This is a genomic window from Anaeromassilibacillus sp. An200 (assembly GCF_002160025.1).
In the GTDB taxonomy this organism is placed as follows: Bacteria; Bacillota; Clostridia; order Oscillospirales; family Acutalibacteraceae; genus Caccousia; species Caccousia stercoris.
On record NZ_NFJU01000024.1, the window covers coordinates 1 to 57,671 of the forward strand.

Annotated in this window: 45 protein-coding genes, 2 tRNA genes and 2 pseudogenes (1 of these 49 running past the window's edge); 23 read left to right on the forward strand and 26 right to left on the reverse strand. The window is 54.2% G+C overall.

What is annotated here, in order from left to right; translation table 11 throughout:
• Positions 1 to 758, forward strand: a 758-nt coding sequence (locus B5F35_RS12170) for a helix-turn-helix domain-containing protein (RefSeq protein ID WP_140401214.1), incomplete at its 5' end; no start/stop codon positions are given.
• Positions 759 to 785: 27 nt separating this feature from the next.
• Positions 786 to 1,529, forward strand: coding sequence for a DUF6882 domain-containing protein (locus tag B5F35_RS12175; protein WP_087241337.1), 744 nt, complete (start codon positions 786 to 788; stop codon positions 1,527 to 1,529).
• A 1,006-nt stretch (positions 1,530 to 2,535) separates the two neighbouring features.
• On the opposite strand, the gene B5F35_RS12200 is transcribed toward B5F35_RS12175, so the two are convergent.
• The 3 genes from B5F35_RS12200 to B5F35_RS12205 all read right to left on the reverse strand — a co-directional run bounded on the left by B5F35_RS12200 (position 2,536) and on the right by B5F35_RS12205 (position 3,988).
• Complete coding sequence (locus tag B5F35_RS12200; protein WP_140401216.1) at positions 2,536 to 3,189, reverse strand: hypothetical protein; 654 nt, start codon at positions 3,187 to 3,189, stop codon at positions 2,536 to 2,538.
• On the reverse strand, positions 3,167 to 3,340 hold the full coding sequence (locus B5F35_RS18745) for a hypothetical protein (protein ID WP_162611413.1): 174 nt from the start codon (positions 3,338 to 3,340) through the stop codon (positions 3,167 to 3,169). The genes B5F35_RS12200 and B5F35_RS18745 overlap by 23 nt, the downstream gene beginning before the upstream one ends.
• Positions 3,341 to 3,571: 231 nt before the next feature.
• Complete coding sequence (locus B5F35_RS12205; protein ID WP_087241347.1) at positions 3,572 to 3,988, reverse strand: hypothetical protein; 417 nt, start codon at positions 3,986 to 3,988, stop codon at positions 3,572 to 3,574.
• Between the two features lie 409 nt (positions 3,989 to 4,397).
• Here B5F35_RS12205 and B5F35_RS12210 point away from each other — a divergent pair, with 409 nt between their 5' ends.
• Complete coding sequence (locus tag B5F35_RS12210) at positions 4,398 to 5,414, forward strand: peptidylprolyl isomerase (protein ID WP_162611414.1); 1,017 nt, start codon at positions 4,398 to 4,400, stop codon at positions 5,412 to 5,414.
• A 15-nt stretch (positions 5,415 to 5,429) separates the two neighbouring features.
• Positions 5,430 to 8,054, forward strand: coding sequence for a discoidin domain-containing protein (locus tag B5F35_RS12215; protein WP_087241351.1), 2,625 nt, complete (start codon positions 5,430 to 5,432; stop codon positions 8,052 to 8,054).
• A 34-nt stretch (positions 8,055 to 8,088) separates the two neighbouring features.
• Here the strand turns inward: B5F35_RS12215 and B5F35_RS12220 are convergent, their stop codons facing one another.
• Both B5F35_RS12220 and B5F35_RS12225 read right to left on the reverse strand, forming a co-directional pair.
• On the reverse strand, positions 8,089 to 9,663 hold the full coding sequence (locus tag B5F35_RS12220; RefSeq protein WP_087241353.1) for a response regulator transcription factor: 1,575 nt from the start codon (positions 9,661 to 9,663) through the stop codon (positions 8,089 to 8,091).
• Positions 9,641 to 11,440, reverse strand: a complete 1,800-nt coding sequence (locus B5F35_RS12225; RefSeq protein ID WP_162611415.1) for a sensor histidine kinase — start codon at positions 11,438 to 11,440, stop codon at positions 9,641 to 9,643. The genes B5F35_RS12220 and B5F35_RS12225 overlap by 23 nt, the downstream gene beginning before the upstream one ends.
• 210 nt (positions 11,441 to 11,650) lie before the next feature.
• Between B5F35_RS12225 and B5F35_RS12230 the strand changes: the two genes are divergently transcribed.
• The 3 genes from B5F35_RS12230 (at position 11,651) to B5F35_RS12240 (ending at position 14,924) form a co-directional block, all read left to right on the forward strand.
• A complete protein-coding gene (locus tag B5F35_RS12230; RefSeq protein WP_087241357.1) occupies positions 11,651 to 13,060 on the forward strand; it encodes a carbohydrate ABC transporter substrate-binding protein in 1,410 nt (469 codons plus the stop codon).
• 86 nt (positions 13,061 to 13,146) lie between these two features.
• Positions 13,147 to 14,073, forward strand: coding sequence for a carbohydrate ABC transporter permease (locus B5F35_RS12235; RefSeq protein WP_164488525.1), 927 nt, complete (start codon positions 13,147 to 13,149; stop codon positions 14,071 to 14,073).
• Positions 14,070 to 14,924, forward strand: a complete 855-nt coding sequence (locus tag B5F35_RS12240; protein ID WP_087241359.1) for a carbohydrate ABC transporter permease — start codon at positions 14,070 to 14,072, stop codon at positions 14,922 to 14,924. Before B5F35_RS12235 ends, B5F35_RS12240 begins: the two co-directional genes overlap by 4 nt.
• Before the next feature lie 116 nt (positions 14,925 to 15,040).
• Here the strand turns inward: B5F35_RS12240 and B5F35_RS12245 are convergent, their stop codons facing one another.
• Positions 15,041 to 16,480 (reverse strand): SMI1/KNR4 family protein, encoded by a 1,440-nt coding sequence (locus tag B5F35_RS12245; protein ID WP_087241361.1) that lies wholly within the window; start codon positions 16,478 to 16,480, stop codon positions 15,041 to 15,043.
• A gap of 273 nt (positions 16,481 to 16,753) precedes the next feature.
• Between B5F35_RS12245 and B5F35_RS12250 the strand changes: the two genes are divergently transcribed.
• Complete coding sequence (locus B5F35_RS12250) at positions 16,754 to 17,050, forward strand: YcxB family protein (protein ID WP_242969512.1); 297 nt, start codon at positions 16,754 to 16,756, stop codon at positions 17,048 to 17,050.
• Here the strand turns inward: B5F35_RS12250 and B5F35_RS12255 are convergent.
• From B5F35_RS12255 to nifJ, 5 genes are all read right to left on the reverse strand, one after another.
• Positions 16,998 to 18,293: an MATE family efflux transporter gene (locus B5F35_RS12255; protein ID WP_087241363.1), complete on the reverse strand. Its 1,296-nt coding sequence runs from the start codon at positions 18,291 to 18,293 to the stop codon at positions 16,998 to 17,000. The genes B5F35_RS12250 and B5F35_RS12255 overlap by 53 nt on opposite strands.
• Positions 18,294 to 18,471: 178 nt before the next feature.
• Positions 18,472 to 19,020 (reverse strand): DUF2087 domain-containing protein, encoded by a 549-nt coding sequence (locus tag B5F35_RS12260; RefSeq protein WP_087241365.1) that lies wholly within the window; start codon positions 19,018 to 19,020, stop codon positions 18,472 to 18,474.
• Entirely contained in the window at positions 19,017 to 19,385 is a 369-nt protein-coding gene (locus B5F35_RS12265; RefSeq protein ID WP_087241367.1) for a hypothetical protein, read from the reverse strand. The genes B5F35_RS12260 and B5F35_RS12265 overlap by 4 nt, the downstream gene beginning before the upstream one ends.
• Positions 19,386 to 19,873: 488 nt before the next feature.
• Positions 19,874 to 20,605, reverse strand: coding sequence for a hypothetical protein (locus B5F35_RS12275; protein WP_087241371.1), 732 nt, complete (start codon positions 20,603 to 20,605; stop codon positions 19,874 to 19,876).
• A 228-nt stretch (positions 20,606 to 20,833) separates the two neighbouring features.
• Positions 20,834 to 24,382 carry a pyruvate:ferredoxin (flavodoxin) oxidoreductase gene (nifJ, locus tag B5F35_RS12280; protein ID WP_087241373.1) on the reverse strand — a complete coding sequence of 1,183 codons (3,549 nt, stop codon included), beginning with the start codon at positions 24,380 to 24,382 and terminating at the stop codon, positions 20,834 to 20,836.
• A gap of 414 nt (positions 24,383 to 24,796) precedes the next feature.
• Between nifJ and B5F35_RS12290 the strand changes: the two genes are divergently transcribed.
• The 3 genes from B5F35_RS12290 to B5F35_RS12300 all read left to right on the forward strand — a co-directional run bounded on the left by B5F35_RS12290 (position 24,797) and on the right by B5F35_RS12300 (position 28,437).
• A complete protein-coding gene (locus B5F35_RS12290; protein WP_242969513.1) occupies positions 24,797 to 26,266 on the forward strand; it encodes a hemolysin family protein in 1,470 nt (489 codons plus the stop codon).
• A gap of 191 nt (positions 26,267 to 26,457) precedes the next feature.
• Positions 26,458 to 26,997 (forward strand): QueT transporter family protein, encoded by a 540-nt coding sequence (locus B5F35_RS12295; RefSeq protein ID WP_087241377.1) that lies wholly within the window; start codon positions 26,458 to 26,460, stop codon positions 26,995 to 26,997.
• 75 nt (positions 26,998 to 27,072) lie between these two features.
• Positions 27,073 to 28,437, forward strand: a complete 1,365-nt coding sequence (locus B5F35_RS12300) for a TrkH family potassium uptake protein (RefSeq protein WP_162611416.1) — start codon at positions 27,073 to 27,075, stop codon at positions 28,435 to 28,437.
• A 211-nt stretch (positions 28,438 to 28,648) separates the two neighbouring features.
• Here the strand turns inward: B5F35_RS12300 and B5F35_RS12305 are convergent, their stop codons facing one another.
• On the reverse strand, positions 28,649 to 29,818 hold the full coding sequence (locus B5F35_RS12305) for a MalY/PatB family protein (protein WP_087241381.1): 1,170 nt from the start codon (positions 29,816 to 29,818) through the stop codon (positions 28,649 to 28,651).
• A 293-nt stretch (positions 29,819 to 30,111) separates the two neighbouring features.
• Here B5F35_RS12305 and B5F35_RS12310 point away from each other — a divergent pair, with 293 nt between their 5' ends.
• On the forward strand, positions 30,112 to 31,149 hold the full coding sequence (locus B5F35_RS12310; protein ID WP_206424046.1) for a tRNA 2-thiocytidine biosynthesis TtcA family protein: 1,038 nt from the start codon (positions 30,112 to 30,114) through the stop codon (positions 31,147 to 31,149).
• 110 nt (positions 31,150 to 31,259) lie between these two features.
• A complete protein-coding gene (gene hydF / locus B5F35_RS12315; RefSeq protein ID WP_087241383.1) occupies positions 31,260 to 32,474 on the forward strand; it encodes a [FeFe] hydrogenase H-cluster maturation GTPase HydF in 1,215 nt (404 codons plus the stop codon).
• 74 nt (positions 32,475 to 32,548) lie between these two features.
• Here the strand turns inward: hydF and gpmI are convergent, their stop codons facing one another.
• The 3 genes from gpmI to B5F35_RS12330 all read right to left on the reverse strand — a co-directional run bounded on the left by gpmI (position 32,549) and on the right by B5F35_RS12330 (position 36,218).
• Positions 32,549 to 34,063, reverse strand: a complete 1,515-nt coding sequence (gene gpmI / locus B5F35_RS12320) for a 2,3-bisphosphoglycerate-independent phosphoglycerate mutase (protein ID WP_087241385.1) — start codon at positions 34,061 to 34,063, stop codon at positions 32,549 to 32,551.
• Between the two features lie 105 nt (positions 34,064 to 34,168).
• Entirely contained in the window at positions 34,169 to 34,936 is a 768-nt protein-coding gene (gene tpiA, locus B5F35_RS12325) for a triose-phosphate isomerase (RefSeq protein ID WP_087241439.1), read from the reverse strand.
• Between the two features lie 88 nt (positions 34,937 to 35,024).
• Positions 35,025 to 36,218 (reverse strand): phosphoglycerate kinase, encoded by a 1,194-nt coding sequence (locus tag B5F35_RS12330; RefSeq protein WP_087241387.1) that lies wholly within the window; start codon positions 36,216 to 36,218, stop codon positions 35,025 to 35,027.
• A 242-nt stretch (positions 36,219 to 36,460) separates the two neighbouring features.
• Between B5F35_RS12330 and B5F35_RS12340 the strand changes: the two genes are divergently transcribed.
• On the forward strand, positions 36,461 to 37,777 hold the full coding sequence (locus B5F35_RS12340) for a replication-associated recombination protein A (RefSeq protein WP_275532263.1): 1,317 nt from the start codon (positions 36,461 to 36,463) through the stop codon (positions 37,775 to 37,777).
• A gap of 72 nt (positions 37,778 to 37,849) precedes the next feature.
• Here the strand turns inward: B5F35_RS12340 and B5F35_RS12345 are convergent, their stop codons facing one another.
• On the reverse strand, positions 37,850 to 38,233 hold the full coding sequence (locus tag B5F35_RS12345) for a desulfoferrodoxin family protein (RefSeq protein WP_087241391.1): 384 nt from the start codon (positions 38,231 to 38,233) through the stop codon (positions 37,850 to 37,852).
• A 205-nt stretch (positions 38,234 to 38,438) separates the two neighbouring features.
• Between B5F35_RS12345 and B5F35_RS12350 the strand changes: the two genes are divergently transcribed.
• Positions 38,439 to 40,058, forward strand: a complete 1,620-nt coding sequence (locus B5F35_RS12350) for a peptide ABC transporter substrate-binding protein (protein ID WP_087241393.1) — start codon at positions 38,439 to 38,441, stop codon at positions 40,056 to 40,058.
• Positions 40,059 to 40,130: 72 nt separating this feature from the next.
• On the opposite strand, the gene thrS is transcribed toward B5F35_RS12350, so the two are convergent.
• Positions 40,131 to 42,041 (reverse strand): threonine--tRNA ligase, encoded by a 1,911-nt coding sequence (gene thrS, locus B5F35_RS12355; RefSeq protein ID WP_087241395.1) that lies wholly within the window; start codon positions 42,039 to 42,041, stop codon positions 40,131 to 40,133.
• Positions 42,042 to 42,628: 587 nt separating this feature from the next.
• On the opposite strand from thrS, the gene B5F35_RS12360 reads away from it, so the two are divergent.
• Positions 42,629 to 44,023 carry an AI-2E family transporter gene (locus B5F35_RS12360; protein WP_087241397.1) on the forward strand — a complete coding sequence of 465 codons (1,395 nt, stop codon included), beginning with the start codon at positions 42,629 to 42,631 and terminating at the stop codon, positions 44,021 to 44,023.
• 23 nt (positions 44,024 to 44,046) lie between these two features.
• On the opposite strand, the gene B5F35_RS12365 is transcribed toward B5F35_RS12360, so the two are convergent.
• Complete coding sequence (locus B5F35_RS12365) at positions 44,047 to 44,439, reverse strand: nucleotidyltransferase domain-containing protein (RefSeq protein ID WP_087241399.1); 393 nt, start codon at positions 44,437 to 44,439, stop codon at positions 44,047 to 44,049.
• Between the two features lie 57 nt (positions 44,440 to 44,496).
• Positions 44,497 to 45,348: a type II pantothenate kinase gene (gene coaW, locus B5F35_RS12370; RefSeq protein ID WP_087241401.1), complete on the reverse strand. Its 852-nt coding sequence runs from the start codon at positions 45,346 to 45,348 to the stop codon at positions 44,497 to 44,499.
• Positions 45,349 to 45,556: 208 nt separating this feature from the next.
• On the opposite strand from coaW, the gene B5F35_RS12375 reads away from it, so the two are divergent.
• The 7 genes and pseudogenes from B5F35_RS12375 to B5F35_RS19645 all read left to right on the forward strand — a co-directional run.
• Positions 45,557 to 45,632 (forward strand) — tRNA-Thr (locus tag B5F35_RS12375).
• A gap of 33 nt (positions 45,633 to 45,665) precedes the next feature.
• Positions 45,666 to 45,750 (forward strand) — tRNA-Tyr (locus tag B5F35_RS12380).
• A 472-nt stretch (positions 45,751 to 46,222) separates the two neighbouring features.
• Positions 46,223 to 47,164, forward strand: coding sequence for a recombinase family protein (locus B5F35_RS12390; protein ID WP_162611417.1), 942 nt, complete (start codon positions 46,223 to 46,225; stop codon positions 47,162 to 47,164).
• A 768-nt stretch (positions 47,165 to 47,932) separates the two neighbouring features.
• A pseudogene (gene tnpA / locus B5F35_RS12395) lies at positions 47,933 to 48,293 on the forward strand (IS200/IS605 family transposase); the annotation flags it as partial.
• A 103-nt stretch (positions 48,294 to 48,396) separates the two neighbouring features.
• On the forward strand, positions 48,397 to 49,449 hold the full coding sequence (locus B5F35_RS12400; protein ID WP_087241407.1) for an inorganic phosphate transporter: 1,053 nt from the start codon (positions 48,397 to 48,399) through the stop codon (positions 49,447 to 49,449).
• Positions 49,450 to 49,489: 40 nt separating this feature from the next.
• Complete coding sequence (locus tag B5F35_RS12405) at positions 49,490 to 50,113, forward strand: DUF47 domain-containing protein (protein WP_087241409.1); 624 nt, start codon at positions 49,490 to 49,492, stop codon at positions 50,111 to 50,113.
• Between the two features lie 16 nt (positions 50,114 to 50,129).
• Positions 50,130 to 50,816, forward strand: a pseudogene (locus tag B5F35_RS19645) (flippase-like domain-containing protein); the annotation flags it as partial.
• Positions 50,817 to 50,833: 17 nt separating this feature from the next.
• Here the strand turns inward: B5F35_RS19645 and B5F35_RS19250 are convergent.
• The 7 genes from B5F35_RS19250 to B5F35_RS12440 form a co-directional block, all read right to left on the reverse strand.
• Positions 50,834 to 51,568: a carbohydrate kinase family protein gene (locus B5F35_RS19250; RefSeq protein ID WP_242969515.1), complete on the reverse strand. Its 735-nt coding sequence runs from the start codon at positions 51,566 to 51,568 to the stop codon at positions 50,834 to 50,836.
• A 6-nt stretch (positions 51,569 to 51,574) separates the two neighbouring features.
• Entirely contained in the window at positions 51,575 to 52,621 is a 1,047-nt protein-coding gene (locus tag B5F35_RS12415) for an SIS domain-containing protein (RefSeq protein ID WP_087241413.1), read from the reverse strand.
• 102 nt (positions 52,622 to 52,723) lie between these two features.
• Complete coding sequence (locus B5F35_RS12420) at positions 52,724 to 53,431, reverse strand: DeoR/GlpR family DNA-binding transcription regulator (protein WP_087241415.1); 708 nt, start codon at positions 53,429 to 53,431, stop codon at positions 52,724 to 52,726.
• A 302-nt stretch (positions 53,432 to 53,733) separates the two neighbouring features.
• Positions 53,734 to 54,813, reverse strand: a complete 1,080-nt coding sequence (locus B5F35_RS12425) for an HAAS signaling domain-containing protein (protein WP_162611418.1) — start codon at positions 54,811 to 54,813, stop codon at positions 53,734 to 53,736.
• Positions 54,810 to 55,133: a PadR family transcriptional regulator gene (locus tag B5F35_RS12430; protein WP_087241419.1), complete on the reverse strand. Its 324-nt coding sequence runs from the start codon at positions 55,131 to 55,133 to the stop codon at positions 54,810 to 54,812. The genes B5F35_RS12425 and B5F35_RS12430 overlap by 4 nt, the downstream gene beginning before the upstream one ends.
• A gap of 122 nt (positions 55,134 to 55,255) precedes the next feature.
• Positions 55,256 to 56,719 carry an alpha-L-fucosidase gene (locus B5F35_RS12435; protein WP_087241421.1) on the reverse strand — a complete coding sequence of 488 codons (1,464 nt, stop codon included), beginning with the start codon at positions 56,717 to 56,719 and terminating at the stop codon, positions 55,256 to 55,258.
• Positions 56,720 to 56,799: 80 nt separating this feature from the next.
• Positions 56,800 to 57,671: the 3' portion of a LacI family DNA-binding transcriptional regulator gene (locus B5F35_RS12440; RefSeq protein ID WP_087241443.1), read on the reverse strand. Its footprint extends 139 nt past the window's final position; the window shows 872 of its 1,011 coding nt (coding positions 140–1,011); its start codon lies off the right edge, out of view — the gene reads right to left on this strand; the stop codon is at positions 56,800 to 56,802.

Consider the following 57,671-nt stretch of genomic DNA (forward strand, 5'->3'; position numbering starts at 1 on the left):
AGCGCGGACTGACGCTGGAACAGCTTGCGGAGAAAACCCATCTCTCCAAGTCCGCTTTAGGCAGTTATGAGGGGGACAACTTCAAGGACATCAGCCACTATGCCCTTATCAAGCTGGCGAAGTTTTACGATGTGACCACCGATTATCTGCTGGGGCTGTCAGAAACAAAAAATCACCCAAACGCCGATCTGGCAGACCTGCGTTTGAGTGATGATATGATTGAACTATTGAAAAGTGGGCGGGTGGATAATTCACTCTTGTGCGAGCTGGCAGTACACCCGGATTTCCCCCGGCTGATGGCTGACCTTGAAATCTATGTGAACGGCGTGGCGGGAAAACAGGTACAGAGTGCAAACGCCATAGTGGACACTGTGAGTGCAACCATTATGAAGCAATACAATCCCGGTTTGACCGACCCGCAGCTGCGACAGCTTATCGCCGCCCACATTGACGACGACAGCTTTTGCCGCTATGTGATACAGCAGGACATAAACAAGATAGCCCTCGACCTGCGGGAAGCCCACAAGGACGATTTTTTCGGCGTCCCGGAGGACAATCCTCTGGAAGATTTTTTGCAGACAGCCGAGGAAGCCGCTAAAGAGGACAGCGACCCGGAGCAGGCGGCTATGATGTTTATCTGCAAGCGGCTCAAACTGAATTATAAGAAGCTGTCCGAGGAAGAAAGGAAGTGGCTGAAAAAGATTGCACAAAAGTCTGACTTGCTGAAAAATCCAACCTCACAAAGGGGGAGGAAATAAAAGAAATATATTATGGAGGAAATACAGATGAGATTTTGGGGCAAAGACAGAAAACAGGATAACAGAAAAAATATTTGGATTGAGCATCTCAATATTGATACAGGAAACTGGTTTCAAGTGTTTTCAGCTTGCTTAGGTAAAATGATAGCAATACAGACTGCTTGTAGTGAACAGGTGGTAAAGGGGCAAGACTGGAATGTTGATTTTTCAGAGGGCGTAATACTTTTTGGAAATCAAAAGTATCCGCTTCAATTTATCGGAAGCGAGGCAATATCAAGTAACACATGGCTGTGGGGGTGGGAAAATATCAATGGATTTTCCGAGAAAATTATTCAGGTAGCCACACACGCAAAAGTAGTGGGGGAACGCTGGAATTTAGAGCCACTAACGACAGCAGAATTTACATTGGACAATACATTCAACGGGCATAACCTGTCTATCGTAACTTGCGGCTTAATTGATAAGTATTGTTATTACAGAGGCCCACATTCTGGTGGAGCAATTTTTGTTGCATTTTCAGGTGTTCCTGATAGTGTGTTTGCTTCTGTCGATGTTCAAAAATTCGTATCTATAACGACGCAATGTATTCAACAATTTAGTATTGATCACAAAATTTTTGTGGAGGGATTTCTCTCGTGGAACAATACGAAATATGAATGGGATAATCAAACATTACTCGCTCATTTTCAGCAAGATTTGAAAATTGAGTTTGAACAAGCAAATGATTTTTGGCGTATTTGCGCTATGAATACCATTTTATCTGGAAAATAGCATAGCCAGTCGAGCCAGTCAACGGTCAAAATGAACGGCGCATTTCATGCGCCGCCGTTGACAGTCCCGCCCGTCTTTGCAGATGGGCAATCAAGGAGGGAAAGCCCTAAAATGGCTTCCCGCCCATTTCAATTTTTAGAGAAAAACGCTCCAAAATCAGAAAGAGAGCGGCCAAGCACTTTGAGGGATTGGCCGCCTTGTCCACCCATTCAACGGGACGGCGGGCGGCGGTCAAGGCCGGGTGTAAACCCATTCATTTCAGTCTTGACGGTTGCCCGCTGTCCTGCTGCTTTTCCGGGAGTGTGGCCACAACTTTGGGACACTTTGTCCACAAGTTGGAGTGTGGGACGAAGGACGGGGCTTTCATATACCTGCCGCCGTTCTCTGAAAACAGCCCGATTTTTTGCTCATTCCCATTCGCAAAAATTCAGCCTGTTTTCCTGCCGGAGCAAACGGGGCGCATGAAGCACCGCACCCCGTTTTCCCCGCCAGCCACGCCAGCAGGTATAACACACTACACTTTGCAAGCAAAGTCGTGTGCCAAGGGGCAAGCCCCTTTGGAAACCCCAGACAACAAAACAGGCGGTATGCTGCCCTCTCCGGGAGCATACCGCCGTTTGTTGTCAGCAGCCCGTTTCTCGGTCTGCGTGTAGTTCCTTGTAAACTGACCTAACGAGTGTATTAAACTTTTCGATGAGTTCAGTTTCATTCTGTCCATCCGTAGTCTTATCGTTAAAAGTATCTACATTGATTTCAATTTCATTAGGGATCTTCATTCTGTTCTGAGCGACAACATCGCTGTAGGCATTTGATAGCAAATGATTTTGTAAAATTATATATAATTTTAAAATATTTGTCAATAAAAATAGTTTTAATGCTAAAACGTTTTTTAACCTTTTACTGGCTTTTCCTGTGCAGACAAAAAGGACAGCCAATTGTTCGGCTGTCCTTGCAGAGGAGCGTTTTTATCAAGATGCCTTGCCTGCAAAGTGTCTGTATCTTTGCATCACGCCATTGCATGAAAAGATAACGCCTTTCCGGTGCGAATAGCAGCAATCATTTGCTGTAACGCTGTCCTGTCGTAAGCGTTTTCCTCAAGATATTCGTCAATTTTTTCCTGCCACTTTTCGCGCACCAGTTCCGCATAGTCGGTCATTTCTTTTTCCGACGCGCCGCTCTGGATTTTTGCTTTTGTGGCTGCTGCTGTCTGTTTCATAATTGCAAAGGAAGCGTTTTGTTTTTCCGCCTTTTCCGTCATAAAATCTGTGTAGGCGTCCAGCCCTTTGTTTAAGTCGGCGTATTCCTGTTCTGAAATCTCGCCTGCGGCAAAGGCGCTGTCGATTTCTTTTCCGATGCCGCCTATAAGCTCGGAGAGCTGTTCCATACTGAATCCGTCCATGGACAATGCGACACCCGCAGGATATTCCTTCATCTGCTCAGCTAATTCCTGGGCTTTTTCCGAAACATTGCCGCCTGAAAATGCAACAAAATCCTGCCGCCCTTTTACAACAAAGGAACTATCCAGATTGTACTGAATGTTCTTACCAAACAGAGGATCAAGCGGTATGGCTTTGCTGAGATCAACGTGGTCAAGAATCTGTCCCGGCTTTAAGCCTTCCAACTTCATACCCACAAAATTATTTTGAAAAATCATAAACATCGTCTTTTTCCCCAATAGCGGCTGCTTTCTGCGTCAAAAATGCTCGGAATCCGGCAAGGATTCCTGCGCTTTTTTCCTGGAAACCACCTCGCTCTGGGAAAAAATCCGGCATTTTCTCTATTTTCAAACAAGCCCTAAATGCACTCAACATTGTATCGTCATTTTCCAGAAAAAGTTAAGAATTCAAATAAATGCATTTTGTTTTACAGAAATTTTTTGAGGTGTATTTGGCGTTTCGTGTATCAATTTTTCGTGCTGTTCCGCGAATTCGGAGAAAACAAAAAACCCCTGATGCTGGAGGTTTTGGTGCTCTCAACATCAGGGGATACAGCCTTCTATGCTTTTTAGCGGGATCGCGCAGTTGGTATGGTCCGGTTATGCCTTAGGCATTCGAGGACTTATTGACGCCGATCAGGTACAGCACAGGCAGGATCAGGCCAAAGACCATGGCGATCACGCCGGTTACGGCGCCAGCGGCAATGCCTACGCCTGCCCCCGCGCCTACCGCACCGGCAATAACGGTGACCAGGACGATGCTCAGGATACCGTTGAGGATAGCCAGCGCAATGAGAACGAAAGCCAGCTTTTTGCACAGATCCAGATTATCCTTCTTCTGGATTCCCAGGATACCGGCACCCAGCTGCAGAGCGGAAGCCACAACTGCAACGAGAGAGGAGATAATTCCCATTGCTCCCAGGGCAGAGTTGCTGCCAAAGCTGCTGAAAGCGGAGAGCAGGCTCATGGCGCCAAAAACAATGAACAGGATGCTGATGACTTTGAGCAGAGTGTGCTTTTGCATAAATTCTTCCTCCTAATATACGCGCTCAATAGGCGCAGATAGATCAGAGCTTATTATATCTGGATTTTCTGCAAAATGCAACACTATTTTTAATAAATTTCTGTAAAATCACATATTTATCCGCATTCATCGATTATCGCTGCTGTTTATTTTGAGGCTCCTTTTCAATACATTTTGTTGACACAGCGGCGCAAATTTTTATCATTTTGGTATAATTACATATAAAATATTTGTGTTTTTCGTTTTTTATTTATAATTTCAGAGAGGTGTTTGTGCAAAAGTCAAAATAGTGCAGGGTAAAGTAAATTGGTTCTATGTAAAGATACGGTTTCCATCGAAGATAATGACTATAGAAATCATGCATGCAGTGGACTTTAAAGCTGGAAGGTGGGAATGCGCTATGGTACGCATGAACGGAAAGAAAAAAATACTGATCATCGGCAGTATTGTCTTTATCCTCTTTTTTGGCTGGTTCTTGTCACGGTCTTACCAAACGCCGGTTATTACAGTTGGGACACAGAACATTTTTGCCGATGAATGGAAAGAGTTTCTTCAACAGCAAAAGAGCGCTGCGACTGTCTATTACACAGAGAACTATGGGTGCACAACATTTGATAATAGTTTTTGGACAACGGAATACAATGGTCAGACACCGTTGGATTATGCGCGAAACCGGGCGCTCGATGAACTGATTGACGGATGTATTGTGCTTGAGGAGGCACAGAAAGAAGGGCTGATTGAAAACATTGATTTGAGGACCTTAAAGAAGGAATGGAAAGGCTTCAATGATCAAAGACAGTCATCGGTCTCACAAAATGGAGTGGTGTATGGACCGGTTGAGTATTCATTTGAAAATTATTACCGTCACCTGATCAGCAATCTGCGAAATTCCCTTGGAGAAAAACTGATACAGGAGGATCCCGAGGCAGAGACACGGGCAAAGGATTTTTATCACGAGAATTTGGATATGTTTACAACAGTGGGGGATATCCATGCATCTGCGCTGTTGATAGAAGGAGAAAAGGATGAGTCGTACCGCCTGGCACAGCAGGCCAAAGAAGCGATTGAAAAAGGAATGAGCTTTGAGCAGGCCTGCAAGCAATATGCGACTTGCGGGGAAGCCCAATTTTTTGAATTTACATCTTTAACGCAAAAGGCGGATCTCCATGGTTTGAGTGAAGTCTATGCGGCATGTTCACAACTGCAAATGGGAGAAATTTCGGAGGTAATTGAAACCCAGCAGGGAATGTACCTGCTTGAGATAACGCGCAGGGATGAAGTACAGGTAATGGAGTATGAGGAGGTGAAAAATCGTATTCGGGACATCCTTGCCGCAGAGTATCTTGACGCTCATCTCCGGAAGCTGCGGGATGAATGTGTGTTTCAGGTCCAGGAGCAGCTGTGGGAGAGTATTCAAATGATGTAAAAGGAGTGGATTGCCGTGAAAAAAGTGTTGTCGGGTTTGCTGGCACTGTTTCTGGTATTGACAGTGTTTGCGCCATATTCGCATGTATTTGCGGAAGGGACTGCTTCGGGTGCAGCGGTTGGAACCATTTATTATGTGGATGCTGAAGGGGGCAATGATTCCAATTCCGGTACTTCGCCGGAACAGGCATGGAAAAGCCTGACAAAAGTAACCGATACCACCTTTCAGCCGGGAGATCAGATCCTGCTCAAGTCCGGCAGTGTCTGGAACGGAGAATGGCTGTGGCCGAAAGGCTCCGGCAAAGAGGGAGCGCCCATCAAAATAGATAAATATGGTGGAGATGTCCTTCCCGTTATCAATGGTATGGGCGTGGACCGCGGCTTTAATTATTCCGGCGCGGTGCATCTGCGGAATCAGGAATACTGGGAAATCCGGAATCTTGAGATTACAAATGACGATAATTTCGATGAGGATATTGTTCTGCAAAGACCGCAGGGCGATAATTCTTATCCCAACAAGGACAAAACCCGCAACGGCATTTTGCTGATCGTGGACGGCGATCAGCTGGAGGATAATGCCGACGGAATCATGGATCACATTTACATTGAAAACTGCTATATCCATGATGTGGATGGTCCTAATGATTGGAACGACACGTTCACCGGCGGTATTATTTTTAACGTGATTGGCAGTAAAATTCGCCCCAATACCTCGTTCCGTGATCTGCGGATTGCCAACAATACAATCCGTAAAGTAGATCTCCTGGGCATCACAGGGTATGTGGATATGGTCCGGGGAAATTATCAGGCGGACATTGGACCAAACAATCTGTGGATGAGAGATATTTATATCGGCCATAACTATATGGAAGATATTGGGCAGGGAGGCATTGACCTGTGCGATGCCATGAATGCCGTTGTGGAATACAACGTCGTGGACGGTTTCCTCAAGCGGTATCCCTCGTTCCGCCCCACGGTGGCTCTTTATCCCTGGAAAACGGAAAACGCTGTTTTCCAGTTCAACGAGGTTTATAACGGTCCTTCCACCAACGCAGACGGCAGCCCGTATGACATGGACTCCGCGCTGAAGGATGTTGTCTATCAGTTCAATTACTCGCACAACAACCCCTGTGGATGGATGCTGTATATGGGAAAGAATGACAATGACATCATCCGTTATAACATCAGCGATGACGGGGGTGATTTCATCATCAAATACTTCCTCACTCCCTGCACCACGCCGACCTACTTTGTGAACAATGTAATTATCTATGACGGCGCACGGACCAAGTTTATGCATCGCGATCCCTTTAAGTCCATGACGTATTTCTACAACAACGTATTCTACAATAAGAGCGAAACCACAACGACAACCTGGCATGACACAGCACAATATCTTGGCAATATGGGCCAGGTTGAATTCAGCAACAACTGTTTCTATGAGGCAAGCGGCCAGCACTCGCCTTATGAGCCCGAGGATCCGCACAAGGTCACAGAAAACCCGATGATGGTAGATCCCGGCCGGGAGCCGCAAAAGAATTCCGCGGGCATCCTCAGCGGGGCAACTGTATGGGATGGGTACAAGCTGCAGGAAGGCTCTCCGCTGATCGATGCGGGCGTTTATGTGCCGCAGATGGGCGAACGTGACTTTTATGGCACACCGCTTTATTATGGCGCGGCCCCGGATATCGGAGTACACGAGTATGAACAGGGAGAACTGACGATCCCGACCAATTATGCCCGGCAGGCGTCTGTAACCGCAAACAACGCACATCCCCAATTCCCTGCAGCAAACGTTGCGGATGGGGATTACACACAAAATTCCCGTTGGGCCGCTCAAAACTCCGAGCTGCCGATATGGCTGGATCTCAGCTTTGAGCAGGATATCACCGTCAATAAAATGATCCTCACAGAAAATATTGTGGAAGGATGGGCAGGACCTCGGATTTCCTCGTTTGAGCTTCAGATGCCCGATGCAAATGGAAATTATACAACCATTTGCACATACAACGGGGAAGTAGGCGATCACAAAGCATTCGTTTTTGATCCTGTCACGACCTCGGCTCTGCGGCTGAATATCACCGGACTCAGACCGGATACCACAGAGCATGGACAGGGGCAAACCGATCCAAGCATCGTGGAGCTGGAGCTTTACCATTCACCCTCTGAAACGCCTGAGCCTCCGGTTCCGGGCGATGGGGATAATCTGCTGCTGAATAAGCCGGTGGCTGCCAGCAGTGCCCATGAAAGGTTCCCTGCTGAACGGGTTAACGACGGTGACAGTACCCAGGATTCCCGGTGGGCTGCCGCCGATTCCACTGTACCAATGTGGCTTGAATTTGATTTGCAGGGACAAAAAACCTTCAACACGTTACGCCTGGAAGAGAATATTGTGGAGAATTGGGCGACAGAACGCATTACAGGGATTGAATTGCAGAAAGTGGACGGGGATACGATCACAACGCTGTATTCCTATGAAGGAACCATCGGATCGTCCTGTGAGTTGTCCTTTGAAGACTGTACCGCAGAAAAGATCCGGCTTGTCATTACATCCCTTCAACCTGACACCTCATCCAACAGTCAGGGGCAGACCGATCCCAGCTTGCGTGAAGCGGCGCTTTATTATACGCAGCGGCAATGATGCAAGCCCTGTGAAGAACCGCGGCGGACATGCTTTATTGTGTGTCCGCCGCGGTTTCCTGCATATATTCGCGTGGTGTTTTGCCGAAATACTCCTTGAATCTGCGGGTGAAATAAAAGGCGTCATCGATCCCCACGGCGCTTGCCACAGCGCTCACACTGTGGGACGCGCTTTTATCAGCCAGAATCTGGGCGGCTTTTTTCATACGCACCTGGTTGATGTAGTGGAAAATACTCAGGCCGGTTTCGTTCTTAAACAGGCGGCACAGATAACTTTTGTTCAGATGGACGTGCTCAGCCAATCCCTCCAGCGTGATTTTCTCCATATAGTGGCCGTCAATGTAGGCCAGCGCGGACGAAACCTCCTTTTTGCTCGAAACGTTCAGGGAGGAGTCCGGAAGCACAAATTCGAACAGTCCATCGATCAGGGTGGTTTGTAACGTGTCGATATTCCATGCAGATTTGAGCTGCTTCATCAGGACGGCGGCGGTGTTTCCAAGTGAAATGTGCAGCGAAAGGAGAAGATGCTCCATGCAGCTGCAGCAGCACGAGCGCACCCAGTCCGGATCGTAACGGTTCTGCGCGCATACGGAAAGGAAACCCCGGATCTCGGTCAAAGCGGCGTCCGAAAGCCTGGATTGGCATGCCGCAACCGTTTTTTCGAGAAAATCGTGATAAAGAGACGGATTTTCCTCCTGCAGGGAGGAGAACTTTTCGGTGGGAAAAAGGTGAGTGTCGGGAAGATAAAACGCATGGCGCAGCGCGTTCTGGCATTTCTCAAAGCATGCGCGCAGGGAAGAAATGCCGCCGTCAGCGGGAGATATGCCGATCGCGATGGCGGGCTCCGCTTTGAAATAGATTTCAGCCTGCCGCAGAAGCTGACGGCTGCGGTTTTGAAGGATATCCGGGCCGGCAAGATGGAAGAACAGGCAGAGAAGCTGATCCTGCTGCGGCTGGATAGTCTGTATCGTACCGGCTCCGGATAAAATTTCCGGCAGAATAGACTGGAACTGGCGCAAAAGCGGTTTTTGGTGCTGTGCCTGCGCACTGGACAGGTCAATCAGCATCATCCCGTGCTGAGCCCCGGATCCACGCCCGTTGGTGAGAAAATTCTGCGTGCTCGCGGAAAGAGCGCCATCGGTAAACAGGGCGCGTTCCATTTCCGCGAACAGAAGCTTCTGGCTGTTTTGCTCCTGCTGAAGGGCCTGTTCCGCCGCTTCGACCTGTTTTTTCCGCTGAAGGCACAGGCTCTGCGAAATTTTTTCCAGATATTTGAGCAGACGGGAGCGCGTCATATCTGTTTTCAGAATGTAGTCAAGCGCCCCCTCTGTGAGCGCTTCCCGCACCAGATCAAAGTCGGAATAATTGGACAGCACCAAAATGGCTCCGTCAAAGGCCAGGGCATTCAGCCGATGGATCAGCTCGAGTCCGTTCATGACCGGCATTTTCAGATCGGTCATGATGATGTCCACGCTGTTTGTCTTTAAATATTCCAGTGCTTCCATGCCGTTGTTGGCCGTTCCCGCAATGATATAATCGGTGTCCTCCAAAAGCTTGCGGACGCCGATTTTGATCATGGGCTCATCGTCAATCAAGAGAATTCGGAACATTTTGCTGCCTCCTTGCTTCGGGTGGGGGGATGGTGATGCGGCAAACGGTGCCTTTTCCTTTTTCGCTGCTGATTTCCAATCCGCCGGCCGTGCCGTAGTAAATGTTCAGGCGTTCGGATACGTTGTTCACGCCGATCCCGGAAAACCGATCCTTTTCCCGCCTGACCGGCAGAGAGGAAAATCCGCAGCCGTTGTCCCGCACTTCCACGATCATGCACCCGTTTTCATCCAGGCTGCTGCTGACGGTGATTACGATAGCCTCCGACATGTTTTCCGTGCCGTGGATGACCGCGTTTTCCGCGAGAGGCTGGAGGATAAAGCGCGGCAGAAGGCGCGTACTGGTTTCCTCCGCGAGCTGCCAGCATACGTCGAAGGAATTTCCATAGCGTATCTTCTGAATCGCAAAATAATGAGAAAGGTTTTCCACTTCTTCCGAGAGTGGAATGAATTCGTCCGTTTTCATAATCGTGTTGCGCAAAAGAGCGCTCAGGGAGGAAAGGCCTTCGGCCACGGCGGGAACGTCGTTGATGGTGGCGACCCACTGAAGGGAATTGAGTGTATTGAACAGAAAATGAGGGTTGATCTGATATTGCAGATTTTTCAGCTCCAGCTCTCTGCGGCGGATCTGATCCTCCCTGCGGCGCGCCATCAAAAGCAGAATCTCGTCCATCATCCGATCGATTGTCCGGGCGAGGAAACCCAGCTCATCCTGATTCTGGTCGTTGATGTGGACGTTCAGTTCCTCATCGGATGTGATGTTGCAGGCGGAGATGATATTGCGGATGGGGGAGACGATGCTGACGTATACAACAAACGTCAGCAGCAGAGAGAGAAAGATCAGAGCGGCTGCAATCCAGAACAGGACAGTGTTGATGCTCCGGGTTTCCTCGGTGATATAGCTTTCCGGAATGTTGGCGATCAGATAGCAGTCAAAATCCTTGTTGTATACGGCGACCGCGATCTGGTGTTCCAGATTGAAGGTGCTCTGGCCCGCTGTGGTACTTGTCCGGATTTCCTGAAACAGCCTGGAATCCGCGATGTTTTGCCCAAGGAAGCTGCGATCCTGTGAGGAGAGCACATCGCCGTGTGCGTTTACCAGCATGATGTTGGAGGAAGGGCCGAAGGCAACCCCGGCAAAAATTTTTTCCTCAAACAGCTGCTCATTGATATAGACCATGATATAGCCGACCGCTTCCCCGCTGAAATCCACACTGTACAGCTTCCTTCCCAGCACCAGCTTGTTTTGCGACCGGTAGGTATAAATATATTGCAGGCTGTCTCTTGGGGAAGCTTCGTCAATGGTCTCAACGAGCTGTTCGCTCTTTTCATAGGGGATGTCGTCGTAGCCGCGGTCGTAAATGGTCGTTCCGTCCAGACTGACGATCCGCAGATTTTTCAGATAGGTGGATTGCAGGGGGATGGCAGTGGCCAGCTCCCGGATGGCCAGCACCATTTCTCTGGAAACGGCCTGTCCGTTCAGCGTCTGCTGCAAACTGTCCTGCACAGCGTCCGCAATGGAAAGGGTGGAGCAGTAGTCCTGATATTTCTCCAGCTCAATCGTCATGTTGGTGTTGATGGAGCGCATGGTTTGCAGTACGGATTCGCTGATCTTGTTGTTGATGGATCGGGTGTACACATGATAGGCGTAGGTGCCGATGCAGACGGTGGGGAGCAGGGAGATCAGCAGAAACACCGCAAGCAGGCGGTACTGGATTTTGATATTGCGGATCCAGGAACGCACTTTGCCTCCCTGGCCGGAAGGGGTTTTCCTCTTCAATCCCAATTCCTCCTTGATTCTATAGAAAAGCAACAAAAAAGTTTGTTTATTTAGGCAAAGTATACATGGATGCTCGCCAAAAGTCAATATAATACAGGTTGTTTGAAATTTTCTATATGTTTTTACAGGAGCTGCTGTCTTATAATGAGGACAAAGAGGAAGGTAATAGATACTCTTACAGCAGAAAGCAAAAAGGAGGAAATACATCACATGAAAAAAATGGTAAGCCTGACTCTGGCGCTTTCTTTGTGTGCGGCCATGTTTGCTGGCTGCAGCAGCCCTTCGCCCAGCACGTCCACTCCGAGCGAAACGGCGTCCGATCCCGGATCGGCGGCGTCCTCGGCTGCATCCCAGGAGGAATCCTCGGGTGCCAAAGAGTTTGAGAACAAGGAACTGAACATCGCAATTTTTGAAGGCGGTTACGGTCCTGAATATTGGGAAGAAATTGTCAGTCAGTTTGAGACGACCTACGGTGTGAACGTGACCATGCAGATCAGCCCGACCATCGGTGACATTATCCGTCCCCAGATCGTGGCAGGCAATGTTCCCGATTTCATTTCCATGAACGACAACGATACCTCCGGCCTGATCTCCTCGCTGATCCGTGAAAATGCCCTGATGGATATCACCGATGTGTTTGAAGGCCCCGGCCTGGAGGATACCTCCCCGCTCAAGGATCAGGTTCTGGACGGCGTGCTGGATACGGCCAAGTGCTCGCCCTACAGCGACGGAAAGATTTATCTGGCCCCCTTCAATGCTTCTCCGCTGGGCCTCGTCTATAACAAAACCCTGTTCAAGGAAAACAACTGGGAGCTGCCCGAAACCTGGGATGAATTCTTTGAGCTGGGCGATAAAGCCAAGGAAAAGGGCATCGCGCTGCTGACCTATGCCGGCCAGTATCCGGGCTATATGGAGTCCCTGCTGTGGCCGGCGATCGCTTCCGCCGCGGGCCTGGAAACAGCCACCGATATCAGCAGCTATGTCCCTGGCTCCTTCTCCTCCCCCGAGGTGATGGCTGTGCTGGAGAACATTCAGAAGATTTCCACCGGCGGCTATCTGATGGAAGGCTCTGTGGCGCTCAACCACACGCAGAGCCAGACCGAGATGATGATGAACAAGGCGGTCTTTATCCCCAACGGCAACTGGATGGAGGGAGAAATGAAGGACGCTCCGCGTGCCGAGGGCTTTGAGTTTGGTTTGACCACGGCTCCTTCCATGAAGGCCGGCGACGCCCGGTATGTCATGACCAGCGTGGAGCAGTTCAGCATCCCCGCTGCTGCTCAGAATCCTGAGCTGGCGAAGGAATTCCTGCGCTTCCTGTATACGGAGGATTCCGTGAAGCTGTTTGCGGAAAAGGCAGGCGGTATCTATGCACTGAAAGAGGCCACCGAGTGGAGTAAAGACTATGTCAGCGAGGGCGTGTACAGCATGAATGAGGTATACGACGTGGGTAACAGCATGGTCTTTGGTTTCGCGGCTCTGCCGGAAGGCTGCAAGGTGACTCCGCGCGATGAAGTCTTCCAGTCCATCGCCGATCTGATGAACGGTGCCATGACGCCGGAAGAGTGGTCCCAGAAGGTGGAGGCTTCCTTTACCGAGGTAGCCAATACCGCGGGATAACGTGTCCATAATCTGTATGCAACGATGCCCTGCCAGGACAGAAGCAAGTGGTCCTGGCAGGGTATTTTAAGAAGAAGGGGGTTCCTATGTCGGAGAAATCAAAGCGTCCGGCGAAGAAAAAGGGCGGATTGCACCGGCTTCCTGTGGGATTTATCTGCGTGTGCGTTCTGCCTACCTTGCTGCTGACCATTACCTTTACCATCATCCCCACCGTTCGCGCGCTGTGGATGTCTCTCTGGGACTCTACCGCCCTGAGCCTGAATCCAAGCTTTGTGGGACTGGATAACTATATTTATATGTTCCGGGATGAGTATTTTTTGCAGGCTCTGGCCAACACGGGCAAGCTGCTGCTGGTGGTGCCGATCATCACGATCCTGTTCGCCCTGATTCTGGCCTTTATCCTTTCCCAGACGAAGCTCCGGGAGCGTGGCCTGTACCGCACCATCTTCTATTTCCCAAATATTATTTCCATGACGGTTGTGGGTATCATCTGGTCCTTTGTATTCCATCCTACCATGGGCATTGTGAATACCTTCCTGCAATTTGTGGGCCTTGGCGATCTGGCCAGGCCGTGGGTCGGAGACAGTGCCACGGCCCTGTGGTGCATTGCGATCACCCTGATCTGGCAGGCGACCGGTTACTACATGGTCATGCATATGGCCTCTATGGACGGCATTTCGAATGAGATCTACGAGGCGGCCACCATTGACGGTGCTTCCAGCTTCCGCAAATTTATCAGCATTACCATTCCCCTGATGCGCGACATCATCGGCATCACCTTTGTTCTGGCCATGTCCGGCACGATGAACCTCAGCTTTGTGCTTTCCAGAGTGATGACGGCCGGAGGGCCGAACGGCGCTTCTACCGTGCTGCTGCAATATATGTACCAGCAGGGCTTTGTGAACGGTAACTTTGGCTATGCGATGGCGATCACGGTGTTCTCACTGACCATTTCGGTGATCCTGTCCCTGATTTCCCGCTGCCTTTCCAGCCGAGGGGAGGAGAAGAGATGACAATAAATGAGAAAAGCATCCTTCGCGCGCAGATTATAAAATGGATCACCCGTGTCTTTCTGATCCTGGTTGCGATCGTTATGATGTTCCCTCTGGTGTGGAACATCTATTCCTCCTTTAAAACCAACACCGAGTTTCTCACAAACGCCTTTGCCCTGCCAAGCGGGCTGGAGTGGGACAACTACGTCCGCGCCATCGCGAAATCGGAATTGGGAGCCAACATTTTCAATTCCCTTTTCGTTGTGCTGGAAACCCTCTGCATCCTCATGCTCTGTGCCATTCCCTGCTCGTACTGCCTGGTACGGTATAAGTTTTTTGGCGTGAAGGTGATCACCACGGTTTATATGGCGGCGATCTTCATTCAGGCCACATACATCATGATCCCTCTGTTCCTTCAGATGAACACGCTGGGCATGCTGAACAACCGCGTCGCCATTGGCCTTTTGTACGCGGCTATGCAGTTCCCGTTTGCTATTTTCCTGATGACCGGCTTCATGCGCTCGATCCCCCGTGATTACGAGGAAGCTGCCATGATCGACGGCTGCGGGCCGGCCGGTATCCTTCGCCGCGTCATTATCCCGATGGCAAAGCCCGGCATTGTCACAGTCGGCATGATTTCGGCCATGAGTGCATGGAACGAGTATCCTGTCGCATTGGTGATGCTGACAGACTCCGCGAAGCAGACGCTTCCGATCGGCATTGCGAATCTGTATGAGATTCAAAAATATGCCACAGACTGGGGCGCTTTGTTTGCGGCTTTGGTGCTGGCTCTCATTCCCACGGTTATCCTCTTTATTATTGGGCAGAAGCAGCTGCTGCAGGGCATGAATGTCGGCGGCCTGAAAGGCTGAGAGGCCGGAACACAAAAAAGATTTCATCTGTACGCACAAAAAACTCCAAGCTTCTTTCCGAACAGACAGCCGCCCCGGCAAAGCCGGGGCGGCTGTCGCTTTGTTTTTTGGGGAATTCAGCGGGGGAAAAGCTCCTTGTCCAGCTGATCTTCCACCGCTTCGTCTTTGGTCACAAACCAGAAGGTCTGTTCCAGGCTGTCATACAATCCCACTGCCTGCCCGTTGGCAGCCTGATACAGCCTGCGTGTGTTGCCTGCGGCAATTTGCTCTGTGATATTTGCGATGGGGAACAGATGGGATGCCAGTTTTCCGCCCGGTTTCAGCATGTCCGGTTCAAAATCAGGAACTTCCCAGAGATTTAAATCCAAATCTTCGTCACAGGCCAGCGCCCACAGGAATTCCGCCGCCAGGAAGCCGTCGATGATGCCGAAGGGAACCCATTCGCCTACACCATCATTGCTGCGGCGGTAGAGGAAAGGGCTGTTCAGCTCTGCCGCCCAATGGTAAACAGCTTGGTTCTCCTCCAGAAAATTCAGCTTGCCGTCCTTCGCTTTTCTGAGAGTGGAAAGGGGACGGATGGTATTGTAACTGTGGTAGAAGGAGCTTGGCAGACAGCGGTAAAATTCTTCCATGGGCAGCGGAAGCGGAGCTTCCAGCCGGGCTTCGGCTCTTTGGATGCTTTCCTCCTTCGCCCCCGTGCGTGTAATCCCTGCAAATGCGCGAAGAAATTCCAGCACCGGCGTGATGGACAGCAGCTCCCGTTCCTTCGGGGGTTCCGGCGGCGCGGCATTGTAAATAGGATGCCCGGTCTGGCTTTTTACCCAGGTATAGCGAAATCCCAGCTGTTTCATGAGGGCTTCCAGCTCCTCATCGGTTTGAGCGCCGATATAGCCGGTGGGCGCATACAGGATCGTGCCGTACAACAGGCGGGAAGGTTCTTCTGTATATCTTGTGACAAAATTATATTGCGCTTTTGCCAATTCTTCCTTTGGAATCTCATAGAAATGATGAGGGATCATTTTTTGAAGATCGGAATAATGCGGGACCTTGTCTTTGTTTACAGCAACGATGCTTGGCTGCGCCCGTGTCTGTTCATAGGAAAGCCATTCCACCAGCCATTGGGAGAGCCTGGCTTTGTTGCACGGAACCATATAGCCGTTCAGATCCTTTTTCTCCTTGGCCGTTTCGGGCGCCACAAAAAGGCCAAAAATTTCTGGATCATCCGCAGAACGCCCTTGCGGGCAGGGTATTTTTTTGATATGACGGCTCACCTCAAAGGCGTACCCATATTTTTCGCCGCGGCAAAACGGAAGCAGTGTGAGAATTGTATACGACCAGCAGGTGCGCCGGCAGGTTTGCAGCAGCGAAAGAGGGATCAAATGCATCTCGCCGGAAAAGAGGGGATCGTCCGGATGAAAGGTCAGATACAACTCCCGCAGCGCTTCCGGCAGAGGAAAGCCCAGTTCTTTTTCCTTGGCGGCGATATCGTCCGGCGTCACGGTGCTTTCCGGCCCATAGCCAAATGAGTGGATGGTTTGCAGCTGTTCCAGTATCATGTCAATCCTCCTCGGTTTATCTTGGTTTCGTTTGGAATGTTTGTTTCCTGTCCGGGCGGTTTTCCTTACCCTGTGGGCACATAGAAAAGTTCACAAAGATACGATATAATGAAGGCTCCCTCTATTTCGACAGAAAAGGAGAGTGCAGCGAATGGCAGACAAAATTTTCACCTTCCATATCAGCCCATATGAGACAGAGAAGCTTTTGCCGCAGGTAAGCAGGGCGCTTGAAAAACGGACGGAGCTTGTCTCGCGGGAGAGCTGCCCGCAAATGTGGAAAGTGATCGATCGGCTGCGTGGTGTGGCACAGGGGAGAAGCAGAAGCAGGCTTCGCACCAGGGTGTTGAGTGCGGTGTGTCTTGCGGCGTGGAAAGCGTGCCGCACAGCGATTTTGAATGTGTTGTTGAAACAGAGGATTTGTTTCTTTTGGTATATGGGGAACGTGTCACGGTTTTGCAGAAAAAGGATTTGGCGGCGGGAGATCCGCGTGATTTTTCTTCCATGATGGCGGAGAACATCACGAAATATGCGGTTGTCTCTTTTGCAGAACAAGGCCGAGCAGCAAAGTGAACAGTTCCGAGATGGGGAAGGCAAGCCACACACCCATCATGCCGAACAGCCTCGAGAGCAGGAAGGCAAAAACCACAATCGCGACCACACCTCTTGAAATGGCAAGGAGGGAGGACTCTTTTCCTTTTCCAACCGCGCTGAGAAAGCCTGATTTGACGATGTTGATGGCAGCAAAGAGAAAGCCGCAAAAGTAAATGCGGATGCCGGGGATCGCATAGGCGGCAAGCTCCGCCGATTGTTCCCGGTTGAAGGCACTCACGACCGCACCGGCAAACAGCACTACAAAGGCAACCAGCAGCACGGCGATCAGGAGGGCGATTTGCAGCGAGTGCCGGTAAATTCTTCGCTGTGCGTCCTGATCTCCTTTTCCATAGCTTTCACTTGCCAGCGGCTGCAAGCCCTGAGACACGCCGTTGAGCAGGCCTGTGCCGACCAATGCCGTGTTGGCTACCACGCCGTAGGCGGCCACAGCCAGATTGCCTCCCAAACCCAGCAGAAGGAAATTGAATACCATCGTGGTGACGCCGCTGGAGATCTCTCCCACAAACGCCGCCACACCCAGCTGGCAGGCAAGCAGCAGCCTTTTTGCGGATGGGATAGCCCATACAAAGCGGACCGTGTTTCGCCTGGAAAGATAGTGCACCATGGAGATCGTGATGCTGACAATGGGAGAAACGCCGGTGGCAAGCGCCGCGCCCACCATGCCCATGCCCAGCGGGAACATCAGCAGGTAATCGAACACGATGTTGAAAATACCGCTCAGCAGTGTGGCGGTCATGGCGATTTTGGGGGAACCGTCGTTGCGGACAAATGCGGTGAAGGTGTAGCTGGTGAGGAAGAAGGGGGCAAAGCAGAGAAAAATCCGCGTGTAGGGAAGACCCACCGCTAAAATTGCGTCGTCAGCGCCCAGCACGCGAAGCAGGGCGTCCGGGCAGAAGATGCCAATGAAAACAAAGATCAGGCTGAACAGAAACGCCCACAGGATCGCATTCGAGAAATACTTGTCATGATCCCCGGTTCCCAGGGATTTACTCAGCGAATACCGTGTGGCAGAGCCAATTCCAATCATGGAGCCGATCGCGAACATCAGCCCATAGACGGGAAGAACGAGATTCAGCGCCGTGATTCCGTCGCTTCCCTGCGCGGCGGAGATGAAAAAGGTGTCGGCGAGCACATAGCAGGAGGTTCCCGCCATTGCCAGAATATTGGGCAGGAGATACCTGCGCAGCTGCTTTTCGATCATCCAAGTCTTCCTTTCTTAAAAAAAGCATCCTCATTTACGGCTGCTCAGACCTATCGCCGTAAACAAGGATGCAGAGCATCCGACTACCCGGTGGCAGTGCTTGTTCTATTTGTTATAAACTATGTCATATTGTAGCACAGCAGCGGTTTTGATGCAACCTGCGGCAGCATGGTTTTTCTCATATCCGCCAATATCCTCTGGCGTCCCGTTCCATCAGATGCTCGCCGATCATATCGCGGCGGATGGTGCAGAAGTCCTCGTGAAAATCAGCGATGATCAGATTTACCTCGCGCTCGGGATAGATCTTTCCACGCTCAAATTGTTCCGCGATGACCTCCAGCACAATGCGCCGCTTTTTCTGTTGGGCGGGGATGGATTTCAGTTTTCCGTACTCAAAAAAGGTGTCGATCACCTTTTGCCGGTATTTTGCGTCGCGCTGCTGCTGGAGATCGGCTTCCTCGGATTTTTCCTGCAAAATCGAAAGAAGCGTGATATCAAACAGGGCGCGGTTCAACGAATACATGGTGTAATATTGGCTTTTGTAGGAGCTGACCGCGCCCGCCTCGGTCAGCTTTTTTAAATGAAAGGAGACGGTGGGGGCGGATACGTTCAGCCGCTCCGCGAGCCGTTCCACATACATGTCCTCAATGGCCAGCGATTTGAGGATTTGCAGCCGCGATTTGTCGGACAGGCATTTGAACAAGCGGATGGCCTCGGTTTCGTTCATGCGGTTTCCTCCCAGATTTCGGTGAATTTTGCGCGGATCTTTTGCGCAGTGTTCCGCTTTAAGCTTTCAATCCGCATTTTTTCCGCGTCGCCGTGCTGCCTGGCTTTGTCGTAGGATGCGGACCAGGCGGAGGGAATCTGTTCCATCCGCAGCAGGAAAAAGCGTTTGGCCGCGCCGTCGTCTCCCTTGCTTTCCTTTGCGGCGGTCTTTAAAACCGTGCGGAAAATATCATAAATGTTTGCTTTGATTTTCTCAAAATCCGCCTCGTCCGCGCGATCGTCCGCCAGAAGGGTTTCCTGCTGCTTGGCACAGGCCGCGATCTGCGCGTCAAACCATGCGTTCATACGCTCCAGCTTTTCTTCCATGTGATTCCTGCCTCCGTTTCTGTTATGACAATTTTGTTTGCCGGGATGCGCTGATTCGCGCCCCGGCTTTTTGCATAGGAGGGGAAGGCCTTTTCTCCCTTAATATGATTATATATGTGTGATATTAAAAAGTCAATTCTAATTAGATAAATATTTAAATAAATTAGAAGAGGATAATGATCTTAAAAACCGACGCATCCCGCAAAAGAAACGGGATGCGTCGGTTTAACAAAACGTTACTCAATTATGATGCTTGTTTGGGAAATTACTTGGAAAAAGACGTCCGGAAAAAATCGCTTTGCTCTTTTTCCTGGCTTTTTTTGGCTTCGCATACTTTCTTAAAAGGGGGTTCCACCCCCTTTACCCCTGCAAAGTCTCCGCTTCCGCTCCGGTCGGCGCCTTGTTTGTGTGCCGCTGGCACACGGCGCCCTTTTGAAAAAGGCCCCAGCGAAAACTTCACGTTTGCGCTTTTTTAGCTTTTCGATTTATCACATAAAGCGCATCTGCTGCAAAACATTATAAACCTGCTGGAATGCCTGCGCCTTGTGGTCGCGTACCCAGTCGCTCTGTCCCTCGTCGTAATACAGCCAGCTCTTTTCCTCCTGCGCCCAGTAAAGAACATTGACATAGCGTGCACCGTCCGTGAAGGTGGGGACGGATCCTCCCGGAGGCAGCTCCGCGCCGTTTGCTATTTTGGGACGCAGCATCGCGGCTGTAATCTTGACCCACTTGGGCGCATATTCCGAGTGGCCCAGATCCTCGAGATCGGAGGTGTGCAGCGCGCCCATCTCCACCAGATCTTCCAGGAAGCTGTCATACTGCTTCTGCGTCATGCAGCTGGGGTTGTATTTACTCGCCAGCTCTTTCCACTCCTCACCGCTGAGTACATCCGACAGGTTCGGCAGCGGCTCATAGTCCTCAGGCGAAGGGCCGGGGTTGCGTTCCAGATAATCAGCGAACCAGGCATTCATCAGCGCCCGATCTTCTTCGTCCTTGGGAACGATAATATCGCCCTTTTTGCCCGCCATGGCTTCCTCCCAGCCGATGGTGGTCAGCTCACGATCTGCCGGCTGGGTTTCGGTTTCCTGCTGCGCTGCCGTTGCCTGTACTTCTCTCGCCATGAGATCCTGAAACGCGGTTCCCTGTGCGGCGTGAGACGATTGCAGCGCGGAGGATGCGATGTTTCCCGAAAAGCCTACTGCGTTCATGAGATCCATCATAAAATAATCCCTCTTTTTCCTGCTCCCTCATACAAATTTCTGAATCCTTTCTTTTGTTTTATCGGCCAATTTCTGAGAATGGTAAGAAAAGGCAGGAGGAAAAAGCGCAAAAAAGGGGCGTACCCCAGAGCCGAAGCTTCTGTGGTACGCCCCTTTCCGACGCCCGGGGAGAGGCTTTCCGGAAAACCTCTCCTCCGGGTGTGCGATGCGGGTTTTGCGATGACCGAATTACTCGGACATCTTGGCCAGGCGCTCGTAATTCTCCTTGGCAACCTTTTCGGCTTCCGCGAACAGCTTCTCAGCACGCTCGGGGAAGGCGCGGGTCAGGGAGTTGTAACGGACCTCACCCATGATGAAGTCACGGTAGCTGGCGGTCGGAGCCTTGCTGTCGAGGTGGAACGGATTCTTGCCTTCGTCAGCGAGTCTCGGGTCAAAGCGGAAGTTCTGCCAGTAGCCAGCCTCAACAGCCTTCTTCTCCTCCATCTGGGAGATACCCATGCCGCCCTTGATGCCGTGGTTGATGCACGGTGCGTAGGCGATGATGAGGGACGGGCCGTCGTAGCTTTCCGCCTCGGTGATAGCCTTGATCGTCTGGTTGTAGTCGGCGCCCATCGCGATGTGCGCAACATAGACATAACCATAGCTCATGGCAATCGCCGGCAGATCCTTCTTCTTGATGCCCTTGCCGGTAGCGGCAAACTGGGCAACGGAGCCGATCGGGGTGGACTTGGAAGCCTGTCCGCCGGTGTTGGAATACACCTCGGTGTCGAACACCAGGACGTTGACATTCTCGCCGGAGGCCAGCACATGGTCGAGGCCGCCGAAGCCGATGTCATAGGCCCAGCCGTCGCCGCCGAAGATCCACATGGACTTCTTGGCGAGGTAATCCTTATCCTTCAGAGCCTTGGCGGAGAGCTCGCAGCCCGCGGAGGCAGCCTTCTCCAGCTCGGGGATGAGGGCGTCGGTCGCTTCGCGGTTTGCCTTGCTGTCCGTGAAGGTGTCGATATACTTCTGGCAGGCCGCCTTCATCTCAGCGGAGGCGTTGTCGGAAGCCATGATGTTCTCAATATACTCGCGCAGTCTGCCGCGGATGGCGTTCTGAGCGAGCGTCATGCCCAGGCCGAACTCGGCGTTGTCCTCGAACAGGGAGTTGTTCCAGGCCGGGCCATGGCCCTTCTCGTTCGTGGTGTACGGAGTGGCCGGTGCGGAACCGCCCCAGATGGAGGAGCAGCCGGTGGCGTTCGCGATGTACATGCGATCGCCGAAGAGCTGGGTGACGAGCTTCGCATACGGAGTCTCGCCGCAGCCCGCGCACGCGCCGGAGAACTCAAGCAGCGGCTGCTTGAACTGGCTGCCCTTCACGCTCGTCTCCTTGAACTTCTCGAGGACCTCAGGCTTGACGGACAGGGTGCGGCCGTAATCGAACTTCTCCTGGCTCTCGAGCTGAGTCTCCATGGGCTTCATGGTCAGAGCCTTGTTGCCCTTCATGCCCGGGCAGACCTGCGAGCAGGAGCCGCAGCCGGAGCAGTCATAGGCGGAGATGGTCATGGCGAACTTCATGCCGGGCATGCCGGTCATGTCCTTCATCTTCATGCCGGCGGGAGCCTTGGCGGCCTCCTCCTCGTTCATGACGACAGGACGGATGACAGCGTGCGGGCAGACATAGGAGCAGAAGTTACACTGGATGCAGTTGTCGGGATTCCACTCCGGAATATCGATGGCGATGCCGCGCTTCTCGTAAGCAGCGCTTCCCGGAGGCACAGCGCCGTTGGCCATGTCCACAAAGGTGGAAACCGGCAGCTCGTTGCCCTTGTACTTGTTGGCCGGGATCAGGACTTCCTTGACGTACTTGACGGTCGCGGGGTTGCCCTTGATCTCCTTCTCCTCGACATTCGCGTCGACGGCGTTCTTCCAGGACTCCGGCACGTTGACCTTGTGGTATTCCTTCGCGCCGCGGTCGATAGCCGCATGGTTCATGTCGACGATCTTCTGGCCCTTCTTGCTGTAGGACTTCGTGGCGGCGTCCTTCATGTACTGAATAGCCTGCTCCGCCGGAATGATGTTGGCAATGCTGAAGAACGCGGACTGGAGGATCGTGTTGATGCGGTTGCCCAGGCCGATCTCCTTGCCCAGCTTCACACCGTCGATGGTGTAGAAGTTGATGTTGTTCTCCGCGATGTACTTCTTCATCTTGGCCGGCAGGTGCTGATCCAGCTCCTCGTCGGTCCACTGGCAGTTCAGCAGGAAGCTGCCGCCGGGCTTGACGTCCTGCACCATGTCATACTCATGGACATAGGAGGGCTTGTGGCAGGCAACAAAGTCAGCCTTGCTGATGTAGTAGGTGGACTTGATCGGCTTGTGGCCGAAACGCAGGTGGGAAACCGTCAGGCCGCCGGACTTCTTGGAGTCATAGGCGAAATAAGCCTGCGCGTACATGTCGGTGTGGTCACCGATGATCTTGATGGAGTTCTTGTTCGCACCAACGGTGCCGTCAGCGCCCAGGCCCCAGAACTTGCAGGAGGTGGTGCCGGCGGGAGCGGTGTCGGGGTTCTCCTTGATGTCCAGGGACAGATGCGTCACGTCGTCGACAATGCCAACGGTGAAGCGCTTCTTCGGCGTCTCGCTCTCCATGTTGCGGTACACGGCGATGATGTCAGCCGGAGTGGTGTCCTTGGAACCGAGGCCGTAACGGCCGGTGAACATCGGCACGCAGCCGAACTCCGTGCCGTTGAGGGCGGCCAGCACGTCGAGATACAGCGGCTCGCCGATGGAGCCGGGCTCACGGGTGCGGTCGAGCACGGAGATCTTCTTGACGGTCTTCGGCAGAACGTCAACCAGATACTTCGGCACAAACGGACGATAGAGGTGAACCTTCACAAGGCCAACCTTCTCGCCTGCGGCGTTGAGGTAGTCGACGACCTCTTCGGCGCACTCGCAGACAGAGCCCATGGCAACGATGACATACTCCGCGTCCGGAGCGCCATAGTAGTTGAAGGGCTTGTAGTCGGAGCCGATCTTGGCGTTGACCTTGTTCATGTAATCGACCACGATCTCCGGCAGAGCATCATAGTACTTGTTGCCGGCTTCGCTGGCCTGGAAGAAGATGTCGTCATTCTGAGCGGTGCCGCGGGTGCAGGGATGCTCAGGATTCATAGCGCTGCGGCGGAATTCCTCCACGGCGTCCCAGTCGAGCATCTCGCCCAGATCGTTGTAATCCCAGATGTGGATCTTCTGGATCTCATGGGAGGTGCGGAAGCCGTCGAAGAAGTGCAGGAACGGAACCTTGCCGCGGATAGCGGACAGGTGCGCAACGGCGCCCAGGTCCATGACCTCTTGCGGGCTGTTGGAGCACAGCATCGCATAGCCGGTCTGGCGGCAGGCGTACACGTCGGAGTGGTCGCCGAAGATGCACAGGGCATGGGAGGCGAGGGAACGGGCCGAAACGTGGATAACGCTCGGCAGGAACTCACCGGCCATCTTGTACATGTTCGGGATCATGAGCAGCAGGCCCTGAGAAGCGGTGTAGGTGGTGGTCAGAGCACCGGCAGCCAGAGAGCCGTGCACCGCACCGGCAGCGCCGGCCTCGGACTGCATCTCCGTCACCTTGACCTCGCGGCCGAACAGGTTCTTTCTGTTCGCGGCGGCATACTTGTCCGTCTCATCCGCCATCGGAGAGGAAGGCGTGATAGGATAGATGGCAGCAACGTCGGTAAACGCATAGGAAACATGCGCGGCCGCGCTGTTGCCATCCATGGTTTTCATTTTTCTTGCATCCATTATGATGTTTTTCCTCCTTTTAAGGATTATTAGGATACGCCTGGCAGACCGGACCCGCATCCAGACTGCACTGAATAAATTCTATCATTTTTTCCACGCCCTGTAAAGGGCTGTGCGGGCGATTTTCGCCAGAATTCTGCGCGCGGCGGACAAGGCTTCCCCACACCGGAGCGCGGCGGCGGAAACAGGCGGAATTATCCCATTTTTCCCCTCCACGGGGGATTTTTCCGGGTTTTGGGTGTCTGCCGCGCCCGCCGCGCGCCGTTTCGGACGCTTGCAGGGGCGCACGCGCGCTGGCGCGGCTTGCATGGGCGTGCAAAATACGGTAAAATAAAAAGCAATACGTTCTGAAAAAGGCGGGGGTGGCTTTGGCCGCGTTCCGCCGCAAAATTTTACTGTGAAAGGGGAAACCATATGTCTCCCGAACCTGAGGGGTCCATGCTGCCGCCATTATTCCGCCTGCTCAGCGCCGCGCCTGACGCGGCTGCCGCTCCCGCCGCTTCCGATACCGCGGGAGGGGGCGTGCCGTCGCTCGTGCTTCTGCTGGTGCTGATCCTGATCAACGGCTTTTTCGCTGCGGCGGAGATCGCCGTGATCACGCTCAACGACAACAAGATCAAGAAAATGGCGGAGGACGGCAACAAAAAAGCCGCCCGCATCCTGCGCCTGACCGAAAACTCCAGCCGCTTTCTGTCCACCATCCAGATTGGCGTGACGCTGGCCGGCTTCCTGTCCTCGGCCTCCGCGGCGCAGAGTTTTGCCCCGCAGCTGACGGCGGCCATCCTTTCGGCCGCGCCGAATCTGTCCCACAGCGTGGTGGACGGAGTTTCCACCTTTTTGATCACTTTGCTGCTTTCCTATTTCTCACTGGTGCTCGGCGAGCTGGTCCCGAAGAAGATTGCCATGCAGAAGGCGGAGGCGCTGGCCTTCCGCTTTGTCGGCATCCTTCAGGCGATCGCCGTGGTGTTCCGTCCGTTCATTGCCCTGCTGAGCGTTTCGACCAACTTTGTTATGCGCCTGCTGGGCCTGAATCCGAACGATGGCGAGCAGACCGTCACGGAGGAGGAAATCCTCATGATGGTGGACGCCGGAGAGGAGAAGGGCGTCATCGGCGAGAACGCCAAGGACATGATCTCAAACATTTTCGACTTCAGCGACACCACCGTTGTGGAGGTCATGACGCACCGCACGGATATTCATGCCGTGGAGGACACCAGCTCCGTGCAGGACGTGGTGCATCTTTCCATGAAAGAAGGCTGCTCGCGCATCCCGGTGTACCATGAGGATCTCGATACGGTTGTGGGTATCCTGTATGTCAAGGATCTGCTCCGCTTTGTCGTCCCGGAGGCTTCGCCGAATGTGCTGATCACACAGCTCATGCGCCCCGCGTATTTCATTCCCGAGGGCAAAAAGTGCAGCGATCTCTTTAAGGAGATGACCGAGCGCAAGGTGCAGATCGCCATCATCGTGGACGAGTATGGCGGCACCGAGGGCCTGATCACCATGGAGGATCTGCTCGAGTCCATCGTGGGCAATATTCAGGACGAATATGACCACGAGGAGGAGGAGATCCGCAAGCTGGCGGAGAATAAGTTTACCGTGGACGGCGTAACGCCCATCGACGAGATCGAGGATCTGGTCGGCGTGGAGCTGCCGGAAACGGAGTATGATACCATTGCGGGCCTGATGATGGAGCGCCTTGGGCGCGTGCCGTCCCCCGACGAGCATCCCAGCGTGACCATCCCGCCGCTGACGCTGACCGTCGGCGCCGTGTCCGATCGCCGCATTACGAAAATTTTGATTGAGAAAAAAGTGCCCGTTCCCCAGCCCGAGGAGGAGAATCGGAAGGACGATTCCCGCGGACGCAAAGGGAAAAGGGATTAAAAAACAGCGAGAAACCGCCGTGTTTTGCTGCGCGGCTGAGTTTTCCGCTTTTTTCGTGGCTTTTGGATCGATTTGTGCGGGATTTCCCTTGCTTTTCCTTCCTCTTTATAGTATCGTAATAAGGTTCCCCCGAATGGGGGAGCGGTCAGTCGCAAACTCCTGACCTTAAAGAAAACTACGGAGGAATGAAAATGAAAGCAAACACATCGACCAACATCCGATTCCTCGTGCAGGGAGCCATGATTGCCGCCCTGTACACCGCCCTGACCCTTGTGGCCGTCATGCTGAACTGGGCCTTCGGCCCCGTGCAGTTCCGCTTTTCCGAAGCGATGACGATCCTGCCCGTCTTTACGCCCGCCGCGATCCCCGGCCTTGCCGTGGGCTGTTTTTTGAGCAACCTTTGGAGCAGCATGGGTGTGATGGATATGATTTTCGGCACGCTTGCCACGGTTCTCGCGGCCATTGCGACGCGCGCCGTGCGCCATGTCCGCGTTAAGGGAATCCCGGTGCTGGCCCCCTTGCCGCCCGTCCTCTTCAACGCCCTGATTGTGGGTCTTGAGATTACGATAGTTTCCCCTGAAGGCTTTTTGTGGCCCGCTTTCCTGGCCAACGCCCTTTCCGTCGGGCTGGGTGAGCTCGCTGCTTGTTATATTCTCGGCCTGCCGCTCGCTATCCTTCTGGACAAGCTGGAGGCAGAAAAACGTCTTTTCTCCCTGCACGCCGCCCGCTGACGCGCGGGATGCCCGGGCGCGGAGATTCAGAAGAAAGAACTGGTGTTACATGCTATGATAGGTTTAGGCAGTCTGTTGAAAAAAGTCAAAGCCATCGCCCCCGTGCGGCTGATTGTGAGCAGCTTTGTGCTCATCATCCTTGTGGGGACGATCCTTCTCATGCTTCCTGTTTCCGCCCGGAATGGGCATCCCACCGCGATTGTAGACGCATTCTTCACGGCTGTTTCCGCCACCTGTGTCACAGGGCTTGTCGTATTTGACACCTGGACGCACTGGAGCGAATTCGGCCAGGCGGTGATTCTCCTGCTGATCCAGGTCGGCGGGCTCGGGGTGATCACGATCACCACCGGCTTTACCATCCTGGTGCGCCGCAGGCTGGGCCTGCGCGACATGCAGATCGCCATGGAGAATACCTCGGGGAACACGGTGAATATTTATCACCTGGTGCGGACGATCCTCGCTTTTACGCTGTCGTGTGAGTTTGCCGGCGCGCTTTTGCTGAGCATCCGCTTTGTCCCCCAGTTTGGCCCATACGGCGTTTGGATTGCCGTCTTTGAGGCGGTTTCCGCTTACTGCAACGCGGGCTTTGATATCCTTGGCTTCCGCTGGAGGGATGGAAGCCTCATCGGCTATACCGGCGATCCGCTGGTGAGCTGCGTGATTGCCGCTCTCATTATCACCGGCGGACTTGGCTTTATCGTCATCACGGATCTCTTCAACGCCAAAATCAAACCGTGTGTGCAGAAGAAAAAACCGGGGCACCTCTCCCTGCACAGTACCATTGTTCTGCTGATGACCGCTGTTTTGCTGGTTCTCGGCACAGTGCTGTTCCTGGTGATGGAGTATACAAACACGCTTGACGGTTTGAATTTCCTGGAAAAGCTCAATGCGTCGTTCTTCCAGTCCGCCAGCATGCGCACAGCGGGCTTTGCGTCGGTCAACATCGGGGCCGAGCATGATATCACGAAAATCCTGACGATCATCTTTATGTTTATCGGCGCGTCTCCGGCCTCGACCGGCGGCGGTATCAAGACGACCACCTTTGTCGTCCTGGCTGCGACGGTGATCAGCGTGATTCGCGGCCATGAAGATACCATCATCCTCAAGCGCCGTATTGATAAGAGCGTGGTGTACCGTTCGCTCGCGATTGTCACGGTCGCGATGCTGATTGTTGTGGTGAGTGCCGGAGTCATCCTTCTCACAAACAATGAACGGATCGGTGCGATTGATGCGCTCTTTGAGGCGGTTTCCGCGTTCGGCACAGTGGGACTGACCACGGGCATCACCCAGATCCTCAGCCCGGCGTCGAAGCTTTTCCTTTGCCTGACTATGTTTATCGGCCGCGTCGGCCCTGTCTCGCTTGGCCTTGCCATTGTGGGCAAGAAAGGGCGCAACAAGGCGATAGCTGTCCGTCCGGAAGGGAAAATTATTGTCGGCTGACAGGCCGAACCAGGATACATGTTCAGGATTCCTCTCAGCTGAAAATCACAGCGCACCTGCCGTGCTGCTCCGTGAAAACAACGCGGGACACATGACAAGGCCCTCTTGCGACGTGAGATCGCAAGAGGGCCGATTTCTTTTTCCGTGCCGGGCGGCAGGCTTGCCTGCCGCTTGCGCGTTATGCATGCAGACTCAGTCTGCCGCTTGCGCGTCATGTGTGCAGGCTCAGCCTGCTTAAAGCAGTTTGGAGGACGGAACGGGGGCAGCCGATGTTCACACGGACAAAGCCCTCGCCGCCGGGGCCGAACATTTCGCCCTCGTTCACCCACAGCCGGGCGCGCTCCGAGAAGAATTTCCCAAGCTCTTCCTGAGAGAGTCCCAGTCCCCGGCAGTCAATCCAGAGAAGATAAGTCCCTTCCGGCTCCACCAAACGCAGCTGCGGCAGATGATCGCGCAGGAAGGAGCGAACCAGCGAGACATTTTCCGCCAGATAGGGGATCAGCTCATCAAGCCATGACGCGCCGCCGCGATAGGCCGCCATGCACGCGGTCAGTCCGGCGAGGTTCGGCTGGTCGTAGTGGAGCCGTCCCATGAAATTCCGCATTTTTTCCCGCAGCTTGGGGTTTGGGATAAACAGGTTCGACGTTTGCAGTCCGGCCAGATTAAAGGTTTTGCTTGGCGCGGTGCAGACAATGCAGTTTTGCTCCGCTTCCTTGGAAAGCGACGCAAATACGGTGTGCTTGTGTCCCGGGAAGGTGAAGTCGGCGTGGATTTCGTCGGAGATCACCACAACCCCGTGGCGCAGGCAGATGTCGTTCACCGTTTCCAGCTCCTCCTGCGTCCACACGCGCCCCACGGGATTGTGAGGGCTGCACAGCAGGAAGATTTTCACGTGATTTTCCACGATCCGGCGCTCCATCTCCTCGGGAGATTCCATGCAGTACCGGCCATTTTCCTCATGCAGAGGGCTGTTGACCAGGCGGCGGCCCGTGTTCTGCAAGGAGCCTGCGAACGGCGGGTAAACCGGCTGCTGGATCAGCACCGCGTCACCTTCCTGCGTCAGGGCCTGGATGGCGGCGGAAAATCCATATACTACGCCCGGCGTACAGACGAGCCATTCCTGTTTCGGCTCCCAGCCAAAGCGCGACGCAAACCAATTTCGCACGGCCTCAAAATATTCGTCCCCCGTGAAGCTATAGCCGAAAATTCCGTGATCGGCCAGATGGTGCAGGGCCTCGCGCACGCTGTCCGGCGCACGGAAATCCATGTCCGCCACCCAGAGCGGAATGGTGTCCTCCGGGCGGCCCGAGCGGGCGATCCCATCGTATTTTTCACACATGGTGTGATGCCTGTCGATAATTTCATCAAAACGGCTTTCCATATCGATTGTCCTTCCTCCATCCTGATTTTCCCGGGCGCGGCGTTCCCGGAATTTTCCATCTGCCGCTGTTCTCTGAGGGTATGGTAATCCTCCGCGCAAAAAAAGTCAAGCCGGGGTGGATTTCAAAAATTCCGGTAGACTCCCGGCGCTGTTTTGCGCTATAATAAACAGGAAAGCAGCCGGAGCAAAGATGCGCGGCATGGGTTCGGACCTTTTCTTGTTCCGGAGCCATGCCGCGCAAAGCGTTTGCCAAGGTGCGGCCGGCGGTCATGAAAGGGGAGCGGAACATCCATATGCAGGAAAGACAGGGAGATCAGCGGCGGCGCGCGGAGCTGAGCATCCAGAAAAAATACAGAAAGCCCATCTGGAACAAATTTGTCGGGGGCCTGCGCGATTACGGCATGCTGTGCGACGGAGACCGCGTGGCTGTGTGCATCTCCGGCGGCAAGGACTCGATGCTGCTGGCAAAGTGTATGCAGCTGCTGCAGCGGTTCAGCCCCACACGCTTTGAGCTGGTGAACCTCGTGATGGATCCCGGTTACAGCCCGGAAAACCGCGCGCGCATTGAGGAAAACGCTGCCCTGCTCGGTCTGCCGGTCACGATTGTGGAAAACCGGCTGTTTGAGGCGGCGGCTTCGGCGGAGAAATCGCCGTGCTATCTCTGCGCCCGGATGCGCCGTGGCTGCCTGTACAAGCACGCCCGCGCGCTCGGCTGCAACAAAATTGCCCTCGGCCACCATTTTGACGACGTGATCGAGACGGTGCTGATGAGCATGCTGTACGGCGCGGAGATGAAAACGATGATGCCGAAGATTCACAGCACGAATTTTCCGGGCATGGAGCTGATCCGTCCGCTTTACCTTGTGCGCGAAGCCGATATCATCGCATGGGCGCGGTACAACGATCTCGAATTTCTGCGCTGTGCCTGCCGTCTGACGGAGGGCACGGCAAACGGCACGATGGATTCCAAGCGGCAGGAGATGAAGGAGCTGATTCGCGCGCTCGAGCAGACCAACCCGAGCGCCGGGCAGAATATTTTCCACAGCTTCCACAATGTCAACCTGGGAACGCTCGTCGGCTACCGGGGCGACGGCGGTGTGCACCCCTTCCTGGAGGAATACGACCGTCCTGGCTCCCCCTACTGGCTCACAGCCCGGACGTGCGATCAGCATGACCCAGACCTGCGGTCAGCACGGCCCGGACCTGCGGTCAGCACGGCCCGGACCTGCGGTCAGCACGGCCCGCGCGGAAGCGGAGAGGGAATGAGCACCCTGCGCGGCGCGGGACAGTTCGGACCGGCTCCCGAAGAGCACAGCCAAGACAAAACTTGAAAGTTTTGATCAAACTTTTTCAAAAGTTTGCGGGAATTCCAAAAGGGCAGCGCCCGTTTGGCCGCTTTCCGCAGAAAGCGGAACTCTCCCCCGCGTAAGGAGGAATTGACATGTCCCTAACAGAGACGCCGAGAGCCAACCGGCTGCACATCGGCATTTTCGGAAAACGCAACAGCGGAAAATCGTCGCTGACAAACGCCCTGACCGGCCAGCAGGCCGCGCTTGTCTCCGACGTGGCAGGTACCACGACCGACCCCGTCTATAAGGCGATGGAGGTGCACGGGATTGGGCCGTGCGTGTTCATCGACACGGCAGGCTTTGACGATGAGGGCGCGCTCGGCGGCATGCGCGTGGAGCGCACGCAGGAAGCGGCGAAAAAAACAGACGTGGCTCTCCTGCTCTTTTCCGGGGACGATTTCACGCAGGAGCTGGCATGGCTGGAGCAATTCCAAGCGAGCAAAACGCCGGTCATCGCTGTTGTAAACAAGGCCGACGAGCAGGACGCGCCCGCACTGGCTGCCCGTGTGCTGGAGGAGAGCAAGCTCACGCCGATCGCCGTCAGCGCGAAAACGGGGGAGGGCGTGGAGAGCCTGCGTGCGGCCATCATCCGGGCCATGCCCGCCGACTTTGAGCAGGAAAGCATCACCGGCGATTTGTGCGCGGCGGGCGACTTGGTGCTCCTTGTCATGCCGCAGGATATTCAGGCACCGAAGGGCCGCCTGATTCTGCCGCAGGTGCAGATGATCCGCGAGCTGCTCGACAAGAAATGCCTGGTGTCCTGCTGCACCGGTGACAACCTGGAAGCTTCGCTCGCTTCCCTGGCGCACCCGCCGAAGCTGATCATCACGGACAGCCAGCTGTTCCGCACGGTCTATGCCAAAAAGCCGCCGGAAACCCCGCTGACCTCCTTCTCTGTCCTTTTGGCCGCTTACAAGGGTGATATCTCCTATTTTACCGAGAGCGCAAAGGCTGCCGACCGACTTACGGAACATTCCCGCGTTCTGATTGCGGAGGCGTGCACCCATGCGCCGCTGACGGAGGATATCGGCAGGGAGAAGATTCCCCGCATGCTCCGCGCACGCGTCGGGCAGGGGCTGACCATCGAATTTGCGCGCGGCACAGATTTTCCCGCCGACCTCACGCCCTACGATCTGGTCATCCACTGTGGGGCCTGCATGTTCAACCGCAAATACGTCCTCTCCCGTGTCTCACAGGCAAAGGATCAGGGCGTGCCGATGACGAACTATGGCCTTTTGATTGCGCATTTCCAGATTGATGCGGAGCCGCGCCCCCGCGCCACTCCCGACGCGCTTCCGACCTGGTAAGGCGCGCTGCTTGTATTCCGAAGCACACAAAAAGCCCTTCCGCGGTTTCTCGCGGAAGGGCTTTTCTGTAAAACTTACTCAATCAAAGACTTACCGTCCATCTCGGCGGGCTGAGGCAGGCCGAGGATCTGGAGCATGGTGGGAGCAATGTCGGCAAGGCGGCCGCCGGTGCGGAGCTTGCCCTCATAGCCGACCATGCAGAACGGCACAGGGTTGGTGGTGTGAGCGGTGAACGGAGATCCGTCGTCGTCCACCATGCGGTCGGCGTTGCCGTGGTCGGCGGTGATCAGCGTCACGCCGCCTTCCTGAGCGACAGCGTCCGCCACACGGCCCACGCAGGTGTCAACGGCTTCCACAGCCTTGACCGCCGCGTCAAACACACCAGTGTGGCCGACCATGTCGCAGTTGGCGAAGTTCAGAATGATCACGTCATACTGCTTGGAATGGATCGCCTCAACCAGCTTGTCCGTCACCTCATAGGCGCTCATTTCCGGCTGCATGTCGTAGGTGGCAACCTTCGGGCTCTTTACCAGGATGCGGTCCTCGCCGTCATACTGCTTTTCCACGCCGCCGTTGAAGAAGAACGTCACATGGGCGTATTTCTCCGTCTCGGCAATGCGCAGCTGCTTGAGGCCCTTCTGGGAAATGTACTCGCCGAAGGTGTTCACCAGAGACTGCGGCTTGAAGGCCACCTGCACGTTCGGCATCGTGGCGTCATACTGCGTCATGCAGACATAGGTGAGCGGGAAAAAGCCGTTTTTGCGCTCGAAGCCGGAGAAGTCCGGGTCAACAAAGGTGCGGGTAATCTCGCGGGCGCGGTCGGGGCGGAAGTTGAAGAAGATCACAGAGTCGTTTGCCTGGATCTTGCCGCTTCTGGAGCACACAACCGGCACGACAAACTCATCCGTCACGTCGTTGGCGTAGGAATCGGCCACAGCCTGCACCGGGTCGCTGCCCTGCACGCCCTCGCCGTACACCATCGCGGCATACGCTTTTTCCACGCGATCCCAGCGGTTGTCACGGTCCATCGCATAGTAGCGGCCCATGACCGTTGCGATCTCTCCGACGCCGATCTCGCCGAGCTTTTCGCAGCAGGCGGCGACGAAGTCCTTGCCGGAGCTGGGCGGCACGTCACGGCCGTCGAGCAGGGCGTGGATGTAAACCTTCTTCAGGCCGTGGCGCTTGGCCAGCTCCACAAGGCCGTAAAGATGGGTGATATGGCTGTGCACGCCGCCGTCGGAAAGCAGGCCGATCAGGTGCAGAGCGGAGTCGTTTTTCTTGGCGTTCTCCACTGCGGAGAGGAACGCCTCGTTCTCAAAGAAGGGGCCGTCCTGGATCGCTTTGGTGATGCGGGTCAGCTCCTGATACACGATGCGGCCCGCGCCGATGTTCGTGTGGCCTACCTCACTGTTGCCCATCTGGCCGTCCGGCAGGCCCACGTCCATCCCGGACGCGCCGATCTGGGTCAGCGGGTTCGAGGAAAAGAGGCGGTCAAGGTTCGGTTTCTTGGCCGCGGCGATCGCGTTCCCCTCCGGCGCGGCGACGCCGAAGCCGTCGAGGATCATAAGCAGAAGCGGTTTCTTAGCCATGGTAATCAGTCCTCCTGTCTGATAAGAAGAAGGGGACGTCCGTCCAACGCAGGACTGGACGCCCCCTTCCGTACATTCCTGTAAATCGTGTGGGTCGGCTCCCGATTAGCGGGAAGCTGCCTTGACGATCGCGGCGAAGTCCTCGGGCTTGAGGGAAGCGCCGCCGATCAGGCCGCCGTCCACGTCGGGCTGATCCAGCAGCTCCTCCGCGTTCTTCGCGTTCATGGAGCCGCCGTACTGGATGGTCAGAGCGTCCGCGTCGGCCTTGCTGTACAGGTCGGCGATCGTGGCGCGGATCAGAGCGCAGACCTCGTTCGCCTGGGCGGCGGTAGCGGTCTTGCCGGTGCCGATGGCCCACACGGGCTCATAGGCGATGATAACTCTCTTGAGCTCCTCGGCGGAAACGCCCTGGAGATCGATCTTGGTCTGCAGGGCGACGACCTCGCCGGTGACGCCCTGTTCGCGCTGCTCCAAGTACTCGCCCACGCAGAGGATAACGGTCAGGCCGTTCGCGAGGGCAGCCTTGACGCGCTTGTTGACGGTCACGTCGGTCTCACCGAAATAGGTGCGGCGCTCGCTGTGGCCGATGATGACATACGGCACCTGCATCGCGGCGAGCATCGGAGCGGAAATTTCGCCCGTGTACGCGCCGGAGGGCTCCCAGTGGCAGTTCTCCGCGCCGACCTTCACGTTGCTGCCGGCGGTCGCTTCGAGAGCGACGGAGAGATCCACGAAGGGCACGCAGGCGACAACGTCGCAGTCCGCATCCTTCACGAGGGGCTTGATGGCGTCGAGCAGCTCTTTGGCCTCGGCGGGGGTCTTGTTCATTTTCCAGTTGCCGGCGATGACGGCTTTTCTTAGTGCCTTATTCATAGGAAACAGCTCCTTTTCATGGATGAAAATCAAAAAGGGGACGGGGCGCGAGCCCCGCCCCCCGGTTCAGCAAAGCGTGCGGAAAATCTTATTTGTCGTTCAGGCAGGCAATGCCGGGCAGAACCTTGCCCTCGAGGAACTCCAGGGAAGCGCCGCCGCCGGTGGAGATGTGCGTCATCTTCTCGGCGAAGCCAAGCTTCTCAACAGCCGCAGCGGAGTCGCCGCCGCCGATAATGGAGATGGCGCCGCTCTCCGCGACAGCCTTCGCCACAGCGATCGTACCGGCAGCAAAGTTCTCCCACTCGGAAACGCCCATCGGGCCGTTCCACACAACGGTTCCGGCGCCCTTCACGGCGTCGGCAAACAGAGCAGCGGTCTTGGGGCCGATATCCAGGCCCATCCAGCCGTCCGGAATGTTGTCGGAATCGACGACCTTGTGCTCGGTGTCGGGCTTGTACTCGGTGCCCACGATGTTGTCAACCGGGATCAGGAACTTGACGCCCTTCTCCTTGGCCTTGGCCATCATGTCCTTCGCGAGCTCAACCTTGTCAGCCTCGCAGATGGAGGTGCCGATGGAGTAGCCCAGCGCGTTCATGAAGGTGTAAGCCATGCCGCCGCCGATGATCAGCGTGTCAACCTTGTCCAGCAGGTTGTTGATGACGCCGATCTTGTCGGAAACCTTCGCGCCGCCGAGGATGGCGACGAACGGGCGCTTCGGCTCGGTGAGAGCGCCGCCCATGATGGTGATCTCCTTCTGGATCAGGTAGCCGCAGACAGCCGGCAGATAGTCGGCAACACCGGCGGTGGAAGCGTGGGCGCGGTGAGCCGTGCCGAACGCGTCGTTGACATAGATCTCAGCGAGGGAAGCCAGCTCCTTGGAGAAGGCGGGATCGTTCTTTTCCTCTTCCTTGTGGAAGCGGACGTTCTCGATCAGCTCAACCTCGCCGTCCTTGAGGGAAGCGGCGATGCTCTTCGCGCTCTCGCCCACGACGTCCTTCGCCATCTTGACCTCCTGGCCCAGAGCCTGGGACAGGTACTTGGCGACGGGAGCCAGGGAGTACTTCATGTTGAACTCGCCCTTCGGACGGCCCAGGTGGGAGCAGAGGATCACTCTCGCGTTATGGGAAACCAGATACTTGATGGTCTTCAGAGCCTCGTCGATTCGCTTCGGATCCGCAATGTTGCCCTCGGCGTCAAACGGGACGTTGAAATCGCAGCGCACCAGCACTCTCTTGCCGGCAACGTCGATATCCTCAACGGTTTTCTTGTTGAGATAGTTCATGTTTAAGCACTCCTTTATTTTGAATATGGGGGCTGTAATGACGTACTTTTACGTTCCTTATTATACAATGCGTGTTTACGCTTTTCAAGAGATTTCCCCGCAAATCCTGCTTTTTGTGAAAAAAGAAACAATTCATTTTCCTCTCTTGCGCTTTCTCTGTTCCAAAGGCGCGGGCGCGGCATAAAACGCCTCTTGCCTCCTGCGTTTTGCCGTGCTATGCTGAACAAAAGGGGGAACGAAACGTGGAACAGAGCAGCTTTTTTGACCGCGGCGCCGCGGATCCGCTGGCCAGCCGCATGCGCCCGCGCACACTGGAGGAGTTCGCGGGACAGAGCCACCTGCTGGGCGAGGGGAAAATCCTGCGCCGTCTCATCGACAGCGATCGGATTTCCTCCATGATTTTCTGGGGGCCGCCGGGCGTGGGGAAAACAACGCTGGCGCGGATCATCGCGAACCGGACGAAATCCTCCTTTGTCGATTTCAGCGCCGTCACAAGCGGGATCAAGGAGATCCGTGAGGTGATGCAGCAGGCGGAGCAGAACCGCCGGTTCGGGGAGCGCACCATCGTCTTTGTGGACGAAATCCACCGCTTCAACAAGGCGCAGCAGGACGCTTTTCTGCCATTTGTGGAAAAAGGCAGTATTATTCTGATCGGAGCGACCACGGAAAATCCGTCGTTTGAGGTAAACGCCGCTCTTTTGTCGCGGTGCAAGGTCTTTGTGCTCAACGCCCTGACAGCCGAGGAGATCGAAGGGCTGCTGCGCATGGCGCTGGCGGATCCGCGCGGCTTCGGCGGACAGAACGTCCGCCTGGAGGACGGCGTGCTGCCGCTGATCGCCCGGTTTTCCAACGGCGACGCGCGCACCGCGCTCAATACGCTCGAGATGGCTGTACTCAACGGGCGGCGCGAAGGGGAAACGGTGACGGTCGGACGGCAGCTGGTGGAGCAGTGCACCTCCAAAAAATCCCTTCTGTATGACAAGAACGGCGAGGAACACTATAATCTGATCTCCGCGCTGCACAAATCGATGCGCAACAGCGATCCGGACGCGGCCGTCTACTGGCTGGCGCGCATGCTGGAAGCGGGCGAGGATCCGCTTTATGTGGCGCGGCGGCTGATCCGCTTTGCCAGCGAGGACATCGGCCTGGCCGACAGCCGCGCGCTGGAAATCGCGCTGGCCGCATATCAGGCGTGCCATTTTCTTGGGATGCCGGAGTGCAGCATCCATCTGGCGCACGCGGTGATTTATCTCTCCCTGGCGCCGCGTTCGAACGCGGTTTACCGCGCGTATGAGTCGGCCAAGCGCGACGCACTCACGATGCTTGACGAGCCGGTGCCGCTTGTCATCCGCAACGCGCCCACAGGTCTGATGAAGGAACTCGGCTATGGGGACGGGTACGTTTACGCGCACGATGTGGAAAGCAAGGTGGCGGATATGGAGTGCCTGCCGGAATCGCTGCGCGGGCGGCGGTATTACCATCCCACGGAGAGCGGCAGTGAATCGCGCATGGCGCGCAGGCTGGAGGAGATCCGCGCGCTTTTGGGACGGGAACCATAAAAAGAGGACGCTCCCGAAACCTTCCGGGCTTCGGGAGCGTCTTATCTTATGGGTTGGAAAAAATCCGGCGGCTCAGAGATCCGCTTTCCACAGACCGTGGAGGTTGCAGTAGGCATAGGCCGCAACGGCCTTGTCGCCCGGAGCAACAGCAAAGACGGCCGAGGGCTTGCTGCCGGGCAGGAGATCGCAGCGCTGCACACCCTTTTCTGTTTGCAGCACGATGCACTGGATATAGTGCTCCTCCGTCATGGGGTGCTCCACACGGCCCACGGTGACGGTAACGTTGTTCCCTTCCGTGACAGCGACCGGAACGTGCTTTTCCGTGGCAGCATCTGTCGTGTTGGCAGAGAGCTTCTTCATCTTCTCTCCGCAGCACATCAGAGGCGCGCCGCCAAAATGCACCATTTCCACAAGGTTTTTGCAGTGAGTGCAAAGATAAAACTCGAGTTCTTTCATAGCGATCTTTCCTCCTTTTTTTCCGTCCCTGAAAGGGCTGGATTCCGGTTTCTATTGTAGCATGTTTCCCGGAGCGCGGCAAGCATGCTTTTGCCGGAGGGTTTCCTGAAAAGTATAACGTTTTTCTGACATTTTTATCCGCGAGATTGCAAACAAAAATAAAGCATGATAAAATTGACCCAGAAATGAGAAAGGAGGGCTTCGGATGTGGGGAAAACGCGCCTGGGCGCTGTTGCTGTGCTTTCTTCTCCTGCTGCCGCTGTTCTGCGGGGGCTGTGAGGAGAAGGAGAACACCAGCGGCACGGGAAAAAGCTTCACCTGGCATCTGTCCAGCGAGCCGAAAACGTTGGATCCGCAGATTGCGCAGGGTGAAAATGCGGCGATTGTGATTGGAGCCCTCTTTGAAGGGCTGGCCCGTCTGGATGAAAATGGGGATCCGCAGCCAGGCGCCGCCGAGAGCTGGGAAAGCAGTCCGGACAATTTGACCTTTACCTTTCATTTGCGGGAGGATGCGGTCTGGTCGGACGGGGAAACGCCTGTGACGGCGGATGATTTTGTGTACGCTTTCCAGCGGGCGCTCGCGCCCGTCACGGGATCGCCGTCCTGCGATTCGATGCTCTGCATCCGCAACGCCGCGGAGGTGCAGAGCGGAGCGGTGGCTCCGGAGGAGCTGGGTGTGCGCGCCGAGGGGGATGATACCCTTGTGGTGGAGCTTGCGTACCCGGTGCCGGATTTCCCCGCCCTGACGGCACTGCCCGTCTTTATGCCCTGCAACCAGGAGTTTTTTGAAGGGACAGCGGGCCGCTACGGTCTCGATCGTTCCTGCATCCTGGGCAACGGCCCCTTCGTCATTGACGGAAAATATGGCTGGGATCCGGGCCGTCATATCAACCTCGCGGCTTCCTCCACCTATTGGGGCGAAACCGCGCCGTCGAACCTGAAATTCCCGATCGGCAAAGCGGAGCTCGTGATCGAGGATGCGGTTTCCGCCGTCTCTGACGGCACGGTCGACGCGATCGCGGTGACGGAGAGCGAGGCAGAACAGGCGCAGGAAAACGAATGCACCATTACTTCCTTTGAGGATACGGTCTGGGGCTTCTGCTTTAATCTGTCCAGCGACGCTTCCCCGGAGCTGAAAAACGAGAAGGTGCGCCAGGCGTTTCTCTATGCCGTCGACTGGACGAGCCTGCGCGCGTCGCTTCCCGAGGCGGCCGGAGGGCTGATCCCGCCCGCTGTGCATTTAGAGGGTGAGTCCTACCGGGACAGTGCGCAGGATGTCGCGATTCCGGCCAGGCTGGAGGATGCGGCGGCCCTCATGCGGGAGGGTCTGGCAGAGCTGGGAGTGGAATCTCCGCCGTCACTGACGATCCTGTGTCCGGAGGATCCGGAGATCACATCTCTTGTCAATAATATTCTGGTGGAATGGAACGCCGCGTTTGGCCAATATTTCAATATGGCTCCCCTGTCCGAGGATGAACTGGCTTCCCGCATCGCCGCGGGCAGCTTTTCCGCCGCCGTCTGCTCGTTCACCCCGGAGCGGGACGATCCCGCCGCGGCCCTCTTGTGCTTTGAGACGGGAGGTTCGGGCAATGTGAGCGGTTTTTCCGACGCTGCCTACGACGAGCTGCTTTCCCAGATCCGCCGCACCAGCGGGGAAGAAAAGCGGACAGCCTGCCAGTCCGCGGAGCAGATTCTGGTGGATCGCGCCGTATTCCTGCCCGTTTCCTACAGCAGCCATTCCTTTGCCAGCGCGCCCGGCGTGTCCAGGATCGTATTCCGCCCCTATGGCGGCGGTGTGGATTTCAAGAATGCACGCAAGGAATAAAAAGACAAAAGAAGCCGCCGGGAACAGGTTTTTCCATTCCCGGCGGCCTTTTATTTTTCGTTTGTCACGCGGTTAGTCCATCACGCGGTTTTTGCTCTCCTCGCAGGCCTTGGCGGAGAAGTCCGCAAGAGCCATCGAGCCGAGATCGCCGTCCTTGCGGCCGCGCACGGAGACGGTTCCCGTCTCTGCTTCCTTGTCGCCCACAACGAGCATATACGGGGTTTTCTGAAGCTGAGCCTCGCGAATCTTGTAGCCGATCTTTTCGTTGCGCAGATCGGCCTCCACACGCAGGCCGGCCTCCTGAAGCTGAGCGGCAACCTTTTCGGCATACTCGTGGTGACGCTCGGAGATCGGCAGGACCTTCACCTGCACCGGGGAGAGCCACAGCGGGAACGCGCCCGCGAAGTGCTCCGTCAGGATGCCGATGAAGCGCTCGATGCTGCCGAATACTACACGGTGGATCATGATCGGGCGGTGCTTTGCGCCATCCTCACCCGTATACTCCAGCTCAAACCGTTCGGGAAGCTGGAAGTCGAGCTGGATGGTGCCGCACTGCCAGGTGCGTCCCAGGCAGTCGGTCAGATGGAAGTCGAGCTTCGGGCCGTAGAACGCGCCGTCACCCTCGTTCACCTCGTAGTCATAGCCGAGCTCGGAAATCGCCGCGCGCAGCGCGTCGGTGGCGTTGTCCCAGTCCTCCTGCGCGCCCATGTGATCCTCGGGCATGGTGGACAGCTCAATGTGATACTGGAATCCGAAAGTCTTGTAGACGGAATCGATCAGGTTGACAACGCCCTTGATCTCGTTTTTGATCTGGTCGGGCGTCATGAAGATGTGCGCGTCGTCCTGCGTGAAGCAGCGCACACGCATCAGGCCGTGCAGCGCGCCGGAAAGCTCATGGCGGTGCACCAGGCCCAGCTCACCCATGCGGAGCGGCAGGTCGCGGTAGGAGTGCAGCTTTGTCTTGTAAACCAGCATGCCGCCGGGGCAGTTCATCGGCTTAATCGCGAAGTCCTGCTCGTCGATCACGGTGGTGTACATGTTCTGCTTGTAATGATCCCAGTGGCCGCTGCGCTCCCACAGGGAACGGTTCAGGATCATCGGGGTGGAGATCTCCAGATAGCCCGCCTTGCGGTGAAGCTCGCGCCAGTAGTCAATCAGCAGGTTTTTCAGCACCATGCCCTTGGGCAGGAAGAACGGGAAGCCCGGTCCCTCGTCCATGATGGTGAACAGCTCCAGATCGCGTCCCAGCTTACGGTGATCGCGCTTCTTGGCTTCCTCGAGCATCGTGATGTAAGCCTCAAGATCGGCAGCCTTGGGGAAGGAGATGCCGTACACACGCTGTAACATCTTGTTGTTCGCGTCGGCGCGCCAGTAAGCGCCGGTGCAGTTCGTCAGCTTCACGGCCTTCACATGGCCGGTGCTCATCAGGTGCGGGCCGGCGCACAGGTCGACGTATTCGCCCTGCTGGTAGAAGCTGATGGGCTCACCCTTGCCGGAGTGTTCCGCGATCAGCTCCAGCTTGTAGTCCTGCTGCTTGTCCGCCATGAGCTTTTCCGCGTCGGCGGGGGAGAGCTCAAAGCGCTCGAGCGGCAGATCTTCCTTGATGATTTTCTTCATCTCGGCCTCGATCTTTGTCAGATCATCGGGTGTGAGCGTCTGCGGCAGATCCACATCGTAGTAAAAGCCATTTTCAATCGCCGGACCAATGGCGAACTTCGCGCCCGGGTACAGACGGCCGATGGCCTGCGCCATGATGTGGGCGGTGGTATGCCAGTAGGCGTGCTTGCCTTCGGCGGAATCAAAGGTCAGGATTTCGAGCGAGCAGTCCTTTGTCAGCGGCGTGCGCAGGTCGGCGGCCTCCCCGTCAATCTTGCAGGCGCAGGCAGCCTTGTAGAGGCCCGCTCCGATGGATTTGGCGACTTCGGCAGCGGTCACGCCCGCCTCAAATTCCTTTGCGTCGCCCTTGAGCATCACTTGAATCATCCGTGACTTCCCCTTTCCTTGTTTTTCGTTATCATTGTATTTGTAAAATATCCCGCCAAATCGGCGGAGCTCGTTTTCCAGACAAACAAAAAGCCTTGCCCCTCCTAGTAAGGGGCAAGGCTCAGCTTGCGGTTCCACCCTATTTTCCGAATTGCTAAACAGGGAAAACCATGTATAACAAAACTCTCTCATAGCTGCCCGTAACGTGGGCATAACGTCGCACCTTATTTCGGCACGCACTCAAAGGCGGTATTTCAGATTCGTCCGATGCCGGCGCTTCCAGCCCATGGCGCTGGCTCTCTTAAACGGACAGGTGAGTCGGAAACTTCCTTCTCGACGCTTTGAAATATTTTGCTGTTGATATCATACTAGCATTGTGCCTGGTGTTTGTCAAGAGGGATCCATGAAAATTTCTCAAATTTTCCACAGGTTTATACAGTATGTAATACAGAAGGAAAATTGTAAGGTATTTTTTTAAAAAACTTTACAGCCCAGACAGACTTTTCCCCTATATTCTGATATAATAACCCCAGACAAAGCCTGCGTGAAAAGGTGAGGGGACACGCGGCAGGCGAGGAGGAAGAAAGTTGAATTTGACCAAGGCAAATATGAAAAAGCTGCTGCTTCTGATAGCGGGAGGCGTTGTGCTCAACGCGGCTGTGCAGCATCTGGATTTACTGGGAGTATTCCTGCGTGTGGCGCTGGGACTGATCACGCCGTTTCTGGCGGGTTCGGCCATTGCGTTTGTGATCAATGTTCCGATGCGGCAGGTGGAGGACAGGCTTTTTCCGCCGCTCGCGCCGGGGAAAAAGCCGGGGCGTCTGCGCCGGGCCAAGCGGCCGATCAGCTTTGTGGTGACGCTGCTCCTGCTCTGCGGACTTCTGGCGGTGATCTTTTTCCTGATCCTGCCGGAGATTGGGCGCACGCTGCAAAATTTTGTGGATCGGATCCCTGTCTTTGCGCAGCAGACGCAGGAGTGGGGAGAGCAGCTCATGGAGCAGTATCCAGAGGTCGTGGACGTGCTCAGCCGGATTTCGATCGACTGGGAAAAGCTTTCTCAGGGCTTTATCGATCTCGCGCAGAACAGCATGAGCGGCGTGCTCAATTCCACACTGGACCTCGCGTCGTCCATCATTGGCGGTGTAGTGGGCAGCGTGGTGGCGATCGTGTTCGCGGCCTATATCCTTCTGCAAAAGGAACGGCTGGGCCGCCAGTTCCGCCAGCTTCTCTATGCGTTTCTGCCGGAGCATCATGCGGACCGCATCACAGAGGTGGGAACGCTCTCCTACCGCACGTTTTCCCGCTTCCTGTCCGGCCAGTGCCTGGAGGCGGTGATCCTTGGCTGTATGTTTTTCCTCACCATGAGCATCCTGCGGTTTCCCTATGCGCTCACGATCAGCGTGCTGATCACCGTGACAGCGCTGATCCCGATTTTCGGCGCGTTTATCGGCTGTATTGTGGGGGCGTTCCTGATCCTCACAGTGGATCCGATGCAGGCGCTCTGGTTTGTGATTTTGTTCCTGATTTTGCAGCAGGTTGAGGGAAATCTGATTTATCCGCATGTGGTCGGCAGCTCCGTCGGTTTGCCGTCAATCTGGGTGCTGGCTGCCGTGACCATCGGCGGCAGCGTGATGGGAATTGCGGGAATGCTGATTTTTATTCCGCTCTGTTCCGTTTTTTACACGCTTCTGCGCCACAGTGTTTTGAACCGCCTGCGCGCACGCAAAATCCCGCAGGAAAAAATCCTGTTCCCGAAGAAGCTGTCCGACATCACCTTTGTGCGCCATGGAAAAGCGCCGGTGGTGGATGGCCCCCCCGAGTCGGACGGGGCGGACTGGGATGAGGAGACCGAGCCTGCCGGAGAGCAGCAGACACAAGAAGAGACAGAAGAGCAGCCGGACAGCCCGGAAGCTCCGGCACAGGAGACGGAGCAAGCCGGGGAACAGGATGAAACGAAGGAGGCAGGGGAAAAGAAGCCGTAAAGCGTACCCCACTGGACAGGCACTCAGAGCTTCAGATCGGTGAACAGCCCTTCTTTGTCGGCGAGCACAAGATATCCGTCGCTCAGAACACGGTGGGTGCCGCTGTCCAGCGGAACGCTGGCCCAGGAGGGTTCCACCAGCCCGAATTCAATTTCGCGTCCGTCGCGATACCAGGCGCGCACGGAGGTGCATGCGCCATATTCTTCCGTCTGTTGGCGTTCCACATCCCCAAAGCGAGCCACAAAGCTTGGTCCTTTTACCATGTCCGCTTTGCGGGAGGTCAGAATGACAAGATCCAGATCGGAATCCGCTTTGTTTGTCCCCCGGGCGTAGGAGCCTACAACGAGGAGAGCCGTAATCTCCGGATCCTCAGCCGCCCATTGTTTGAGCTGTGCAAGAAACAGATCGGTCAGCATTTATAGTTTTTCTCCTGTCAGAACACCCGTGCGGGATTTTCCCTGCCGGGTGTTTTTTCAATCTTCCGGTGTAACCTCCTGCACCGGGTAGCCCAGCGTAAAGGCGAGCGCCGCTCCCACAGCGGTGCGGTATTCGGCGTATTTGGGGATCAGAAAGCGGACGCCGAACATTTTCTCCAGAATGGGAAAAACCTCTTTGCACTGCGGCAGGCGGGTGAGGTTGCCGATCAGCACAAAGTCGCGGATCGGCGTGTTCAAAGCGGAGAGAATGGCGCTCTTGCCGATACATTGCAGCACCATGTTGAGAATTCCGAGCGCGGTGTCCTCCAGGGAAACGGCTCCGCGCACCTTGCCGAAATTGGATGCTGTCGCATCCAGCGGAAGGCCCTCCAAAGGAGCGGTGGTGATGTCCTGAATCTGCAAATCAATGTTGGAGAGATTCCCGCGCTGAGCCAGTTCAATGATCTCGCGGATATCCGAGGTTTTCAGCAGAAGGTTGGAAAGGCCCATGATCGTCCCGCCGCCGATGCCGATGCCGCCAATATGCTGGATGCCATCCTTTGACACCCGAACCAGAGAGGTGCCCGTTCCCATGCTGACCACGATGGTTTCCGTCAGCTCTGTGTGGTAGGTGGCTCCCAGCCCGTCCGCGAGAAACTCGTCGGCTTTCGCGGTCGGGATGCCGTAAAGAGGCTGGCGGATGTACGCGCTTCCCACACCGGTGAGCACAATTTTTTCAATCGCATCCAGCGGGATGCCGTTGTCATAGGTGTATTTTCCCAAAGCGCCGAATAGGGAAGCCACAGGGTCAGCCGCGCGGACAAAGAGAGGCTTCTGTACGCCCTCCTCGCTGATTCCGACAATCTTGGTGGTGCTCCCTCCAACGTCAATGCCAATCACAAAGCACATGGGACATCCTCCTCCAGGGCCTGATTTTCTGTCCGTGCCAAGATACAAAAATACGCTGATTTCCCCGTATCTTCGCGGAACAGATGGATTTTCTTTCATAATAATCGTTTCCTTTTTTATTTTCAATTCTTTCTTTTAAAAAAAGTGCTTGACAATTTCGCGGGAAAATGATATATTATCTAAGCACTCAAAAATAACTGATACAGATGCTGGTGTAGCTCAGTTGGTAGAGCAGCTGATTTGTAATCAGCAGGTCAGGGGTTCAAGTCCGTTCACCAGCTCCATAGAGCTGTGGACAGAGTGCTACAGCTAAATACGGAGGAGTTCCCGAGTGGCCAAAGGGGACAGACTGTAAATCTGCTGCTTCTTGCTTCGGTGGTTCGAATCCACCCTCCTCCACCATCTGGGGTGGACACTTTAGATGTCCACCCCGTTTTTGTCAGTATTCATGCGGGTTTACGGGCTTTTTAGAGTCCAAAATCCAAAGTGATTTTCCATAGATGCCTTTTCCATTAGATGGCAAAAATAAGGCTTTGTACGAGATGAAGCGGGGCTTCCGCCTGATTTTTCAGGCCGGAGGCCCCGCTTTTTTGCGTTCTGCGGCTCTTTTCCCCGTTGTCAAATGTGTAGAAGTTTACGCCTGTCAAATAGACAGGTTGACGAAAGCCCAAAATCAAACCCTCAAAATACAAGGGGGTAGTGCGCCCTTTTTCAGGAACTCTCCAGCTGGCTGGCCGGGGAGTTTTTTGCGCTCCCCCCTCTCACACTCTCCCCCCTAAATATTTTACCAGCTGGGAAAGAACAAGATACGCTTCGCTCTTAACCAGCAGGAAACCAAGTTTTAGGCAACAGCCAAGAAAGGATGAGCAAAACCATGAACATCGGCATCGACCATGGCTACTACGCCATCAAGACCCGGCATATCCTGCGGAATGAAAAATACATGGGAGATGTTCTCCTGCAAAAAACTTATACTGTGGATTTCCTAACCAAGAAAAAGAAGAAAAACAACGGGGAACTCACCCAATACTACATAACAGATAACCACCCCGCCATCATTCCCCGTGAGGACTTCCTGAATGCCCAACTTGAACTGGCCCGCAGAAATAGCAAAAAGAAGGCTTCCCAAAAGAAAACCAAGAGCGTGCTGGGAAAATACTGCAGCAAATATGCTTTATCCGAAAGGTTGGTCTGCGGGGAATGCGGTTCCATGTACCGACGAACCACTTGGTCTAAAAAGGGCAAGAAAAAAGTTGTCTGGCGTTGCATCAACCGCCTTGAATTCGGCACAAAGTATTGCCAGCACTCTCCAACCCTATCCGAAGAAGCATTACATCAGGCAATTCTCCAGTGCGTTCAAACCGTGGCCGGTGACAAGGATGATATCATGCAAAACCTCCGGGATGTCCAAGAGAACATTATCCTCTTTTCCGGGAGCCAAGTCACTCCTCAATCACTGGAAAAGCAAATCAGCAAGCTGGAGCAGGAAATGTCCGCCTTAGTCAAGATCGTAGCACAAGGCGGTGACAGCGACTTCTACGCAGCCAAACTTCGGCAGCTTTCAGAACAGAAGATGGATCTCACCAGCCAGCTGCAGGAGCTCCAAAAGAAAAAGATAGAGAATCAAGCTCTGGAATATCAATATCAGCAGGCTCTCATTTATATCAACAACGAAGAAAACCTGAACCTCACTGAATTTAACGATGACTTCATCAGAAGGATCATCGAACAAGTGACCGTACTCTCTGCCTCCCAAATAAGGATCCGGTTTGTCGGAGGGTATGAACTGGATGCCACCCTTCCGTTGCAAAAATAGGTTGCCTGCAAAAAAATAGCACCGATGTCTTCAAGCAAGGCATCGGTGCTATTTTTTTGTGGGTAACTGTTCATCCCATGATTGCCATGTCATCCTAATACCCCCAATATAAAATGCAGTTTAAATCCACTGGACAAGATTTGGCCAGTATGCTATACTTATATTATAAATATGTTTGTAAAATCATAATGTTATGTGCACATTGGTAACTTTTGTGCAAAAATATTTAGGGAGATAGATAGAAGCGTATATTTGATATTATAACAATCAGAGAATCAAGCTAAGACTATGCGGTATGAGTACTGTTCAATATAGGCTATCGTTCGAGACCACATAAAATCATCGTGCCCGGTGAGGAAACTAAGGACGGTGAAAGAAAATATCGCCATATTTGTCCAACTTTTTGAATGCATTTCGCCAGCGAGTGGTTTCTTTATATGGAAGAAAATAAAAATGTGTTGATTTATCTTGATGTATCCAGTATACTATTTTCTGTTGGAATAAGTGGTGGAGTCTGTCATAGAGAGCAATAGCGTCTCTATTTATTCCAAGTAAGCGCCTTTTATATCATGATTTGGTTTAGCAAATGTTGGTTGTTAAAGGGACAGACCCTCAATTTGAGAGTCTGTCCCTTTTTGCTATTGCTTAAACAACCACTGGCTCAGCCAGTGGATAAAGAGCTTATAGCTATGGACAAAAAAAGAACTCCCCAATAGAGTAAAGGAAAAGGTCTGCCAACCTAACCAAAACTATCGAGGAGGTCTTCGCATGAAAGACATAAACAGTTTAGAGCATACGAAATGGAGATGTCAATATCGTATTGTATTTGCACCTAAATATCGTAGGCAAGCAATCTATAAAGAGTTGCGAGCAGATATCGGAGTTATCCTAAGAAAGCTGTGTGAGCAAAAAGGAGTAGAGATCATAGAGGTAAATGCGTGTTGTGACCATATTCATATGTTGCTGAGTATACCACCGAAGTATAGTGTTTCGCAGATTGTAGGATTCTTTGAAAGGAAAAAGTAGTCTGATGATTTTCGATCGACACGCAAACCTGAAATATAAGTATGGGAATCGACACTTTTGGGCCAGAGGATATTATGTAGATACAGTAGAGCGAAATAAAAAGCAGAAATCAGCGGCAAGAAGATCATTTGGCAGACCATAGGGCTAATCAAGTCTCCAGCTTAGCCGGAGGTTTTGACTACCAGATTATATTAAGGAGAGAATATATGGATATATCGTTTTCAGCTTTTATAGAGGGAATTGTGTCAAGCCCGATTCTTTGCATCACGGTGCTACTTACCTTGGGCGTTATTTTTGTGAATGGGTGGACAGACGCCCCCAATGCCATCGCCACCTGTGTGACAACACGCTGTATGGGCGTTCGGAACGCTATACTTATGAGCGCCGCCTTTAATTTTTTGGGGGTGCTGGTTATGACCCAAATCAACAGTTCTGTGGCTTCGACTATCAGCAATATGGTGGATTTCGGCGGCAATGCCCATGAAGCGCTGATTGCCTTGTGTGCGGCGTTGCTCTCTATTGTGGTGTATAGCGTGGGCGCGTCGTATTTTGGGATTCCCACCAGTGAGAGCCACAGCCTGATTGCGGGACTTACCGGCGCTGCGATTGCCATCCAGAACGGTACAGCTGGCATCAATATGGCAGAATGGGCAAAGGTGATTTACGGTCTTGTTCTGAGCCTTGTCCTTGGCTTTGTATTCGGTTGGGTTATATGCAAGATTGTAGCGGTGATTTGCGGGTCCATGAACCGCAGAAAAACAAACTGCTTTTTCAGCGGCGCTCAGGTTTTTGGTGCAGCCGCTATGAGTTTCATGCATGGTGCGCAGGATGGGCAGAAGTTTATCGGTGTTTTATTTCTGGGGCTTGCTTTTTCCAATGGACAGGAGGACGTCAGTGGAATTACGATACCGGTTTGGCTGATGTTGCTTTGTAGCGTTATTATGGCCGCTGGCACCAGCGTCGGAGGAGAGAAGATTATAAAGTCCGTTGGTATGGATATGGTAAAACTGAAAAAATACCAAGGCTTTTCCGCAGACCTTGCGGCAACGGCCTGCCTTTTGATTTCCAGCCTGTTCGGCATACCAGTTTCCACTACCCATACCAAGACAAGCGCCATCATGGGGGTGGGGGCTGTAAAGCGGCTTTCTGCAATTAACCTGGGGGTTGTAAAGGAAATGGTGCTGACATGGATTTTTACATTCCCAGGCTGTGGACTGATCAGCTTCGCAATGGCGAAATTGTTCATTGCGATATTTTAAGTAAATACATAGGCATATCAAAAAGTATGAGGTGGCAAATATGTCAAAAAAACAGGACGCATTTTATTTTCAAAATTTTATGGAATGTGCAGATCATTCGCGGCAGGCCGTCAAACTTCTGAAGGAAATAATGATACACTTTGATTTAGAGAGTTTACCGGTGTATCTTGATGAAATGCACAAAATAGAGCATGAGGCGGATCTGAAAAAGCACGATCTCCTGAACACTCTGGCAAAGGCTTTTATCACGCCGATTGAACAGGAAGATATCATGCAAATCAGCCAGAATTTGGACGATCTTACAGACAAAATTGAAGATGTTCTAATTCGTATTTACTACAACCATATTACAGAAATTCGGTCAGACGCTCTGGGATTGGTTGATATACTTATCCGCTGTTGTGAAGAGGTCTGCAATCTGATGCGGGAATTCCCAGAATTTAAGCGTTCTAAGCGTCTTCATGAGCATATTGTCTGTATCAACAGCTTGGAGGAAGAGGTAGACAGAATGTTTATAGACTGTATGCACGAGCTTCATAGCATATGTAAGGATCCCTTCAATGTGATTGCATGGCGTGAGATTTATCTTTATCTTGAAAAATGTGCGGATACCTGTGAACATATCGCTGATATTGTAGAAAGTGCAATCATGAAGAACAGTTGACATCAGGAGACAGAACATGAAACCAGCATTCCTCGGTACAATTAAAAAGAATCTTTTCGGAATTATTACAGCTGTGCTTTCAGCAGGCGTTTTGTTGGGATTCCTGTTTTCCGCAGATGGAATCGCATCGTTAGCCCGAATATCGCAAAATATGAGATATGAATGGTTGCTGGTTGCTTTGGCCGTGGCTGTAGCAGCATGGTTTTTGGAAGGAATCGTTCTGAATATATTTTGCAAGGTGATTTATCAGCAATGGAAATTTCGATACTCCTTTTGTATCGGGATGGAGGGAATATTATACAGCGCTCTCACTCCCTTTTCCACAGGCGGGCAGCCAATGCAGATTTATTCTATGCGCCGGTTGGGTATGGATACGGGAGCAGCCAGTTCCATTATCGCAATGAAAACAGTGGTGTATCAGATAATTCTGGTGCTGTATTCGTTGGTTATGGTTGTGTGGATGCTTCCTTTCTTTCAGACCAATGTGAGCAATTTCTCTTTTTTAACAGTAGTAGGGCTGCTGTGCAACAGTACATTCATTATTCTGATTATTTTATTTTGTGTCAGCAAGCGAGCAACAGATAAAATACTGAGAAAAGGAATTTGGATTTTTCATAAGCTCCATCTATGCAAACATCCGGAAGAGCGCTATGAAAAAATCAAACAGGAATTAGCGGTATTTCACGAGAGTTCCAACCTATTCGGGAAGACCTGGAAGCCCTACTTGACGACCTGCATCTTACCGTCTTTTGTGGCGGCCGCCGCCCCTTGCGCTCCCATCTTGACAACGATCAGAGGGACTGCCGGAAGGAGGCGGGCGATTGCGCGGGAGAGGGATTTTTCACCCGAGAGGAACAGGAGCTCCTGTTCGTTCGGAAGCAAAATGTCCACATATTGCAGCAGCTCCTCCGGAAGCTCCCATCGCTCTTCCGGATCCCAGTTGGTGTCCAGGCTGATGGTCAGGCCGTATTGTTTGGCCTGTTTCAGAATTTCGCACAGATCCTGCCTCAGCCCGGAAAGCAGATAATAGCTGGCAATGTGCAGATGCCTGCTCTGCCGCAAAAGCCCGTCCGGTACCATGGATTTTTCGACAAGCCGGATGGAATCGCTGTAGGTGAGCGTGCATCGATCGTTTCCCTTGTTCAGCGCGACGCCCACGCTTGTCTTGCAGGCGGAGGAGGTCTTGAGGTACGAGATGTCCACACCGCTGCCCCGCAGCTCGTCCAGAACAATTTTCCCGAACGCATCCTCTCCGGCAAGCCCGGCCCCGGCGGTGGAAAGCCCCAGTTTGGCGCATTGGGAAGCGAAAATGCACGCGGAACCGCCCAAATATACGCCGAAATCCTGCACGAGCTGTTCCTTTTGCCCGAAGTCCGGCGTCACATTGCCAAGGTGTACAATCAGGTCAACACAGGCGTCAAAGATAGTGGCGACGTCATATTTTCTTTTCTCCATATGCTCTTACAACTCAATGAACGGTGTCAGGCTGCCCGGACAATCGGGGTTGCGCCCAAGATGCACCGCCGTCCGATACGCGATGGACTGGAGGCAGAACACAAAATGGAGAGCCACGATCTCATCGCAGAATTCTTCCTCCACAAGGAAGGTATGGCTGGCATCGGGGTTTGCCTGGGTGGACACAAGGTAAACTTTCCCGTGAGCCCGGGTGATTTCGGAGATAACCTTTCCCTCATACGGCTTGGATTGCCGGGAAGAGACCATAAACACCAGTGTGGATGCGTCGGTTAAAACAATAGGGCCGTGGCGGTATTCCAGCATTTGGAAATACTGTGACGCGTATTCCGCGACCTCGATGACAATATAGGCCCCTTCAATGCAGACGCCGTATTGTGTGCCGCTTCCCAGGCAGATCAGCTTGTCCATTTTCTCCTGCTCGACGATGCTCTTCAAAACGGGAATATCGCGTTCATAATACTGAGGGGCGAGGGAGAGATAGCGCTGTACCTGCTCTTCCAGAATGCTTTCCCCGCCCAGCATACCGGCGATCAGGATGTTGGCCAGATAGAGGCAGGAAAACGAGCGGGTCTGGCAGACGGACTGCTCGTTGGCCCAGGGAAGCCGGAGGCAGAGATCGGAAACGGATTCCAGCGCGGAATGCTCATATTCCACCAGCGACAGCAGCCGGGCATTGGGGTAAAAATTCTTTAAAATCTTAATGGCCTCTATCACCTCGGAGGTGGAGCCGGAACGGGACGGGCAGACAAAAACGGGGTTCTCAAACAGAGACTGGAATTCGTCGGGGTTCAGCAGAACATCTCCTGCCTTGATGGCGTAGGATTTTCTTTTGGCCCGTACCCGCATGGTGGATTTCGCCGACAGACTCATCCAGTAGCTGGATCCGCACGCAAGATAGACAATTTCCGTTCCTGTCTCAAAAAAATGCAGAATCGCGTCTTTTTGGGACTGGATATACTGAGCGGTTTGCCTCAGCTGGATATACTGTTCGTGGATTTCCCCGTAGCTTTTATATGGTGTTTGTTTATCCAAAGCATTTCCTCCTTCAGATTGTCTCTCCGCCCGCTGCGCAGGAGGGAGCGCAAGTGTATGTTCAGGCCGGCAGCACCTGGATGCCGTTTTCCTGAAAGGCTTTCACCGCGTCGGGCAAAGCTCCCGGCCCGATACCAGATAATTTACCTTGCCGCAGCTTGCCGTCACGGCAATGGCATTGGCGTTGTATTTGCTGCTGTCCACCATCATGACCACATTTTTCGCGGCCTGGAAACAGCTGTTGTACAACTCGATGGAGTCGATTTCGTTTGTCAAAAACCCTCTTCTCTCATCAAAGGCCGACGCGCCCGAAAACAAATAGTCCGCTCCCAGCTGCAGCAGCATGTTGTTCGTCAGTGAGTCCTTGAGCTCGTTTTCTTCCTGACAATACTCCCCGCCGAGAAGGACCATTTTTGTGGTGGGATTATCCTTCATGCGGTCGAACACCAGAATAGAATTGGTGATAACCGTGAGCCGTTTTCTTCGGAAGTACTTGCACAGGCCAGCCACTGTGGTTCCGCCTAACAAAATCACAATATTTCCGTCGGAAAGCAGCTCGGAAGCGGTTTTCGCGATCCTCTCCTTTTCGTCTGTCTGTGTGTGGAATCTTGCGTGAACCGCGGATCGCTGTTCTGTGCTTGCAGGGGATGCTCCCCCGTGAAAGCGGACAATCAGTTCTCGTTGCTCCAGCTTATCGAGGATCCTTCTCACCGTGCTTTCGCTCAGATGCAGATCGGAGGAGAGGATTTCTGTTCGGCTGATTCCATGGGAGTTGATATATTGCAGAACGTCATATTCCTTATCTGTCATGGCATTCTCCTTTTTATCTGGGGTATTATTAAATAAAATTTATATTCACAGTATAGCGGCTGATTTTCCTGTTTTCAATCAAATTCACTTATTTTTTTGACTGATTTCAGTCAAAAATGGAGGATGATGCTCTTTTTAGCTCTGGATTTGAAATGAAAACGTCACAGTGAAATTTAATTATTAAAAAACTGTGTTTATTTGGAAGGCTTTTTGTGAGAGGATCATACAAACGAAAAGGCGGAGAAAAGCAAAGGCCTTCACCGAATACCAGTGAAGGCCTTTGCATCCTGTTTTTCTGTTTCTCACACAAAATCCACGTGGATTTTTCCGTTGGAGGTGATGGCGGAGAGCAGCTTGTTTGCTCCCACGTTTTGAAGCGGGCAGGAATCCGACGGAAGGTTGCAGGATGCATTGGATGTGCGTCCCTCTATGTGGTATTCCTGCGGGTTGCCGCGGACGGTGCCGGTGATGGAGCCGTTGCTGGTGCACAGGGTCAGCTGATCTCCCGCGATGTTGTCCAGAACCAGGGAGGCGTTGCTGGAAACGAGGTTGAACTCCCGGGCTTCGCAGGCGCAGGCGGTAATGCGGCCGTTGCTTGTGGCTGCGGTGAGCGAGAGGGACTGGGCGTCCGTCAGCCGGATGGCCGCGTTGGACGTTTCCCAGTGGTGGCCGTAGCAGCGGATGGTTTCGCCCTCGAGCGTGCCGTTGGAGGATTTGGCCTGCAGCGTCTGCCCGGAGTAGTTCTGCACCCGGATAGAGGCGTTCGAGGTTTCGAGGTTACAGGTGGAGGCTTCCAGCGTGTTCAGACGGATGGAGTCGTTTGTCGAATGGATTGCCAGACGTTCCAGCGAGGGAAGCCCTTCCCCGGTCACAGCGGCGTTGCTTGTGGCAATGAGCAGCGTTCCGTGGAAGGAGCAGGGAACGCGCACCTGAATTTTCAGATTGGAAAGGCCAAAGCCGAAGAAATGGCGCAGGCGCTTGCGGCGCAGGGTGTGACGGAACGTCCACACGCCTCCCTCTTCGCTGGTCTCCACCAGATCCCGCTGCGGATTGCTGGCAAAGGAGACACACAGCGGGCCGCTTTCCACGGGGATCAGGGAGATGGAAGCGCACTGTGAGCTGAGATCCAGCGTGTGAATTTCCCCTCTGGGCGTGTACAGAGAGGGCTCCTGCGGCGTGGGGGAGACTGGATTTTCTGCGCGGAACCGGGCCGCCTCCTCCTGCGGGGAACCGAAGCGCGCCAGCACCTCCTCCTCAGTCAGTCCCTGCTCCAGCCCGTCGCAGATCAACTCCTCGTAGTAGTCGGAAATCTGCTGCCGTTCCTCCGGAGAGAGCGGTTCCAGGGCGTATAAAAATTCCTGCAAAAACTGTTGGCGGGTCATGTGGATTCCTCCTCGCTGGTGTGTTTGACAAAAGTATAGATGCGTTCCATCTCCGACCATTCTTCCAGAAACAGCCGGATTCTTTCTTCGCCTGCCGGTGTGATTTGGTAGTACTTGCGCAGCCTTCCGTTGTGCTCCTGCTTATAGGTAGTCAGGCAGCCTCCTGCTTCCAGGCGTTTCAGGATGGGGTACAGGGTAGATTCCGAAACAGGGATGCAGGAGGAGACGAGGCCGATCAGCTCGTAGCCGTAGGAGGGGCCTTTTTTCAGCACCGCCAGGACACAGGTGTCCAGCAGACCTTTTTTTCGCTGTGTGTCCATTTTTACCTCCTTTTGCACAATACTATGTTTTACCTTGTATTTGCAGTATACCATGTAAAGCATAGTATGTCAACAGGCAAAAAAATCCGCCGCACATTCCAGCGATGTGCGGCGGCTCGTTCTTATTTCAGTTCAAGAGCAAGGCAGTTGACATATTCGGTGGGCATGGTGTCCGGCAGCTTGATCGTCAGGGTGCCGAAGTTCTGGGCGAACGGGACATTGCCCTCGCCCAGCAGACGGACGGACTGCACCTGTTCCTCCGGCAGCAGGCTCTTGATGACGGCGGTGCGGTTTTCCGGCGCGCGCATCAGGAAGGCATAAACGGTTTTGCCCTTCTGCGTGAAGCGATAGTCGGAAGGCGTCCAGTCGGCGGCCGTCTCGGTGAAGCCCTGGATCACGGTGCGGGTGTCGCCCTCGGTCGAGATGCGCCACGGGCGCGTGCCGTACACGCCCTCGGAGCACACGGCGAACCACTTGGCCAGCTCCTCCAGAATCCAGACGGCCTCATCGTCGATCGTGCCGTCCGGCTTTTGCAGGACGTTGAGCAGCATCGTGCCGTTTTTGGAGATGATGTCGACGAGCATTTCCACAATATGTCCGGGGCGCTTGTATTCCTGGCGCACGTCGTAGAACCAGTTGCCGATACAGGTGTCGGTCTGCCACGGATGGGGCAGGATGTCGGGAAGCTGGCTCTTTTCGATATCCAGCACGCCGATCCGATAAATCTCCGGGCGGCGGTCCTTCTGGTTGTACACGGCGCGGTTTTCGCCGTATTTGTCGATGGAGGTGTTGTACAGGTAGGAAACAGCTTCCAGGCCCAGGCGGTAGTTCGGATCGCTCGGATCCGCTTCCAGATTCAGCGCGAAGGGCACGCCGCCGTCCGAATACAGCAGATCGGGCTGATAGCGGTCAATCAGCTCCTTCATAACGGCAAGCCAGTATTTCCGGAATTTCTCGTTGGAGGTGTACCAGCTGTTCGGGTCAAAGCTGCCCTGCTCCACGTTGCAGTGCTCCTGGTTTGCGTGGTAGAAATCCTGATAGGCCGGGTCGTTGCCGTCGTAGGGAACATCTTTGTACGGGCCCCAGGTATCGTGGCCTTTGTTCGTGTACCACCAGGAGAAGGAAGCGCCCAGGTGCTCCGTCAGGCCGAAGGGAAGGCCGTGCTTGTCGGCGGCGGCTTTCCACAGGCCGCAGATATCCTTGTGCGGGCCGACCTGCATGGAGTTGAAGCGGTTGAGCTGGGAAGGATAGTTGAAGAAGTGGTCGTGGTGCATCGCCTGGCCCACAAAATACCGTGCACCGGCTTTGACATAGAGATCCATCAGGGCATCGGGATCAAAGTTTTCCGCTTTCCACAGCGCGCAGATATCCTTATACCCGAATTTGGAGGGGTGGCCGTAGTGACGGATATGATAGCGGTATTGATCGGAGCCCTGGATGTACATGTTGCGGGCGTACCAGTCGCCGTACATGGGAACGGACTGCGGGCCCCAGTGGGACCAGATGCCGAATTTCGCGTCGCGGAACCAGTCGGGGCACTGGTATTCCCGCAGGGAATCAAAGCTTGCTTCAAATTTTTTTGCCATTGCCATACAACTCCTTCATAAAAATAAAACGTTTCGTTTTTTGCGTGCACGCCGGCGCTTTCCGGAGTGCGCGGAGACTGTCAGGGAGAAATGGGGCAGGTGGACTGCCCCTCCTGCAGGGAGGCGGAGAGAGAAACGGTGACGGGAGCGGTCCGCTCGCCGGAGAAGAATTCCAGCATCAGCCGGGCGGCCTGCAGGCCAATCTCCTCCAGCGGCTGGCTGACAATCGTCAGCGTCGGGCGCGCCACACGCGACAGATCCATGTTGTCAAAGCCAATCAGGGAGAGCTCAGAGGGGATCTGCACGCCGCGCTCGTTGAGGGCAATCAGCGTCCCGAGCGTCATTTCATAGTTGGTGACGAAAACGGCAGTCATGCCGTGCGCCTCGTCCAGCAGCCGCCGGATCTGCCGGTGTCCGCCCTCAAGCGTATAATCGCCGTAGGCGATCAGCTCCCCGGCAGGTTCGGCGCCGTACTCCCGAAGCGCGGCATAGTAGCCGTTCAGGCGCATCCGTGAGGTGTAAACATCCTTCGGTCCCACCAGGATCCCGATCCGCCGGTGCCCCAGCTCCAGCAGGCGGCGCGTGGCCATGCGGGCCGCGTTTTCGTTGTCCAGAAGGACACAGCTCACAATCCCGCCGAGCGCGTCGATTGGACGGTCGAGCAGCAGCACGGGAAGGCCGTTGTCGACAGCGGGGCGCAGGTGGCGGCCGTCGGAGCAGACGGGCATGTTGATGATGCCGTCCACGCGCTTTTCCAGAAGGAAGCGCACGGCGCGGCATTCGCGCTCGCTGTCCGATCGGCAGTCGCACACAATCACACTGTAGCCCTGCTCCTGCAAAACCCCTTCCACCACCGAAATGATCTGGGTCACAAAGAGGTTGCTCAGCTCGGGGATCACCACGCCAACGGTGCGGCTTTTGTTGGATTTCAGACCGCGCGCGTACTCGTTGA

Excerpts from the sequence above, each read along its gene's own strand:
- B5F35_RS12175 (WP_087241337.1), top strand. The coding sequence starts at position 786 with ATGAGATTTTGGGGCAAAGACAGAAAACAGGATAACAGAAAAAATATT.
- B5F35_RS12200 (WP_140401216.1), bottom strand. The coding sequence starts at position 3,189 with ATGTTTATGATTTTTCAAAATAATTTTGTGGGTATGAAGTTGGAAGGC.
- B5F35_RS18745 (WP_162611413.1), bottom strand. The coding sequence starts at position 3,340 with ATGTTGAGTGCATTTAGGGCTTGTTTGAAAATAGAGAAAATGCCGGAT.
- B5F35_RS12205 (WP_087241347.1), bottom strand. The coding sequence starts at position 3,988 with ATGCAAAAGCACACTCTGCTCAAAGTCATCAGCATCCTGTTCATTGTT.
- B5F35_RS12210 (WP_162611414.1), top strand. The coding sequence starts at position 4,398 with ATGAACGGAAAGAAAAAAATACTGATCATCGGCAGTATTGTCTTTATC.
- B5F35_RS12220 (WP_087241353.1), bottom strand. The coding sequence starts at position 9,663 with ATGTTCCGAATTCTCTTGATTGACGATGAGCCCATGATCAAAATCGGC.
- B5F35_RS12230 (WP_087241357.1), top strand. The coding sequence starts at position 11,651 with ATGAAAAAAATGGTAAGCCTGACTCTGGCGCTTTCTTTGTGTGCGGCC.
- B5F35_RS12235 (WP_164488525.1), top strand. The coding sequence starts at position 13,147 with ATGTCGGAGAAATCAAAGCGTCCGGCGAAGAAAAAGGGCGGATTGCAC.
- B5F35_RS12240 (WP_087241359.1), top strand. The coding sequence starts at position 14,070 with ATGACAATAAATGAGAAAAGCATCCTTCGCGCGCAGATTATAAAATGG.
- B5F35_RS12245 (WP_087241361.1), bottom strand. The coding sequence starts at position 16,480 with ATGATACTGGAACAGCTGCAAACCATCCACTCATTTGGCTATGGGCCG.
- B5F35_RS12255 (WP_087241363.1), bottom strand. The coding sequence starts at position 18,293 with ATGATCGAAAAGCAGCTGCGCAGGTATCTCCTGCCCAATATTCTGGCA.
- B5F35_RS12260 (WP_087241365.1), bottom strand. The coding sequence starts at position 19,020 with ATGAACGAAACCGAGGCCATCCGCTTGTTCAAATGCCTGTCCGACAAA.
- B5F35_RS12265 (WP_087241367.1), bottom strand. The coding sequence starts at position 19,385 with ATGGAAGAAAAGCTGGAGCGTATGAACGCATGGTTTGACGCGCAGATC.
- B5F35_RS12275 (WP_087241371.1), bottom strand. The coding sequence starts at position 20,605 with ATGATGGATCTCATGAACGCAGTAGGCTTTTCGGGAAACATCGCATCC.
- nifJ (WP_087241373.1), bottom strand. The coding sequence starts at position 24,382 with ATGGATGCAAGAAAAATGAAAACCATGGATGGCAACAGCGCGGCCGCG.
- B5F35_RS12290 (WP_242969513.1), top strand. The coding sequence starts at position 24,797 with ATGTCTCCCGAACCTGAGGGGTCCATGCTGCCGCCATTATTCCGCCTG.
- B5F35_RS12295 (WP_087241377.1), top strand. The coding sequence starts at position 26,458 with ATGAAAGCAAACACATCGACCAACATCCGATTCCTCGTGCAGGGAGCC.
- B5F35_RS12305 (WP_087241381.1), bottom strand. The coding sequence starts at position 29,818 with ATGGAAAGCCGTTTTGATGAAATTATCGACAGGCATCACACCATGTGT.
- B5F35_RS12310 (WP_206424046.1), top strand. The coding sequence starts at position 30,112 with ATGCAGGAAAGACAGGGAGATCAGCGGCGGCGCGCGGAGCTGAGCATC.
- hydF (WP_087241383.1), top strand. The coding sequence starts at position 31,260 with ATGTCCCTAACAGAGACGCCGAGAGCCAACCGGCTGCACATCGGCATT.
- gpmI (WP_087241385.1), bottom strand. The coding sequence starts at position 34,063 with ATGGCTAAGAAACCGCTTCTGCTTATGATCCTCGACGGCTTCGGCGTC.
- tpiA (WP_087241439.1), bottom strand. The coding sequence starts at position 34,936 with ATGAATAAGGCACTAAGAAAAGCCGTCATCGCCGGCAACTGGAAAATG.
- B5F35_RS12330 (WP_087241387.1), bottom strand. The coding sequence starts at position 36,218 with ATGAACTATCTCAACAAGAAAACCGTTGAGGATATCGACGTTGCCGGC.
- B5F35_RS12345 (WP_087241391.1), bottom strand. The coding sequence starts at position 38,233 with ATGAAAGAACTCGAGTTTTATCTTTGCACTCACTGCAAAAACCTTGTG.
- B5F35_RS12350 (WP_087241393.1), top strand. The coding sequence starts at position 38,439 with ATGTGGGGAAAACGCGCCTGGGCGCTGTTGCTGTGCTTTCTTCTCCTG.
- thrS (WP_087241395.1), bottom strand. The coding sequence starts at position 42,041 with ATGATTCAAGTGATGCTCAAGGGCGACGCAAAGGAATTTGAGGCGGGC.
- B5F35_RS12365 (WP_087241399.1), bottom strand. The coding sequence starts at position 44,439 with ATGCTGACCGATCTGTTTCTTGCACAGCTCAAACAATGGGCGGCTGAG.
- coaW (WP_087241401.1), bottom strand. The coding sequence starts at position 45,348 with ATGTGCTTTGTGATTGGCATTGACGTTGGAGGGAGCACCACCAAGATT.
- B5F35_RS12390 (WP_162611417.1), top strand. The coding sequence starts at position 46,223 with ATGAACATCGGCATCGACCATGGCTACTACGCCATCAAGACCCGGCAT.
- B5F35_RS12400 (WP_087241407.1), top strand. The coding sequence starts at position 48,397 with ATGGATATATCGTTTTCAGCTTTTATAGAGGGAATTGTGTCAAGCCCG.
- B5F35_RS12405 (WP_087241409.1), top strand. The coding sequence starts at position 49,490 with ATGTCAAAAAAACAGGACGCATTTTATTTTCAAAATTTTATGGAATGT.
- B5F35_RS19250 (WP_242969515.1), bottom strand. The coding sequence starts at position 51,568 with ATGGAGAAAAGAAAATATGACGTCGCCACTATCTTTGACGCCTGTGTT.
- B5F35_RS12420 (WP_087241415.1), bottom strand. The coding sequence starts at position 53,431 with ATGACAGATAAGGAATATGACGTTCTGCAATATATCAACTCCCATGGA.
- B5F35_RS12425 (WP_162611418.1), bottom strand. The coding sequence starts at position 54,813 with ATGACCCGCCAACAGTTTTTGCAGGAATTTTTATACGCCCTGGAACCG.
- B5F35_RS12430 (WP_087241419.1), bottom strand. The coding sequence starts at position 55,133 with ATGGACACACAGCGAAAAAAAGGTCTGCTGGACACCTGTGTCCTGGCG.
- B5F35_RS12435 (WP_087241421.1), bottom strand. The coding sequence starts at position 56,719 with ATGGCAAAAAAATTTGAAGCAAGCTTTGATTCCCTGCGGGAATACCAG.